The sequence below is a fragment of the Hymenobacter roseosalivarius DSM 11622 genome (assembly GCF_900176135.1).
GTDB lineage: Bacteria > Bacteroidota > Bacteroidia > Cytophagales > Hymenobacteraceae > Hymenobacter > Hymenobacter roseosalivarius.
Genome location: NZ_FWWW01000055.1, coordinates 1 through 57,671 on the forward strand (window position 1 = coordinate 1; position 57,671 = coordinate 57,671).

45 protein-coding genes and 1 tRNA gene (1 of these 46 running past the window's edge) are annotated in these 57,671 nt (G+C 56.2%); 16 read left to right on the forward strand and 30 right to left on the reverse strand.

Annotated elements, in window-relative coordinates; all coding sequences use genetic code 11:
- Window positions 1–7 precede the first annotated feature (7 nt).
- On the reverse strand, window positions 8–2,803 hold the full coding sequence (locus B9A24_RS07250; protein ID WP_084444512.1) for a TIM-barrel domain-containing protein: 2,796 nt from the start codon (window positions 2,801–2,803) through the stop codon (window positions 8–10).
- Between the two features lie 465 nt (window positions 2,804–3,268).
- Between B9A24_RS07250 and B9A24_RS07255 the strand changes: the two genes are divergently transcribed.
- Both B9A24_RS07255 and B9A24_RS07260 read left to right on the forward strand, forming a co-directional pair.
- Window positions 3,269–3,619 carry a hypothetical protein gene (locus B9A24_RS07255; RefSeq protein WP_084444513.1) on the forward strand — a complete coding sequence of 117 codons (351 nt, stop codon included), beginning with the start codon at window positions 3,269–3,271 and terminating at the stop codon, window positions 3,617–3,619.
- A 107-nt stretch (window positions 3,620–3,726) separates the two neighbouring features.
- Entirely contained in the window at window positions 3,727–4,068 is a 342-nt protein-coding gene (locus B9A24_RS07260; protein WP_084444514.1) for a hypothetical protein, read from the forward strand.
- Between the two features lie 228 nt (window positions 4,069–4,296).
- Here the strand turns inward: B9A24_RS07260 and ggt are convergent, their stop codons facing one another.
- A complete protein-coding gene (gene ggt, locus B9A24_RS07265; RefSeq protein WP_084444515.1) occupies window positions 4,297–6,048 on the reverse strand; it encodes a gamma-glutamyltransferase in 1,752 nt (583 codons plus the stop codon).
- 248 nt (window positions 6,049–6,296) lie between these two features.
- Here ggt and B9A24_RS07270 point away from each other — a divergent pair, with 248 nt between their 5' ends.
- Window positions 6,297–8,339, forward strand: a complete 2,043-nt coding sequence (locus tag B9A24_RS07270) for an alpha-amylase family glycosyl hydrolase (RefSeq protein ID WP_084444516.1) — start codon at window positions 6,297–6,299, stop codon at window positions 8,337–8,339.
- A gap of 189 nt (window positions 8,340–8,528) precedes the next feature.
- On the opposite strand, the gene B9A24_RS21565 is transcribed toward B9A24_RS07270, so the two are convergent.
- Window positions 8,529–8,741, reverse strand: a complete 213-nt coding sequence (locus tag B9A24_RS21565; protein ID WP_143434814.1) for a hypothetical protein — start codon at window positions 8,739–8,741, stop codon at window positions 8,529–8,531.
- A gap of 157 nt (window positions 8,742–8,898) precedes the next feature.
- Here B9A24_RS21565 and B9A24_RS07275 point away from each other — a divergent pair, with 157 nt between their 5' ends.
- The 3 genes from B9A24_RS07275 to B9A24_RS07285 all read left to right on the forward strand — a co-directional run bounded on the left by B9A24_RS07275 (window position 8,899) and on the right by B9A24_RS07285 (window position 13,805).
- Window positions 8,899–11,013 (forward strand): M13 family metallopeptidase, encoded by a 2,115-nt coding sequence (locus tag B9A24_RS07275; RefSeq protein ID WP_084444517.1) that lies wholly within the window; start codon window positions 8,899–8,901, stop codon window positions 11,011–11,013.
- Between the two features lie 163 nt (window positions 11,014–11,176).
- Window positions 11,177–13,273 (forward strand): M13 family metallopeptidase, encoded by a 2,097-nt coding sequence (locus B9A24_RS07280; RefSeq protein ID WP_084444518.1) that lies wholly within the window; start codon window positions 11,177–11,179, stop codon window positions 13,271–13,273.
- 136 nt (window positions 13,274–13,409) lie between these two features.
- Window positions 13,410–13,805 carry a hypothetical protein gene (locus B9A24_RS07285; RefSeq protein ID WP_143434815.1) on the forward strand — a complete coding sequence of 132 codons (396 nt, stop codon included), beginning with the start codon at window positions 13,410–13,412 and terminating at the stop codon, window positions 13,803–13,805.
- A 285-nt stretch (window positions 13,806–14,090) separates the two neighbouring features.
- Here the strand turns inward: B9A24_RS07285 and B9A24_RS07290 are convergent, their stop codons facing one another.
- The 3 genes from B9A24_RS07290 to B9A24_RS07300 form a co-directional block, all read right to left on the reverse strand.
- Window positions 14,091–14,876 carry a peptidylprolyl isomerase gene (locus tag B9A24_RS07290; protein WP_159451978.1) on the reverse strand — a complete coding sequence of 262 codons (786 nt, stop codon included), beginning with the start codon at window positions 14,874–14,876 and terminating at the stop codon, window positions 14,091–14,093.
- Window positions 14,877–15,127: 251 nt separating this feature from the next.
- Complete coding sequence (locus B9A24_RS07295) at window positions 15,128–16,033, reverse strand: manganese catalase family protein (protein ID WP_084444521.1); 906 nt, start codon at window positions 16,031–16,033, stop codon at window positions 15,128–15,130.
- Window positions 16,034–16,356: 323 nt separating this feature from the next.
- On the reverse strand, window positions 16,357–17,553 hold the full coding sequence (locus B9A24_RS07300; protein WP_084444522.1) for a zinc dependent phospholipase C family protein: 1,197 nt from the start codon (window positions 17,551–17,553) through the stop codon (window positions 16,357–16,359).
- A gap of 225 nt (window positions 17,554–17,778) precedes the next feature.
- On the opposite strand from B9A24_RS07300, the gene B9A24_RS07305 reads away from it, so the two are divergent.
- On the forward strand, window positions 17,779–18,813 hold the full coding sequence (locus tag B9A24_RS07305) for a hypothetical protein (RefSeq protein WP_084444639.1): 1,035 nt from the start codon (window positions 17,779–17,781) through the stop codon (window positions 18,811–18,813).
- 65 nt (window positions 18,814–18,878) lie between these two features.
- On the opposite strand, the gene B9A24_RS07310 is transcribed toward B9A24_RS07305, so the two are convergent.
- Both B9A24_RS07310 and B9A24_RS07315 read right to left on the reverse strand, forming a co-directional pair.
- Entirely contained in the window at window positions 18,879–19,553 is a 675-nt protein-coding gene (locus B9A24_RS07310; protein WP_084444523.1) for a hypothetical protein, read from the reverse strand.
- A gap of 138 nt (window positions 19,554–19,691) precedes the next feature.
- The gene (locus B9A24_RS07315; RefSeq protein WP_084444524.1) at window positions 19,692–20,975 is read right to left on the reverse strand and encodes an amidohydrolase family protein; all 1,284 of its coding nucleotides are present in this window, start codon (window positions 20,973–20,975) and stop codon (window positions 19,692–19,694) included.
- Between the two features lie 149 nt (window positions 20,976–21,124).
- Between B9A24_RS07315 and B9A24_RS07320 the strand changes: the two genes are divergently transcribed.
- Window positions 21,125–21,382: an acyl-CoA-binding protein gene (locus B9A24_RS07320; RefSeq protein WP_084444525.1), complete on the forward strand. Its 258-nt coding sequence runs from the start codon at window positions 21,125–21,127 to the stop codon at window positions 21,380–21,382.
- A 133-nt stretch (window positions 21,383–21,515) separates the two neighbouring features.
- On the opposite strand, the gene B9A24_RS07325 is transcribed toward B9A24_RS07320, so the two are convergent.
- Entirely contained in the window at window positions 21,516–21,737 is a 222-nt protein-coding gene (locus B9A24_RS07325) for a CDGSH iron-sulfur domain-containing protein (RefSeq protein ID WP_084444526.1), read from the reverse strand.
- A 166-nt stretch (window positions 21,738–21,903) separates the two neighbouring features.
- Entirely contained in the window at window positions 21,904–22,425 is a 522-nt protein-coding gene (locus B9A24_RS07330; RefSeq protein WP_084444527.1) for a GNAT family N-acetyltransferase, read from the reverse strand.
- Window positions 22,426–22,563: 138 nt separating this feature from the next.
- Between B9A24_RS07330 and B9A24_RS07335 the strand changes: the two genes are divergently transcribed.
- On the forward strand, window positions 22,564–23,223 hold the full coding sequence (locus B9A24_RS07335; RefSeq protein WP_084444528.1) for a hypothetical protein: 660 nt from the start codon (window positions 22,564–22,566) through the stop codon (window positions 23,221–23,223).
- A 103-nt stretch (window positions 23,224–23,326) separates the two neighbouring features.
- Window positions 23,327–23,950, forward strand: coding sequence for a deoxynucleoside kinase (locus B9A24_RS07340; protein ID WP_084444529.1), 624 nt, complete (start codon window positions 23,327–23,329; stop codon window positions 23,948–23,950).
- A gap of 81 nt (window positions 23,951–24,031) precedes the next feature.
- On the opposite strand, the gene B9A24_RS07345 is transcribed toward B9A24_RS07340, so the two are convergent.
- The 4 genes from B9A24_RS07345 to B9A24_RS07360 form a co-directional block, all read right to left on the reverse strand.
- Complete coding sequence (locus B9A24_RS07345; RefSeq protein WP_084444530.1) at window positions 24,032–24,700, reverse strand: DUF2461 domain-containing protein; 669 nt, start codon at window positions 24,698–24,700, stop codon at window positions 24,032–24,034.
- Between the two features lie 150 nt (window positions 24,701–24,850).
- Window positions 24,851–27,082, reverse strand: coding sequence for a T9SS type A sorting domain-containing protein (locus B9A24_RS07350; RefSeq protein ID WP_084444531.1), 2,232 nt, complete (start codon window positions 27,080–27,082; stop codon window positions 24,851–24,853).
- Between the two features lie 223 nt (window positions 27,083–27,305).
- On the reverse strand, window positions 27,306–28,130 hold the full coding sequence (locus tag B9A24_RS07355; protein ID WP_084444532.1) for an MOSC domain-containing protein: 825 nt from the start codon (window positions 28,128–28,130) through the stop codon (window positions 27,306–27,308).
- A gap of 123 nt (window positions 28,131–28,253) precedes the next feature.
- Window positions 28,254–30,647 (reverse strand): T9SS type A sorting domain-containing protein, encoded by a 2,394-nt coding sequence (locus B9A24_RS07360; protein WP_084444533.1) that lies wholly within the window; start codon window positions 30,645–30,647, stop codon window positions 28,254–28,256.
- A 221-nt stretch (window positions 30,648–30,868) separates the two neighbouring features.
- Between B9A24_RS07360 and B9A24_RS07365 the strand changes: the two genes are divergently transcribed.
- Window positions 30,869–33,466, forward strand: a complete 2,598-nt coding sequence (locus tag B9A24_RS07365; RefSeq protein WP_084444534.1) for a PIG-L family deacetylase — start codon at window positions 30,869–30,871, stop codon at window positions 33,464–33,466.
- A 273-nt stretch (window positions 33,467–33,739) separates the two neighbouring features.
- Window positions 33,740–35,500 (forward strand): sodium:solute symporter family protein, encoded by a 1,761-nt coding sequence (locus B9A24_RS07370; protein ID WP_084444640.1) that lies wholly within the window; start codon window positions 33,740–33,742, stop codon window positions 35,498–35,500.
- 199 nt (window positions 35,501–35,699) lie between these two features.
- Here B9A24_RS07370 and B9A24_RS07375 read toward each other — a convergent pair whose 3' ends face one another.
- The 12 genes from B9A24_RS07375 to B9A24_RS07430 all read right to left on the reverse strand — a co-directional run bounded on the left by B9A24_RS07375 (window position 35,700) and on the right by B9A24_RS07430 (window position 50,689).
- Window positions 35,700–36,590 (reverse strand): DUF2911 domain-containing protein, encoded by an 891-nt coding sequence (locus B9A24_RS07375; protein ID WP_084444535.1) that lies wholly within the window; start codon window positions 36,588–36,590, stop codon window positions 35,700–35,702.
- A 153-nt stretch (window positions 36,591–36,743) separates the two neighbouring features.
- Window positions 36,744–38,579: an ABC transporter ATP-binding protein gene (locus B9A24_RS07380; RefSeq protein ID WP_084444536.1), complete on the reverse strand. Its 1,836-nt coding sequence runs from the start codon at window positions 38,577–38,579 to the stop codon at window positions 36,744–36,746.
- A gap of 114 nt (window positions 38,580–38,693) precedes the next feature.
- The gene (locus B9A24_RS07385; RefSeq protein ID WP_084444537.1) at window positions 38,694–39,170 is read right to left on the reverse strand and encodes an energy transducer TonB; all 477 of its coding nucleotides are present in this window, start codon (window positions 39,168–39,170) and stop codon (window positions 38,694–38,696) included.
- Window positions 39,171–39,272: 102 nt separating this feature from the next.
- Complete coding sequence (locus B9A24_RS07390; RefSeq protein WP_084444538.1) at window positions 39,273–40,766, reverse strand: sodium:solute symporter; 1,494 nt, start codon at window positions 40,764–40,766, stop codon at window positions 39,273–39,275.
- Between the two features lie 45 nt (window positions 40,767–40,811).
- Window positions 40,812–42,347, reverse strand: coding sequence for a TolC family protein (locus tag B9A24_RS07395; RefSeq protein WP_084444539.1), 1,536 nt, complete (start codon window positions 42,345–42,347; stop codon window positions 40,812–40,814).
- A complete protein-coding gene (locus B9A24_RS07400) occupies window positions 42,344–43,732 on the reverse strand; it encodes an HlyD family secretion protein (RefSeq protein WP_084444540.1) in 1,389 nt (462 codons plus the stop codon). Before B9A24_RS07400 ends, B9A24_RS07395 begins: the two co-directional genes overlap by 4 nt.
- Window positions 43,725–44,741: an ABC transporter transmembrane domain-containing protein gene (locus tag B9A24_RS07405; protein ID WP_084444541.1), complete on the reverse strand. Its 1,017-nt coding sequence runs from the start codon at window positions 44,739–44,741 to the stop codon at window positions 43,725–43,727. The genes B9A24_RS07400 and B9A24_RS07405 overlap by 8 nt, the downstream gene beginning before the upstream one ends.
- A 193-nt stretch (window positions 44,742–44,934) precedes the next feature.
- Window positions 44,935–45,948 (reverse strand): MBL fold metallo-hydrolase, encoded by a 1,014-nt coding sequence (locus B9A24_RS07410; protein ID WP_084444542.1) that lies wholly within the window; start codon window positions 45,946–45,948, stop codon window positions 44,935–44,937.
- A gap of 123 nt (window positions 45,949–46,071) precedes the next feature.
- Window positions 46,072–46,650 carry a hypothetical protein gene (locus B9A24_RS07415; protein WP_234997072.1) on the reverse strand — a complete coding sequence of 193 codons (579 nt, stop codon included), beginning with the start codon at window positions 46,648–46,650 and terminating at the stop codon, window positions 46,072–46,074.
- A 127-nt stretch (window positions 46,651–46,777) separates the two neighbouring features.
- A complete protein-coding gene (locus B9A24_RS07420) occupies window positions 46,778–48,004 on the reverse strand; it encodes an MFS transporter (protein ID WP_084444543.1) in 1,227 nt (408 codons plus the stop codon).
- A gap of 14 nt (window positions 48,005–48,018) precedes the next feature.
- Window positions 48,019–49,839 (reverse strand): M61 family metallopeptidase, encoded by a 1,821-nt coding sequence (locus B9A24_RS07425; protein WP_084444544.1) that lies wholly within the window; start codon window positions 49,837–49,839, stop codon window positions 48,019–48,021.
- A gap of 175 nt (window positions 49,840–50,014) precedes the next feature.
- Window positions 50,015–50,689, reverse strand: a complete 675-nt coding sequence (locus tag B9A24_RS07430; RefSeq protein WP_084444545.1) for a class I SAM-dependent methyltransferase — start codon at window positions 50,687–50,689, stop codon at window positions 50,015–50,017.
- Between the two features lie 112 nt (window positions 50,690–50,801).
- Here B9A24_RS07430 and B9A24_RS07435 point away from each other — a divergent pair, with 112 nt between their 5' ends.
- The 3 genes from B9A24_RS07435 (at window position 50,802) to B9A24_RS07445 (ending at window position 52,608) form a co-directional block, all read left to right on the forward strand.
- A complete protein-coding gene (locus tag B9A24_RS07435) occupies window positions 50,802–51,521 on the forward strand; it encodes a phosphatase PAP2 family protein (RefSeq protein WP_084444546.1) in 720 nt (239 codons plus the stop codon).
- 119 nt (window positions 51,522–51,640) lie between these two features.
- Window positions 51,641–51,722 (forward strand) — tRNA-Leu (locus tag B9A24_RS07440).
- A gap of 187 nt (window positions 51,723–51,909) precedes the next feature.
- Window positions 51,910–52,608 carry a phosphatase PAP2 family protein gene (locus tag B9A24_RS07445; protein ID WP_084444547.1) on the forward strand — a complete coding sequence of 233 codons (699 nt, stop codon included), beginning with the start codon at window positions 51,910–51,912 and terminating at the stop codon, window positions 52,606–52,608.
- A gap of 26 nt (window positions 52,609–52,634) precedes the next feature.
- Here the strand turns inward: B9A24_RS07445 and B9A24_RS07450 are convergent, their stop codons facing one another.
- Window positions 52,635–54,962 (reverse strand): hypothetical protein, encoded by a 2,328-nt coding sequence (locus tag B9A24_RS07450; RefSeq protein WP_084444548.1) that lies wholly within the window; start codon window positions 54,960–54,962, stop codon window positions 52,635–52,637.
- A 126-nt stretch (window positions 54,963–55,088) separates the two neighbouring features.
- The gene (locus B9A24_RS07455; RefSeq protein WP_084444549.1) at window positions 55,089–55,688 is read right to left on the reverse strand and encodes a hypothetical protein; all 600 of its coding nucleotides are present in this window, start codon (window positions 55,686–55,688) and stop codon (window positions 55,089–55,091) included.
- Between the two features lie 239 nt (window positions 55,689–55,927).
- Here B9A24_RS07455 and B9A24_RS07460 point away from each other — a divergent pair, with 239 nt between their 5' ends.
- Complete coding sequence (locus B9A24_RS07460; RefSeq protein WP_084444550.1) at window positions 55,928–56,626, forward strand: bacteriorhodopsin; 699 nt, start codon at window positions 55,928–55,930, stop codon at window positions 56,624–56,626.
- Window positions 56,627–56,681: 55 nt separating this feature from the next.
- Here B9A24_RS07460 and B9A24_RS07465 read toward each other — a convergent pair whose 3' ends face one another.
- Both B9A24_RS07465 and B9A24_RS07470 read right to left on the reverse strand, forming a co-directional pair.
- Window positions 56,682–57,332 (reverse strand): hypothetical protein, encoded by a 651-nt coding sequence (locus tag B9A24_RS07465; protein WP_143434816.1) that lies wholly within the window; start codon window positions 57,330–57,332, stop codon window positions 56,682–56,684.
- A gap of 236 nt (window positions 57,333–57,568) precedes the next feature.
- Window positions 57,569–57,671, reverse strand: partial view of a dicarboxylate/amino acid:cation symporter gene (locus tag B9A24_RS07470; protein ID WP_084444552.1) — the 3' portion only. The gene runs 1,313 nt beyond the window's last position; only the last 103 of its 1,416 coding nucleotides appear in the window; the start codon falls outside the window, past its right edge — the gene reads right to left on this strand; its stop codon occupies window positions 57,569–57,571.

A 57,671-nucleotide genomic window follows, 5' to 3' on the forward strand; every position in this document is an offset into this window, starting at 1 on the left:
GAACTGCTTAGTTGGGCCGCAACAGCACCAGGCGCTGATGCTGCCCCAGCATCTGGGCCGTGTACACGCCGTTGGGTAAAGGCTGTCCGTTCTGGTCGTTGGCGTTCCAGACTTGCGAATGCTCCCCAGGGGTGGAGGCCAGGGCGAACGTGCGTACCACCTGGCCGCGGGTGTCGCGGATGGTTAGCGGATACTGGCCGGGCGTATGCAGGGTGTAATTGAGCGTAGTTTGGCTGCCAAAAACCCGGTCGCTGGGGGCGCCTAATGTCAAGGGCTCGGGAGCGGCGTGGGAAGCAGTGGAGGGTAAGCGCAGGCCTTGAATGGAAATAGTAAGCGGCTGGTTCTGCCAGCGCGTCTGCACGTGCAGCGTTTGGCTGGCGGCTTCATAGCGCCAAGCGTCGGCAGGGGCGGGCTGGCCAGCTACCAGCACGGCCGTAGGCGCGGATACCACGCGCGGAAGTAGCAGTTCAATTACGCGGCTGGGGGGTATTTGGGCGTAGCCCTGGTCGCTGGCAGTCAGGCGAATATCGGTTTGGGCAGCCGTGGTAGTACCGGCGAAGGTCAGCAGTTGAAATTGCCCCCCAGCCAGGGCCTGAGCCGATTTGCCGTCATCTTCATACAAGGTAAAGCTGGAGCGGGGTACGCTATAATCGGCGTAAAAGCGCACGCGCAGGGTATCGGTGTGGTAGCGGGCCGTGGTGTTGACGTAGGGCGCCAGCGGCAGGAAAGCGCCGGCGCGCACCAGCAGCGGCACGTGCTCTAGGGGCGCGTTTCTGCCCACAATTTGCCCCCCAGCCAGGGTTTCGTGGGTGTAAAAATCAATCCAGGTACCGGCGGGCAGTTGCACATTGCGCCGCCGCTGGGCGGGCTGCACCACCGGCGCCACCAGCAGGTTCGGGCCGAGTAAGTATTGATCATTCACGTTGCCGAGCTGCTCGTTGGCTGCGCCGGTGGCCTCGTAGTTCATGGGGCGTACCAAGGGCGCGCCGCTTTGCGAGTTTTCCCAAGCCAAGGTATAGAGGTAAGGCAGTAGCTCGTAGCGCTGACGCGCAGCAGTACGCACAATGCTTTTGTAGGGCTCGGGGTAATAGTAGGGCTCGGGCGGCACGCCTTCGCCGTGGGGCCGCATAATGGGGCAGAGCGCCGCCATTTGCAGCCAGCGCGTGTACAGCTCCGGGTCGATGGGGCCTACGCAGAAGCCGCCGGCATCGGAGTGCATGTAGCCCACGCCCCCCATGCCCACGCTCAGCATAATGGGAATCTGGGCCTGAAAGCCCGACCACGACCGGTTGATATCCCCTGACCAGGGAAATACGCTGTTGCGCTGCATCCCCGCCCAGCCCGAGCGGGCCAGGTTGAACAGGCGCTCCTGCGGGTATTCCTGAGGGTAGTTTTCGGCAAAAATGCTGGCCCAAGCCTGTCCGTAAGCGTTGTGCACCTGGCGAGTGGGGCCAAGTACGTGGTGCATCTGCTCGGGGTGGTTCTCGGGCTCGCCCAGGTCGCTCCACCAGCCGCCCACGCCTTCCATTTTGCGTTTTTTGTAGTAGCTCCACAGCCACTGGCGGGCGCTGGGCTTAAACATATCGAGCAGGGAAGCCGGCCCGGCCCAGAACGAAGCCACCGTGAAAGGTCGCCCCACGGAGTCCGTCCCGATCAGGCCCTGGGTGCGCACAGTGGAGTCGTTGCGGGAGGCGCGCATCACGTAGGGCTCCGAAATCAGAATGGTTTTGACGCCGATGGAGTCCAGGCCGCGCATCATGGCGGCGGGCTTGGGGAACTTCTGGTAGTTCCAATCGAGGTTGCCCTGATCTTTCGTGGTGCCAAACCAGTACAAGTCCAGCACCAGCGCATCCAAGGGAAATCCTTCGCGGCGCATGCGGCCAGCTACGGCTTCCGTTTCGGCCTGAGACCGGTAGCCAAATCGGCTCTGAATCAGGCCCAGCGCCCAGCGCGGCGGCAGCGGTTGGCGCCCCGTAAGGGCCGTGTAGCGGTCCAGAATAGTAGCGTACGAGTCGCCGGCCACCAGAAAATAGCCTAGGCTGCGCAGGCTTTCACCCCCATACTCCAGGACGTTTTTGGTAGTCGCGCCCAGGTCGAGGTAACCGGCCGTATGGTTGTCAAAAAACACGGCGTAGCCCCGGCTCGATACTACCACGGGCAGGCTCAGGTTGAGGTTTTCGGTGCCGTTTTGATACCCATAGCGGGCCTGGTTGTACAGCTCCAGTCGCCGCCCCCGCCGGTCCAGCGGTAAGGCGCGCGCGCCGGTGCCGTAGAGTTGTTCGCCGGGTTGCAGGCGCAAGCCCACGCCTACGCTTCCCGGCCCCGAACTACCCGTCGCTACCCGCCGAAATGCCCCCCAGGCCTCCGAAGCTAGCGTGTCGAGGCCCCGCAGCAGGTGCACGCGCAATGGTTTTTTGCTAACCACCACCTGTAGGTTTTCGGTTAAATCAAGCGTTAGGGCCTGGCTGCTTGCACGCACGCCGGTAGTCAGGCCGGCGGCCGGGATAGTCACCACGCTCACCGACGAATCGGGCCGTACGGGGCTGCCAGCGGGAAAATACTCGATGCGCACCACGCCCGTTGCCCAGGGGCGCACCCGCAGCGTGGCCCCATCGGTAGCCCGAATGCTGAGCTGGCCGGCGCTATACTGGTGCGAGCGGTAGGCGGCAATCGACTGAGCGGGAGCCGCGGGGCGCGGAAACGGGTCTTGGGTGGGCGGACCATCAGCTTCGCGCTGCCCGTAAGCTCGCAGGCTGAGCACAGCCAAAAGTGGGAGGATGCTGAAGCGGAAAAAAGATTGCATAGGGTGGGGCTTGGCAGAGCAAGATACAGGATGCAGTTGGGTTGGAAATACCCCTGCCACAGCTCATATGGAAGCCGGCCAGAGGCCGTCTTTGGCGGTCGGCGCGCTACCCCGCCCGACGGCATCGGGATGATGTAAGTAAGCACCCCGGAATGGCGGACTACTATTGCCCGCCTTAACAAAAAAGTAACGGCCGCTTTTGACAAAAGCGGCCGTTACTTTTTTTATTTCTAGTGGCTGATGCTGTGTAGTGCCGCCTATTTGCTGCCAGGAGTCGCTGGGGAGCAAATTAGACTTTAAGAACGCTATAAAGTCACTTATATGCCGCTTAACAGGGAAGCTTTTGATTTGTTTTTAAGTATCTGATAGTGAATATGTTGCACATAATTATGTACGGGCTTAATCTCAACCGCACGAAAGCTGGCTCGTAAGCTCAGCATCTACCAACCAAAACCCACTACCATTATGCAAGATTCAGGCAATCCTTCCGGCACCGCTCAATTAGATGCTACTATTCAGGCCCTGCAGGGCGGCGACCTCGCCGGATTAGCCCCCCAGGCGGGCGCCAACATTCAAAGCTGGATCAGCACGCTCCAGAACTCTAATAACGGGCAGCTTTCGGGCATCGCCTCCGAGTTGGAGCGCCTTAATGATGCTCTGTCAGGCAGCTCACCCGATACCATGCAGGTGCAGCAGTCGCTACGCACTCTGGGCGAGCACACGACCCGCGCTGCTGAGTCGGCCGACCCAGGTGCTCAGGACAAAGTGCGTCAGCTAGGTCAGGCCCTCAGCTCAGCTGCTAGCCAGATTCGCTAAGCGTTAATTTGCCCCCCGCAAATCAGACTGCCGCTACAAGGTGATAGTTTGATTTGCGGGGGGCAAATCGGCTTCTGTACTTGTTCTTTAGTAAGCCTTTCTCTGCTATGTCAACATCCGCGAATAACCTCGCCCACCTCGATTCGACCCTCAACTCCCTTAGTGGTGGTCTGCACGAAGCCCGCCAATGCGCTACTCGCAGCGTCAACAGCTGGATTGATACTCTCAAGGTTAGCGCCGACGCTAGGTTGAATGGCGTGGCCCGCGAGCTGGAAAACCTTAAGGATCTACTCGCTTCGCCCATGCCCGACACCACGCAGCTCAGCCAGTCGCTCACGAAGCTGGGCGAGCATACTACCAAAGCCGCCGCTGGTGCCGACGGTGCCACGACCGACAAGCTCCAGCAGTTAGGCCAAATGCTCAGCAGCGCGGCCAGTCAGTTGAAGTAAAATTCCGATTTGAGGAAGTGAGAAGGGGGTGATCAGACGCAATTTCGTAGCGTCTGATCACCCCCTTCTTTTTGCATTAAGCCTACTTCCAAAACTCGTCATGCAGAGCGGTAGCGAAGCGTCTCGCCTGCGGACGTTGTCATGCTAATCAACGAAGCGAGCGGGATGTTTCGCTACCGCTCTGCATGACGAGTTTTGGTGCGCAATGAATGCTAAACCCTAGTAATCTCAGTAACCCATTGCCTTGTCGTCGCCTCTTGGGTCGGCGCCGCCTTGCAGGTGCCCATCGGGCAGCACGCGGATGGCATCGACGCGGCCCCAGGCACTACGGGGGTTGATCTTATAGCCGCGTCGCTGCAACGTGTCGCGGGCGGCCGGGAGGAGGGCATTTTCCTCGGCGTCAATCTGGTCGGGTAGCCACTGGTGGTGCAGGCGCGGCACCGATACCGCCTGCTGCATGCTCATGCCATAGTCGAGTACATGGATAATGGTTTGGAGCACACTGGTGATGATTGTGCTGCCGCCGGGTGTGCCCACTACCATGAACAGTTTGCCAGCCTGCGTAACGATAGTCGGCGTCATGGACGAAAGCATGCGCTTACCGGGCTCAATGGCGTTGGCGGTGCCGCCCACCAAGCCGTAATAGTTGGGCACGCCGGCTTTTACCGAGAAGTCATCCATCTCATTGTTCAGCAAAAAGCCCGCGCCGGCCACTACCACTTTGCTGCCGTAGCTGCCATTAAGCGTAGTAGTGCACGATACGGCATTGCCGGCAGCATCCACGATGCTGTAATGGGTGGTTTGGTCGCTTTCGTACACGGGCAGGCCCGCGCCGGCTTGGACCTCAGAGGAAGGAGTAGCCCGCCCATTATTTTCCAGCGTGCCCATGCGATTCTTCACGTAGTTGGAGTCGGTGAGCTGGGCTACGGGCACTTGGCCGAAGTCCGGGTCGCCGAGGTAAGTGGCGCGGTCGGCATACACCCGGCGCTCGGCTTCCGTGATATAATGCACGGCCAAAGGTGAATGCCAGCCGGCGGCGCGCAAATCGTAGGGCTCCAGCATTTGCAGCATTTGCAACAAAGCCACGCCGCCGCTGCTGGGTGGGGGCATCGCAATCAGATCGTAGCCCCGGTAGCTGCCGCGCAAGGGCGTGCGCCATTTGGGCTGATACTTCAGCAAATCCTGCTCGGTAATGATGCCGCCGCCCCGCTGCATCTCCGTCACGATTAATTTGGCCGTTGGGCCCTGGTAGAAGCCCGCCCGGCCCTGGTCGCGGATGCGCTCCAGAGTGCGGGCCAGGTCGGGGTAGCGAATGGTGTCGCCAGCCTGCCAGGGGCGCTTATCTCCATCGGGCCGCACATAAGCGGGCGTATTCTTGGGATTGTACTTAATGAAATCTGGCCGGGTGCGGTTGAGGCCAGCAGCTTCTTTACCCGTGAGCACCACCCCGCGACGAGCCAATTCTACGGCGGGCTGCACGAGGTCGGTCCAAGGGAGCTTACCCAGCTTCTGGTGCACGGTTACCATGCCAGCCACCGTACCCGGCACGCCTGCCGCCAGGTGGCCCGCCGTACTCAGATCAGTGATGATATTGCCTTGCTTATCCAGGTACATGTCGCGGTTGGCGGCGCTGGGGGCCATTTCCCGGAAATCGAGCGCGCCTATGCTGCCCTCGTACCCCCGATACAGAAAGAAGCCGCCGCCGCCGAGGTTGCCGGCCGTGGGGAAAGCCACCGCCAGGGCAAACTGGACCGCCACGGCCGCGTCGTAGGCGTTACCGCCTTTCTGTAGTACTTCCAAGCCAATGCGCGAGGCCTCCGGGTGCGCCGACACGACCATCGCCTGGGCCGTGATGAGGCCCGGCTCGGAGGGTGGCAACGGTGCCGCCAGTGTGTTTTTGGGGGCGACGGAGGCGGTTGGCGTGGTGGTGGTGCAGGCCAGCAGCGCCAACAAGGCAAAAGAGTAAAAGCGAGACTTCATGCAGGTAAGATAGGGCTTACAGCCGTTACCAAGCTTTGTGCCTCTTTTAGTAATATAGAACCGATAGAATATATATTTTAAAAGAAGGCAAAAACTGCCCCCAGCAGGGCGGACTACGTTGAAAAGATGAAAAATAAGGCAGCTTTCAGTAGCTTAAGAACCGAACTGCCCCGCTAGGGTCGTTTCCCGCTAAGGAGCAGGCGATAATCCGGCGGTAATGATAGTTTTGCCTAAACTCCAGTTGCGCTATGAAAACTCCTGACCTCACCGCTGCCCCTACCACCGTTCTGCCTCTCGTGCGGCAGGACTCCTGGCTCGAACCCTACGAACCCGTGCTGCTGGCGCGGCAAGAGCGCCTGCGGCAGCGTTTGCAGGAAATTGAGCAGTCGCACGGTTCCCTCAGCAAGTTTGCCACCGCTCACCAGCAATTGGGCCTTAACTACGACGCCCGCCGCCGCGGGTACTGGTATCGGGAGTGGGCACCGGCGGCTGAGGGACTGTTCTTGGTGGGTGATTTCAACGGCTGGGACCGCGCCGCTACTCCCTTGAACAAGGGGGAAAATGGCGTGTGGGAGGTGTTTTTGCCAGATAAAGAGTACAAAGACCGACTCACGCACCACAGCCGCTACAAAGTGCACGTAGTGACAAGCCAAGGGGCAAAAGACCGCCTGCCGGCTACGCTACGCCGGGCCGTGCAGGACCCCGACACCAAAGATTATACCGGTCAGGTGTGGCGCCCCGAAGCTCCCTTCACCTGGACCGATCAGAAGTTTCGCATTGCCAACTACGTACGCGAGCCCTTCATTTATGAGTGCCACGTCGGTATGGCTACCGAGGAAGGGAAGGTGGGGAGCTACCTGGAGTTTGCCGAAAAAGTGCTGCCCCGAGTCCAGACGTTGGGTTACAACTGCCTACAGCTTATGGCCGTGATGGAGCACCCGTACTATGGCTCCTTTGGCTACCATGTGGCCAATTTCTTCGCCGTATCGTCGCGGTTTGGCACGCCCGAGGAGCTGAAGCACCTGATAAATGAAGCGCATAACAGGGGCATCGCGGTGCTGCTGGACGTGGTGCACTCACACGCCGTGAAGAACGAGGCCGAAGGGCTTGCTGATTTTGATGGTTCCGGGGGGCAATATTTCCACGCCGGACCTCGCGGCAACCATCCCGGCTGGGATTCCAAGCTATTTAACTACGGGCAGCCGGAGGTGCAGCAGTTTTTGCTGTCCAACCTGCGCTACTGGCTGGAGGAGTTTCACTTCGATGGCTTCCGCTTCGATGGCGTGACGTCCATGCTCTATCACCATCACGGTGAGGGCGTGGCTTTTAGTACCTACGCGCAATATTTTGGCCCCGAGGCCGATGAAGATGCTATTCTCTACCTTCAACTGGCTTCCACGCTGGTGCAGGAAATAAAGCGCGGCGCCTTGCTTATTGCCGAAGATATGAGCGGCCTGCCCGGCTTATGCCGGCCTATCAGCGAGGGCGGCATAGGCTTCAACTACCGCCTGGCCATGGGCATTCCCGATTACTGGATTAAGCTGCTCAAGCACCGCCGCGACGAAGACTGGAACCTGGGCGAGCTGTGGTACACGCTCACCAACCGCCGCGTAGGTGAGAAAACGGTGGCCTACGCTGAGTCGCACGACCAAGCGTTGGTGGGAGACAAAACCTTGTCTCACTGGCTGATGGATGCTGCCATCTATACCCACATGCATCACGCAGACCCTGACCCGGTAGTAGCCCGTGGCATGGCACTGCACAAGATGATTCGTCTGATTACACTAGCGCTGGGAGGTGAAGCCTATCTCACCTTTATTGGCAACGAGTTCGGTCATCCTGAGTGGGTAGACTTTCCCCGTCAGGGCAATGACTGGAGCTACCACTACGCCCGTCGGCAGTGGTCATTGGCCGATAACCCGGAGCTTAAATATCAATACTTGCTGGCCTTCGACCAGGCAATGATCGGCATGGCCAAATCGCGCCGCCTGCTGGGGGCTGCTCATGCCCATCTACTCAACAATGACCCTGAAAATCAAGTGCTCATCTTCGAGCGTGGGGGGCTAATTTTCGTGTTCAACTTCCATGTGGAGCGCAGCATTCCCGACTACCGCTTTTTCGTGCCCGCGCCGGGCCGCTACCGGGTTATTCTGTCCTCCGATTCGCCTCAGTTCGACGGCTTCAACCGCGTGGATGATGCCCTGATCTACGAAACTTTTCAAGAGCATAAAGTAGCTGAATTGAGCCTGTACATAACGAGTCGCACGGCTTTGGTGCTGGCGCGGGGGTAAGTTTTTGGGGAGCCACGTAATAGATTGCGATAAAGAAGAAATAAAATGTTGTGATGTGCTTCTTATATAAATAGGACTTACGCGGTTGCCTGTGGGAAATCGCCTCTACTGCCCCTGGGGGGCTTTTTTCAGGTTGCCACCGTCGCTTTTGTGACTATAGTACCTGCTTGATTTTCAATATCTGTTATTTCAGCCGCGTACCTCCTGATACATAGGAGGTACGCGGTTGGGGTTTTCGTATTTTAGATACTGAACGCGCCCACAATCCTGGCGGAGGATTACATCCGCGTGGTCCACCACGGTGGCAAATACGGTGTGCAGGAGGTGTGCAGAGGCGGATTCGGGTAAGCCCGTCATCGCCTGCAACTGGCCTCTACAGGCCAGAAGAACCGTATACTTCATCAGGCAAATTTCGGCAACAATCCACTAGTCGGTATAAGCTATAGTATTAACACCCTTCTGGTTTTCTTATGCGTTGGGTATAATTTATCGGTAATCCATTTGGACGGTTTCCCTTATCTTTCTTGCCTCAATCTCCTTTTCACTCATCCAAGTTCCTATGAAAAACCTGAATAGTCTGACGCTGGCCGCCGTGGCCGCAGTGAGCCTCGCCTGGGCCGGGTGTAGCTCGTCGAAGACGCCGACTACCTCGGATACCGCTTCGACCACTTCGCCCGCCACGACTACTACTGAGGTGCCCGTGGTGAAGGGCGTGGGCCTGGACCCGGCTAATATCGATTCGTCGGTGCAGCCCTGCGACAACTTCTTTCAGTACGCCTCGGGGACCTGGCTTAAGAACAACCCGATTCCAGCTGCCGAGTCGCGCTGGAGCTCCTGGAACACACTCATCAATCAGAATGAGGCTGTAATGCGCCAAATTCTGCAGGAGGCTGCCGCCAACACCAGCGCCGCCAAAGGTTCTAACGAACAGAAAGTAGGCTATTTTTACGCCTCGGCCATGGATTCGGCGGCTATTGAAGCGGTTGGCTTAAAGCCCATTCAGCCCGAGCTGAACCGAATTGCCGCCATCAAGGATCTGAAAGGTCTGCAGGCGGCACTGGCGCGGCAGCAGATGCTGCGGACCCGCTCCGTATTCGGGGCTGGCGTGGCCCAGGACCGCAAAATCAGCACGCAGTATGCGGTGTATCTGTCGCAGGGCGGCCTGAGCCTGCCCGACCGCGACTATTATCTGAAAGAAGATGGGCGCTCCAAAACCATCCGCACGGCTTACATGACATATTTGACCAATATGTTTAAGCTGCTGGGCGATAATGAGGCAACGGCCGCCAGGAACGCTAACACCGTGATGCGTCTGGAAACACGGCTGGCGAAGGCCTCAAAGGACCGCGTAGCGATGCGCGACCCGTACGCCAACTACAACAAAATGACGGTGGCCGAGGCCAACAAGCAATTCCCGAACATGAACGTGCCCGGCATGTTGCAGCAGCTAGGCGTGGGTTCAGCGAAGGAGGTAATCGTAGGGCAGCCTGATTTCCTGAAAGAAGCCAGCACGGCGCTGAAATCGGAGCCGCTGGCCGATTGGAAAACCTATCTGCGCTGGCACGTAGTATCGTCGGTAGCCGATGCGTTGCCAAAATCATTCAACGATGAGTCATTCCGCTTCACGCAGGTACTGACGGGTGCCAAAGAGCAGCAGCCGCGCTGGAAGCGCATGCTGCGCTCGACCGACGGTGCGCTGGGCGAAGCATTCGGCCAGCTCTACGTGGATAAGGCTTTCACGCCTGAAACCAAGGAGAAAGCCCTGGAAATGGTCAGTAACATCCGCGAGGCAATGTCGGAGCATATTCAGCAGCTGGAGTGGATGAGTGCGGCCACCAAGACGGAAGCCCAGAAAAAGCTCGACGCCTTCGTGGTGAAAATCGGTTACCCCGATAAGTGGAAAGACTACTCGGCGCTGAATATCTCGCGCGAGTCGTTTTTGCAAAATACGCTCAACGCCCGGATGTGGGATTATAAGTACAATGTGAGCAAGTTTGGCAAGCCCATCGATCGGGGCGAGTGGGGCATGACGCCGCCCACAGTGAATGCGTACTACAACTCTTCGCTGAACGAGATTGTGTTTCCGGCTGGCATCATGCAACCGCCGTTCTTCGATCCGAAGGCCGACGACGCGGTGAACTACGGCGGCATGGGCGCGGTAATCGGTCACGAAATCACGCACGGCTTCGACGACCGGGGCCGCCAGTCCGATGCGGAAGGCAACCTGCGCGACTGGTGGACGAAGGAAGATGCCGAGAAGTTCACGCAGCGCGCCGACATGGTGGGTGCGCAGTACAGCGCCTTCACGCCCCTCGACTCGGTATTTGTGAACGGCAAACTGACGATGGGCGAAAACCTCGCTGACTTTGGCGGCCTGAACATTGCCTTTACTGCCCTGCAGAAGCAGCTGAAGAAGAAGTATCCGAACGGAGATGTGCCTAAGTACGACGGCTTTACGCCCGAGCAGCGCTTCTTCCTGTCGTGGGCTCAAATCTGGCGCACCAACGCCCGGCCGGAGTATCTACGTCAGCAGGTTTTGACCGATTCGCACTCACCCGCGCAGTACCGCACCAATGGCCCGCTGATGAACATGCCCCAGTTTTACGAGGCATTTGGCTGTAAGGAAGATGCCAAAATGGTACGTGCCCAGAATCAGCGCGCCCGCATCTGGTAACAACCGGCTTGGTTTAATTCATGCATAAAAAAGGCCCCCATAACCTCGTGGGGGCCTTTTTTATGCTATCAGACTCTGTGCCTTCCTTCCACGCTCCAGCTTTTTCTTTATCTTTCTTCACCGAATTATCTATTTCCTCTCTTTTTTGCATTTCCACCCACTTATGAAAAAACAGAAAAGCCTGACCCTGGCTATGGTAGCCGCGACCGGGCTGGCCATGGCTAGCTGCGCCACCAGTACCCCACCAGCCACCACCGACACCACCGCAACTACAACTACTGCCCCAGCCGGAGAGGCGATGGTAAAAGGCGTGGGGCTGGATGTAGCTAACCTCGATAAGACGGCTGATCCTTGCCAGGATTTTTTTCAGTACGCCAGCGGCAACTGGCTGAAAAACAACCCGATTCCCGCCGCTGAGTCGCGCTGGGGCAGCTTCAACGAGCTAGCCGATAAGAACAACGCCGTGATGCGGCAAATTCTGGATGAGGCCGCCGCCAACACCAGCGCCGTCAAAGGTTCTAACGAACAGAAAGTAGGCGACTACTACTACACGGCTATGGACTCTATGGCCATTGAAAAGGCCGGAATTACCCCTCTGAAGCCGGAACTGGACCGCATTGCGGCCGTGAAGGACCTGAAGGGTTTGCAAGCATTACTGGCACGCCATCAGATGCTGCGCACTGGCGCCTTCTTCGGCGCTTACGTGGGGCAGGATGACAAGATCAGCACCCAGTATGCTGTCAGTCTGTACCAAGGCGGCCTGAGCTTACCCGACCGCGACTACTACCTGAAGGACGACGCTCGTTCCAAAGCCATCCGCACGGCTTACCAGACGTATTTGACCAATACGTTCAAGCTGGCCGGTGACAATGAGGCCGCCGCCGCCAAAAACGCGGCGACGGTCATGCGCATTGAGACGCGCCTCGCCAAAGCCAGCAAAGCCCGTGTGGAGCTGCGCGACCCGTATGCTAACTACAACAAAATGACGGTGGCCGAAGCCGGTAAGCAATTCCCAAACCTGGGTTTGCCTACGCTGTTGGCTACCAGCAAGTTGGGTGCCGCCAAGGAAGTAATTGTAGGGCAGCCTACTTTCTTCAAAGAAGCCAGCACCCTGATGAAGGATTCGCCGCTGGCCGACCTGAAAACCTACATGCGCTGGCATTTCGTGACTTCCATGACCTCGGCGCTGCCCAAGTCGTTCGTAGCTGAGTCGTTCCGCTTCAACCAGGTGCTCAGTGGTGCCAAGCAGCAGCAGCCGCGCTGGAAGCGGATGTTGCGCGCTACCGACGGCGCGTTGGGCGAAGCGTTCGGCCAGCTCTACGTGGACAAGGCTTTCACGCCCGAAGCCAAGGCCAAGGCGCTGGAAATGGTAAATAACCTGCGGGCCGCTTTCTCGGAGCACATTCAGAAGAACACCTGGATGAGCGCCACTACCAAGGCCGAAGCGCAGAAAAAGCTGGACGCCTTCACGGTGAAAATTGGCTATCCGGATCAGTGGAAGGACTATTCAGCCCTGACCATCAGCCGCGATTCGTACGCCCAGAACGTGATTAATACCCGCATCTGGGGCTTCAATGACAACGTGGGCAAGTTCGGGAAGCCCATCGACCGCAAAGAGTGGGGCATGACGCCGCCCACGGTGAATGCGTACTACAATCCGTCGATGAATGAGATTGTATTCCCGGCTGGCATCATGCAACCGCCGTTCTTCGATCCGAAGGCGGATGACGCCGTGAACTATGGTGGTATGGGCGCCGTAATTGGCCACGAGCTAACTCACGGCTTCGACGACCAAGGGCGGCAGTACGACGCCGAGGGCAACCTGCGCGATTGGTGGACGAAGGAAGATGCCGAGAAGTTTGAAGCCCGCGCGGCCATCGTAGGCGCGCAGTACAACGCTTTCTCGCCCCTCGACTCGGTATTTGTGAACGGCAAGCTGACCATGGGCGAAAACCTCGCCGACCTCGGCGGCCTGAGCATTGCCTACACCGCTTTGCAGAAGCAGCTGGAAGGCAAGCCTAAAACCAAAATCGACGACCTGACGCCGGAGCAGCGTTTCTTCCTGGCGTGGGCCCAGATCTGGCGTACTAATGCCCGCCCCGAATACCTGCGTCAGCAGGTGATGACCGATCCGCACTCGCCGGCGCAGTTCCGTACCAATGGTCCGCTCCAGAATATGCCACAGTTCTTCGAAGCCTTCGGCTGCAAGGACGACGCGAAAATGGTGCGTGCTGAAACCAAGCGCGCCATTATCTGGTAAAGCATTTGGCTTCCGAAGTACACCAAAAAGGCGGCCCGCACTACGCGAGCTGCCTTTTTTTGCTAGCATAAGCGAGCCATAGTAGACCTCATAATAAGTAGAGGCTGTTATTAAAAATCGCCCCCCCCAGAAGCTTATGAAAAACCAATTGTTGTCGCGGCTACGGTATTTTTTGTCTGGTATAGTCTTCTTGCTTGTACTACTGGCCGGCTGTCAGAGTGCAGAAGAAAAGCTACAGGATCATCTTGCTAATCCGAAAACCGGTGATGTGTATGTGGTGAGCTACCAGCCCGCGGGCAGTACCAAGCCTAGTTATTTCTATTACCAGCTCGTCCGCTTCACCACCGATAGCGCCCATTTTCACCCTGCCCGCCGTGAAGTGCCTGCTGCGGATATAAGCCTGGAAAAGGAGCCGGATTTATTCAATCCTGATGCTATCAAAAGCTTCTCGCGCCAGGAGCTGCGGGAGTTTACCCAGGCCCAGCAAGGCGACGCCTATAAGATTCTGCTCACCACTATTCGCCGTGAGTAGATAAATCAGAGCATCAAAAAAAGTCAAAATAGCCAGTCATGCAGAGCGGAGCGAAGCATCTCGCGTGCTGATGCTGCTGTACAATAGGCGGTCATGCTGAGAAACCGAAGCATCTCTCCCGCTTCGGTTGATTAGTAATCAGTAGAGATACTTCGACAAGCGGACGCTAAATCAAGCATGGCCGGCTGCTTTAGTTCGGTTACCACTCCAACGACTGCACGCAAGGTACTTCGCTCCGCTCTGCATGACCGGCTGGAGTTAGGATGCTGGGGTCATGGTTCTATTTTACTTCTCTGCTACTTCCGCTTTGATGGGTACGTCTTTTAGCGGCCATTTATAAGGATCAACGGGTTCAGCGGCTATTTTATCAATTACTTCTAAGCCTTCTATCACCTCTCCAAACACCGTGTATTTGCCGTCCAGAGCGGGTACGCCGCCCACGCTGGCATACGCGCGAACCTGCTCGGGGGTGAGGGGCCGGCCGGCCATCTGGCGCGATTGATCGGGAGTAAGCTTTTCGCCTTGCACGAAGTAGAAGTCAGTAGAGGAGGAGCGGCGGTCGGGGTTCTGATCGTCGTCGTAGCGGGCCATGCCCAAGGCGCCGCGCTTATGAAAACGCTGGGGCCGGAACTCCGGGGGCAAACGGTAGCGGGCAATCCGAACAGTACGATTTTCGCCCCGTCCGCCCTGAATTGCAAACCCCTTTACCACGCGGTTGAACACGGTTTCATCGAACACGCCCCGGCGCGCCAACAACAGAAAGTTGGCTTTGTGGATGGGCGTATCATCGTAAAGGCGCACGCGCATATTGCCGTGGCGGGTACGGATAATCACCTCATCGGCGGGGTATTGCTGGAGGTAAGGAGTGAGCAAGGCAGCCACGTTGCTGTCGGCCAAGGCCGTGAGGTCGGGGCCGGGAGTGGTGAGTGCGGCGGGCGCTTCGGGCTCGGTGGGGGGCTTTTTTTCGGCTTGGCCGCAGGCCGTCAGTAGTCCGATGGTTAGCCAGCAAAATAGCGCCGCAAATCGATTGGCTGGGGGGCAAATTTGAGGGGTAGTAAAGGAAAAACGCATAAGACCGGATAGATACATGGGTCGGCTCCTGTCCACCGTCCGTTAGATGAAACCTAAAGCTAAAGATGTAGCGCGGAAATCAGTTCCGCGTCGAGCAACGCAAGAAACAACGCGGTGGCGCGGTACCGAATTATCGCCTATGGCTCGACGCGGAACTGATTTGCGCACTACATCTCACTATAAAAAAGGGTGTTGCCCTCCCGGAAGAAGGCAACACCCAAATCTAAGTAGCTGGCGCTAAATGCGGGCTACTACATTTTCATCCCCATTTTCTTGGCGATGTCCTTGAACATATCGGGGTCGTAGTCGTCGGCGCCGGGCGAGTTGAGCTGGGGCTCTTCTTCCAACTTCGGATACGGCACACCTTGGAAACCACCCTGAATTACCTCCAGCGGCTGACCATCCTCGGGGTGATTACCAGTCCAGATAATACCAGCCTGCTTATAATCGTCGGGGCTGAAGGTATAGAGCTTGAGGTGGAGCTTCTGCTGATCCTGTAGCTTTTTGGCTTCGGGGAAAGCGTCGTTGCTGAGCTCGGGCACGGGCACCAGCTTGGTTACTTCCACGCCGGTCAGCTTTTCAAGGGCTTTCGCATAAGCCACTACGTGCAGACCACCACGCACTAGCAGGTAGCCAATCATGGTGCGGGCGCAAGGGTCCGATACCATTTCGTACACTCGCATTTTGTTGGCGCGGGCACCACACTCCAAGAAGAAGTTATGCAGCAAATCCAGCTTCAGGTTGCCGCTGCTGAACACGTTGGCTCCCGTCCAGGGGTTGCCCATGGAGTCGACGGGCAGGGCTGTTTGGCCGCTGGCGATGAAATGATACGTGTTGCGGGCGTCGGTGGCGTCTTTGAGTGGCGCGGGCACCGGATCTTTACCGCGAACCGTGGTGCCGGTTAGGAGCAGATTTATAGCGTAAGATACGGCCTCGATGTGGCTATACTCTTCGGCCGCAATTGAGCAGGTGAGGTCGTAGAAGGGGCGGAGCCGGTCGCGGCCCCGGAAGTTGAACGACTGAAACGTGTAGTTCATCAGGGTCGACATCTCCCCGAATTTGCCCCCCAGCAGCTCCTGCACGGCGGCGGCATCGTTGGGCGAAGGATTCTTGGGCTTTGGCAACTCAACGGCCAGCCGATCATAGCGTAAGATCATAGCGGTAGTGTGGTGAAAGATGGAGTGAAGTGAAAGAATAGTGTACCCCGCCCAGCCCAAAAGCCCGACAAAGCCTACTTAACCTTACGGCTCAGTCTGTCCTTAGTTCCTTATAAACAATTGAAGCTCAACTATATGAAAATGAATTTCTTGGTGCTAACCAGCTGACTTTAACAGTATTCAAGTAATTACTGCCCGTATTTTGATCGTAGAAATTAACTTCGCTTACCAAATTGGGCTAAAAAAACTTCCCCCAACAACCCGCTTTAAGAGGCCATTGAGGGAAGTAGAATTACCTAATAAAAGTAGCAATGGGGGCAATTTTACCAGCCGTCGTCCGCTTTTTTGGCTTTGGCTTTGGCTTTTTGCTTCGCATTGCCGGCCTCTGTTTTTACTTTGGTCTTTACTTTTTTGGGAGCAACGGGCATAGAGGCTGGCTCCGGGGCCGGCACGACGGTAGGAGCCGGGGCAGCTTCAGCGGGTGCTGTCGTAGGCGTTTGGTCAGCAGAGTTAATTTCGTCGGCGCGCTCTACCGTCTTTTCCTTTTGCATGGCCAGCAGCATATTCTGCGGCACCAGCTCGTTCTTGTCCCAAAGCTTTAGCTCGGCGGCAAGCCTGGCTTTCTCCTCCTTGCCGGGCTTGCGGCTCATGAGCGCGTTGAGGTCGGGGCGGCCGGCATCCTGCCAGGCGGTGAGCCACATGGAGGCTACGGCCGTCGGGGCTTGCTTAAGCCGATACGCTACCATGCCGCCTACTTTGTCGTGGTAAGCATCAGCGAAGGCATCGGAGTAGGAGCGGCGTGTTTTGCCGTAACGGTGCGAGAAAGTGTATTTGGTTTCGGGGGTGAAGTTGCGGGTTACGACTTCTTCCAGATCGAATGTGGCCCCCAGAAAGCCATATGACTCCTGCACCACCGCCCAGATGGCCGCCTGTGGGTCCTTGATGTATTTAGCGGGCTTGCTATCCAGCTTGTACTTGGCAATGTGGCGCTCCGGCAGCTTCGATTCCCAGAGGCTGTGCATGCCCGTCTGGCCGCTGAGTTGGCCGTCATAGTTCACGGTAGTGTGCAGGGGCACATGGGCGTCGGCAATGTAGTGGCAAAGGTCGGCGGAGAGGGCGATGATGGCGGTAGTGTCGCGCTGGCGAAAAGCCTCCGTCAGCTTCTCCTTTACCTCCAGTACCGTCCACGGCACCGTGCCGTACTTGCGCAGGGTGTCGGCGGTATATTTGGCGGTAGCTTCATCCCAGGCCTTGGGCATGGCACCAAACGGGTCGTCGCCGAAGTGGTCTATGTCGATGAAGTGGCGCGGGGCCTCGGCCGGGTCGGCTTCGCGGCGCTCATCGGGTGCCACCGACTTCTTTACTATTTCATCCAGGTGGCGAAAGTAGAAGGCCTGCATGGTTTTGGGCAAAGCATACACGGCTACCTGAGCAATGGTTTTGTGGGCAAAAAAGCCCCAGCCATTGGATAACACCGGCAACACCAGCACCAGCGTAAGCGTGATAAAGAGTTTTTTCATAACGGCAGTGAAAAGCCCAAATAGAAGGATGCCGCGAAGTTCGGTATTTTTCGGAGTAGCAGATCAAAAAATGGTTAGGTAAAAAAGAACGTCGTGCTGAGCAGCGCGAAGCATCTCGCGGGCTGACGGCTGATTGCCATTCTAATTAAACATGCGAGATGCTTCGCGCTGCTCAGCATGACCGCCTTTCGCCTTTGGATAACCTACCTTGTCTCCGCCCTGCCCATGACCAAGATATCTAAGAAGAAAATTTACTACTCCATCGGTGAGCCGCTGCGGCACTACCTGCATCAATACGACCGCGAAACCCGCTTGCCTGTCACCTATAAAGACCTGACGCGCTTTAGTGCCGCCTTTCCGCTGTTGGATCGCAACGGCCGCGATACACTGTGGGAAACGGTTTTCTACGAGCCTTCCGCTTTGCAGGAGCTAGCGGCGGGGCTAACGGAAGTGTATGCGCTGCTGAAAACCGATGGCGACCTTTCCTTCAGCGAACATCTGCTCACGGATAGAATCGACTACTGCCGGTTCGGTAATTCTAATCCGTTTCGGGTGCGTATCGTCAATCAGTTCAATGACAACTATGACTATTTCTACGTGAAGCGCGCCGACGCCTCGCGGGTGTATGGGCTGGAGCTGGAGCATATTTTGTCGCCCAACAGCATCAATTATCTGGTCTGTGGCGATTCGCTCATTGAGGAACACATTGCCGGCATTCCCGGCGACGATTTCATTCGTGACCATTTGCAGCGGCCGCACCTCAATCAGGTTCGCATCGCGAAGGAGTTTGTCAAGTTTAATGAGCGCTGCTTTGCCCGCCTGTTGGGCGATATGCGCGCCTACAACTACGTGATTGACGTGACGCCCGACTTCGAGGACGAACAGTACCGCGTACGGGCCATCGACTTCGATCAGCAGAGCTACGAGGGCAAAAAGACCATGTATCTGCCCCAGTTTTTCAAGGATAACCGGGCCGTGGTGCAGCTATGCAGCAAGCTGCTCACGGGCGAAAGTATCCGTCAGTACCAAACCGAAGAGCGCACGCTCATGGCCCGCCGCGCCCGCGCCGAGCGCTACCGCCTCAAGGACCTGTTGGACTGCATGCGCCCCGACGAGCTATCGACACCCGAAAAGACAACGATTTTGCAGCAGGAGTTGAATCAGCACCACCGTACTACCCAGTTTAACCGCTGCCGCACCATGGGCGACATCGTGCGGCTGAATTTGCGACTGATGCTGGGCCGGCCGCGGCCGGAGTAAATTCACCTATGAAAAAGCCCCCCGCAACGTATTGCGGGGGGCTTTTTCATGAAACTGCTGACTATTTATTGTCCTAAGCCAATGCTCATGCCTAAGGAAATTTCCAGGCCGCCGGGGCTGACGGCATTTACCAGGTCCTGCATTTGCCGGGAGGGCCGCTGGCCGTTGGTGTACGTGATGGGGTCGCCGGTGAAGCGCGCGCCGTAGCCCAAGGTGCCAATAAGCCCAACGCGGCCCGGCTGCCAGCGCAGACCGGAGCGCAGGTTCAGCACGCCGCTCGGCGACAGATTATAGTAGACTTCTTCCTGCGAGGGCATGCCTTCATTCAAAGCAACCCGCACATTATCGACGCGCCCGGAGCGAGACAGGTTGGCACCGAAGTAGGGGGAGAGAGATTTGGCCGGGCTCAAAAAATGCCGCACGCCAACGCCAATTTTGCCCCCCATGCCCAAGCCAACGCCCGCATTCACATCCGTGCCGGCTCCAATCATGCGGGCGTAATAAAAGCCCAGGCCTCCGTACGGCCCGCCCCAGCCCAGGTCGATGCCCAGCGAGGAAGTGCGGTAGCGGCTCAGGCTGGTAGGCTGAGCGCTTGGCCCGGCCGCCGGATAGGCGCGCACAGCGGGCGCCATCGGGGAGGATGGTTGGGAGGGCGGCCGGGTATTTAATTCGATTTGGGCCAGGGCAGGCACCCCGGCAGCTATGGCCAATAGCGTAGCCACTTTCGTAAAAATCTTCATGCGATAAAAAAGGTAGTAAATAAATTTAGTGCAAAAAAAACCGAGGTTGAATCAACCATAATGGGTGCTGGTAGTAGCTCATTATAGCCGATTCAACCTCGGTTTTCAGTGCCTGAATCAGCCAGGCAAGCTTCATGCCTATTCCTGCTTAAATACTATGCCCTGCTTCATTACGAAACGTACGCGCTGCATGGTAGTAATATCCTGTAATGGGTCGCCCTCCACGGCTACGATGTCGGCGAGCTTGCCGGTTTCGAGAGTGCCGAGCTGGTCGCTCTGGCCCAGCAGGTCGGCGGCGTAGACGGTAGCGGCGCGCAATGCTTCGATGGGGGGCATTCCGGCCTCCACCATGTAAGCAAACTCTAGCCCGTTAGCCCCGTGGCGAAACACGCCGGCATCCGTGCCAAAGGCAATCTTGACGCCCGCCTTGTAGGCCCGCCCAAACGTGGCTTGCAGCTTCGGCCCGATGCTCTGGGCTTTGGGCGTTACCAGAGCCGGATAGTAGCCCACGATTTTGGCCGAGTCGGCCACCGACTTGCCGGCCGTAATGGTGGGCACGTACCAGGTGCCGTTTTTCTTCATCAGCTTCATCGTCTCGTCGTCCATGAGGGTGCCGTGCTCAATGCTGGTGACGCCCGCCCGGATGGCGCGCTTCATGCCTTCGGCCCCGTGGGCGTGGCAGGCCACTTTCAGACCCAGGTCGTGGGCGGTTTCCACGATGGCCCGGATTTCGGCTTCGGTCATCTGGGCGCTGCTGCCGTCTTTGGCCACGCTGAGCACGCCGCCGGTAGCGGTTATTTTGATAAGGTCGGCGCCGTTTTTATACTGCTGGCGCACAGCCTGGCGGCCTTCGTCGGGGCTGTTTACCACTCCGTCAGCCGGACCGGGGTTACCCATCAGGTCCTGGCGGTAGCCGTTGGTAGGATCGGCGTGGCCACCCGTGCCGGAGAGCGACTTAGCGGCCGTAAAGATGCGTGGCCCGACCACCTGGCCGCGGTTAATGGAGTTGCGCAACGCCACGTTCACACCCGAGCCGCCCAGGTCGCGAACGGTAGTAAAGCCCGCCATAAGGGTTTTACGAGCGTATTCGAGGGAGGCAAAAGCCACGTCGGCGGGATTCTGGATGAACTCGTCGAGCTGGTTGGTTTTGCTGGTCTGGTGCTCTAGATGCACATGCATATCCAGCAAGCCGGGCATCACGGTTTTATTCTTCAGATCAATCGTTTTATCTGCGCCGCTGCCGGTAGCGTAGCCATTTTGTACGGCGGCCACGCGGCCTTGCTCGACTACGATGGTCATTTCGGGCTGAATGCGGCCAGTACGTACGTCGAGCAGACGACCGCAGTGCACGTAGGTTTTTTGGGCGTGAGCGGAAGAGAGGCTTAGCAAAAAGCCCCCCAGCAGCGCGGTAAAAAGACGCATGGGGTAGGGGTTTGGTAGTGATGAGTGGGCTGATCCGGGCTTGCCTCATACATATCGGACAGCCGCGCTATTTGCAAGGTGCAGCAGAAAACCCGTAACTCGCAACTCTTAGCCAATAACTATCACTTAGACCTCCTAACCAGACCCTCATGGCCACTACCGAAGAGTTTGAAGCCGCTGCTCAGCGTGCTCAACAGCTGCCTGCCAAACCCTCAAACCTGGTTTTGCTCCAGCTCTACGCCCTGTATAAGCAAGCCACCGAAGGCGACATATCCGGCGACCGGCCCGGCGGCTTCGATTTCAAAGCCATTGCCAAATACGACGCTTGGGCTGGCATCAGCGGCAAGTCGCCGGACGCCGCCCGCCAAGAGTACGTGGATCTGGTAAGCTTTCTGGCTGACGCGTAAGTCACCCGTGGTCCAATCTGCGACAGCATGGAATCTCCTCCTCGATAAGATGAGTACCTGACCTATCCTGATTTCTACATAAAAAAAGCCCCCAGAACTGCTCTGGGGGGCTTTTTTAGTAATAGATTGTGCTCTACACTTTGGGCGCGGGCAAATCGAAGGCAGTAGCGTCGTGCTCGAAATGGCCTTTGTGCGAGCCATCGCAGAAAGGCTTGTTGCTGGAAAGCCCGCAGCGACAAATGCTGATTCGTTCGCGGCCGCCGAGGCCGTAAGCATTGCCTTGGGCGTCAACGAGTTCGATGTCACCCTCCACGCGGAGAGAACCGTTGCTGAGGACAGTGAGTTTAGTAGCCATATTTTGGTTGGTTGATGAGTTTTATCTGGTGGTGAAGCAATGCGCCGTTGGTGCCCTGGGCTTAGCAAACCATCTGCTATACGATTGAATACTGCCAACAAGTTAAGGTAATGTCGTTGCGCCGCCGCTTGCACCTCCGTGCATGGGCGCATCCCTGGGTACTTATTTACCGCAGCTCCTTACGCATCACGTAGTCATTCATCCAGTACGGCCCGATGGCAACATCTTCCTCCCGGTGCTGCTGGAAACCCTGCCGCTCGTAGAAGCTAATGGCTGGGTTATAGCGATTTACATTCAGCTCCAGGGCGTGGCCACCGGCGGCGCGAACAGCTTCTTCTACGGCCAGCACCATCTGCTGACCCAGATGCTGGCCCTGTTGGGAAGGCAAAACGTAGATTTTGTGCAGCTTAAAGCCGCCTACTGTGGATGCCGGCAAACGAGAAAAGGAGGCGTAACCGGCTGGGTGCCCATCGGTTCGCAACAGCAAAAACACATGTCCTTCGGTAGTCATCTGGCGTTCCAAGGAGGCCGGCGTATAAATGACGCGGTACATGTAGTCGATTTGCTCCTTCGAGATAATGAAGCGGTAAGTAGGCTCCCAGGTGGCTTCGGCCAGCTGAATAATAGTCGGGATATCAGCCAGGGTGGCCGGCTGAATGCTGACGGAAGCGGTATCGGTGGCGGACATAAGCTGCAAAAACGCAAATTTTAGGATAACAAACGTGCTTTCTTGCTAGCAGGGGGCTTTTTGGGACGGAAATTGTATTGTGCCAGCAATAAATTGCCCCCTGGGGGGCGTTTTTACGCTACTCTCTACTTAGCTACCATGAAAAATATTTTGCTTTCAACTCTCTTCGGAGCCACCAGCCTACTGTTCGCTCCGAGGACTGCCGCCGCCCAACAAACGCAGGAGCCTGCTTCTGCTACCAAGCCAGGTTCTGCCGTGGAGCGCGACCTGCGCCGTTTCAGTGATTGGGTCAGCGAGAAAGTGACGCGCGCTGAAGAAGGTGCCCGCCGCGAGTGGCCCAGCGTGATGGCCGACTACGACCGCCAAAGCGCCCGCCTCGACCGCGCCACCGATAGCTTGTCGGTGCAGTCGCGCCGCGAGTACGCCGCCCAAAAAGCCCGCTACCAAACCTGGTCTGCCGAGCAGCAGCGCCTCGATAGCACCGCCCGCCAACCCGAAACAGTCGCCCAAGTCCAGGGCCGCCTCTTGGGCGAAAACGTAAACATCAAGCGTGTCCGCGCCACTGAGTTGCCCGACCTCTACGCTCGGCTGCTGGAAACTACCCGCGACCAGCGCCGCCGCTGGACGGCCGCTGAGTGGAGCGAAGCCTCCGCCGTGCTGACCCGCCTCAATGCACGCTACGAGGAAGTACGGACTCAACTGCCCACCGAAGAGCGCCTGCGCGTACGGTCGTGGCAGGCCGAATTTCGCACGCTGGAGAAAGCCCGCGACGTGAAAGAAATCATCGATAACCGCTAAGCGGCTATTTGAGCAAGCTGACGCGGTTCGGGGCAGATAGTAGGTGGGCTTCGGTGCCGATGCGCTACTTTTGCGCCTCACATTTTAGCTGCCCACCTCGCTCATGCACATCGCCATCGTCGGAAACATTGGAGCCGGCAAAACCACACTGGCCAATAAGCTGGCGCATCACTTCAACTGGGAAGTATTTCTGGAAGACGTAGATGATAATCCTTATCTCAAAGATTTCTATGATGATATGCCCCGTTGGGCGTTTCATCTCCAGGTGTATTTTCTGAATAGCCGCTTCCGTCAGACCCAGCGCATTAAAAAAATTCAGACGGCGAATAAAGGCGTCATTCAGGACCGCACGATCTACGAGGACGCCCATATATTTGCAACCAACCTGCACCAGTCGGGCCTGATGGCCGAGCGTGACTACAACAACTATCGCGGCCTGTTCGACTCCATGATCAGCATGGTCGATCCGCCGGACTTGCTGCTTTATCTGCGCGCCGATTTGTCCAAACTTATCCAGCAGATTGAGCGCCGCAACCGCGATTACGAAAACAACATCAAAATCGAGTACCTCAAGCACCTCAACGAGCACTACGAACAGTGGATCGGGAGCTATAAGGAAGGCAAGCTGCTCATCATTGATGTAAATAACCTCGACTACGTGAACAACCCCGAAGATCTTGGCCTCGTCATCGAGCGCATCAACAGTACGTTGTTTGGTCTGTTTTAAAATGCTCATCTCTACACACAAAAAAGCCCCCCAGAACTGTTCTGGAGGGCTTTTTTGTGTGTATGAAAGTGAGTTTGGAGCCTATCCTTCCATTAGCGCCTGATTCAGAAAGTTTACCAACGGCTGGGCTGCCCTAAATGACGTTACTATCTCCTGCGCGAAGTTGGGCTTAAGCACCTGCGCGTCGGTGAAAGAGCGCGACACAAAGAAGTCCTTGAGCTTCAGCCATTCCAGGTCGGGGTCGTTCTTGTCGTAGCCTTTGGGCGGGCGCTGAAGCCGGTCGCCTTCCAAGCCGTCGGGGTAATAGTGGAGCATATCTGAATGCTGACGCAGCGCATGAAACGTCGGCGCATTGTAGTGTATCTCCTGGCGGATGCGCGCCACGGCCGGCGTTTCGGGCCGCCACTTGCCGGCTCCTACCCAGCTGGTGCCATTGGGGCCAACCGCCAGGAAATAGCCTGCCCAGGGTGAGTGCCGCCCATCGCGGGCAAAGCCCGCGCCCATGTGTTTTTTATAGGGCTCATTGCTTTGCTGAAACCGGTCATTCTTGTTGATCCGGTACTGACTGGCTGCCGCGGTATTGCCCGCCAATTCCGGCTCGAACTGCTGCAACCCTTGTAGCGCCATCTGCATCAACTCTGTAAATTCGGTCCGCGCCCGCTGGTATTCTCCACGATGGGCGTCCATCCAGGTCTTATTATTATTGACGGCCAGCTCGCGCAGAAAGCTCAAAACGGGGGCAAGATTCATTTGAGATTGATAAAAATGATATAACAATCTACTACGCAGCGCAGCCTCTATCAGGTAAAGCCATATCAAAAGCTGCGGGCAAAGGCTAAAAAAAGCGTCGGCGCCCTGGAAGCCCAGAACGCCGACGCAAAAGTCGGTGACAGCAAGCGGTTATTGCTTGATAAACCGCGCCTTGCGCACACCACGATCCGGGCCAAGTACCCGTACCATATAGACGCCCGCGGGCAGCGTGCTCACTGTGAGCGTGGTAGCAGTCTCGTCCGAGAACGTCTGGCTTAACACGCGCTGGCCACGGACATTGTAGATCTCAGTCGTGTGTTTACCAGCTCCCAGTCCGTTGAGGGTTAGTACGTCGGTGGTGGGCACGGGGCTCAGGGTGAAAGCTACCGCTCCCATTTGTACGGAAACCGGCTGTGAATACACCGACTTGCCGTCCAAGTCAATCTGGCGCAGACGATAATAGTTATTGCCTGCACCAGCCGAGCGGTCGAGGTAACTGTAGTTGTGGCGCTGATTGGTCGTGCCATTGCCGGCTACGAAGCTCAGGGTCTGCCACTCACTTTGGTCGGTGCGACGCTCTATCTCAAAACCTTTGTTCTGCTTTTCGGAGGCTGTGGCCCAACTTAGACGAACGGCATTGTTTTCAGCTTGGCCAGTGAAGCTGATGAGTTCGACAGGGAGAGGGTTGTTACCATCGGCGAGCGAGAAGTAGCCATCAAGGACAAGCTGCCCTACGAATGTTACGGTTCGGCTCGAATTATCGTGAGTGCTTTCGCCGGTGGTCACTGGCGCATAACCAAAGGTTCGATCAGCCGATTGATACAATTTCAGATTTTGAGAAGCACTATTACCTTCCCGTTCATTTGGGTTTCCCGCGCGATAGGTGAAGGCTATTGTAGTACCTACTGGGTTATCATTTGAAGCATTTACAAAGAAGCGACGACGAATAGTTTTGTTAGCAGTAGGAACACTGGTGGGAGCGTCTATACCAAAGCCACCGGTGATGCGCTGAACGAACACCGTACCCGGAAAGCGCGGGGCACTATTAGGCGATGTTATGGTCAGCCCAATGTCGCCAAACGTTGCGCTACCCGGACCCTGGATGGTTTTGGTAGACGTAACCATGCCTAACAGATAGCCATTGTCTTCCGTCAGTCGTCCAGTTGTTCCTAAATTCACTTGGCGAGCACCAGTCACCAGCGTTCCCCCATTCAAAACAAGCGCCGTTTCGATATTGAGGTCATTATTGCTCAGGGTCTTAATGCCATTGCCAAGAATAGTCAGCGAACGATAATCACCACCACTGATGGTCTGGTCGTTATTGCCCGTTAGGTTGACCGCCGCGTCAATATCAACAGATCCTGGATTATCAAACTCCAGATTTCCGCCAACTCGTAAAGTGCCTGCCTGATTTGTATAGCGAAATACACCGGAGTCGAAGACTCCCAAGTTGCTCGCTACGCTAACTGAAGCCGGTGAATCGCCTAAGTTAAGTGTACCACTATTCACCCGAAGGTTGCCCTGAATATTCCAAGTCGGATTAGGATTAGTACTGGTACTGGCACGAGTGATTAAGGCTCCCGGCGTGTTTAAAGTGAAGTCATAAACTGTTATAGGCCCAAAAGTATTCACACCGGTGCCGGAGTGTGAATAGCTGTCAACATTGTTTGGGCCAAAAGCTCTGGTATTACTTCCTGCGGCTGTGTTTAGTACAGTGAAGTAGCGAACGAAATTAGCATCAGTCCCAATAGTGGCATTTGAATCAGGCCTTCTACCTGGATTAAAATAGGGAACCTGAGCATATACAAAACCACTACCATTCGTAACGTAGCCAAACCAATTGAAGTTAGCTGGGCGGGAACCAGTAGTACTAATTTCTGACCAGGGAATAGAGAATTCCCGAACGTTGTTACTGTTGTTTGCTATGCTGCCAAACCCTGGTTTCTCGTCTGCCCAGCGACCAAGCTCTGCGCTGTATCTCCGAACTTCGCGATAGCCGTTAGCAGGTTTAACATATACAACCGCATCAGCACTGAAAGGCAAAGTACCGCTGGTATTATCGTAGCCACTACCACCCCTGCCAAATCCTTCTGTTGTACCTGCATTATTGACATTATTGACGATCATTGATCGATCAGGGTCCGTGTCAAAATACATAACTGTAGCCTCGCCAACCCCGGCAAACGTGGTAGCAACATACAGGTTGGTCTCGTCCCACGACATGTACCACGTTTGCTCGCCCGTTACATAAGAGGAACTGCCGTATTCATTTGGCGTGATTTGCCCATCAATAACAGGAGCCTGCGCCTGCGCCATCTGCGAAGCGCTCAGCGAGAAAAAAATAGCTCCTAAAGCTGTTAATACATTGGGTAAAAATTTCATATAGGCAATATTTGTTAAGGTTGTAACCCACGCAATATAGATTGCAAACTAGATAATGTTGTGCTTAAAAATTTATATATAACAAATAATCATGTTTAAGTGCAATTAATATCAAGCCATATATGCTTCTTATAAGCTCAACCCTAATAATTTTATCTACACTCTCATCCCTGTCTTTAGCACTTTACAATAATAAGATCAGAAACGGGCGAGCAAGCAATTGCTATTTATAGCTAACCACTGTCAGTCCATCGCCAATCCGGAGCCGACCATAGCCGGGTCCCGTAACGTTCTGGCCGAACATAACTTTACCCCCCAGTGTGCGGTAGGAGGCGAGCGTACGCAGCGTTTCGGGGTTCTTCTGGCCGGTTATCTGATCGATGGTCGTTACCACACATCGGTCACAAGCCGCTACAGCCCGAAAGGTCAGCTCGCCAATCCGGAACTCCTGCCACTCGTCCTCGGCATGCGCCAGTCCGCCACTAAACACCAGGTTGGGTCTGAAACGATTCATCGGCACTGGCTCAGTAAGGCGGCTGTTCAACTCATCCAATGAGCCTTGCCCGACAAGCAAAAACGGATAAGCGTCGGCGAAGCTCACTACCGCGTCTGCCGGATTAAGCGCAGGGTCGACGGACCGCATAGCCATATCCGACATATACACTAAGCGGCAAGTGCAGCCAAGCGCCTTTGAAAGCCACTCGTCGGCTGCCAGTTCACCACGCCAGGCAAATACAAAATCATCCCAAATGGTAACAAATAAGCTACGCTCGGGCCTGGCCTCAAAAGGCACAAACAGCGGCAATAAATCGGGGCGGGTGCGGTGCGTGATTAAGAAGCCATTGTGCGCCGGCGCCACCTGGAGCAGGGCCATCCCAGACGTCTGACGCTGCGTCATGAACTGGTTGTGCTCATTCACGATCAGCCAGCGCCGGTCGTGGCGCAAGCCGCGGGCTTCAATGGTCGCTTCTTGGAGACGAATGCCCCCCAGCGACTTAACGGGATAGATATAAAGATCTTGCAGATGCAGGGTCAGGGTGTCGGACATGCAACGAAAGTAGGCTCAGACAAGTGGACGTGCTCCCAAATTGGCGGGTGGGGGCAATTATAAAAAAGCTTCGGCGCAATGGAAGCCATTGCGCCGAAGCTGGAAAAGAAAGCAAAAAGAGATTTATTGCTTTATAAAGCGGGCATTTTGCGTGCTCCGATTAGCACCAAGCACCCGTACCATATACACCCCAACAGGCAGTGCACGCACGGACAGAGTGGCAGGTGCTGAGTCACTGAACTCCTGGCGCATTACCCGCTGACCACGAGCATTATAAATCTCAGCGACATGCTTGCCAGCCGACAACCCATTGAGAGTAAGTACGTCGGTGGTAGGCACGGGGCTCACCGAGAAAGCCACCGGACCATTGCCGCCAAGCTTTACCGTAACGGGCTGCGAGTACACCGCCTTGCCATCCAGATCAATCTGGCGCAGACGATAGTAATTGTTCCCGCCAGCTACCGCTAAGCGGTCGAGGTAAGTGTAGAGATGACGCTGGCTGGTCGTACCATTACCAACTACAAAGCCAATGTTTTTCCACTCGCTCAGGTCGGTGCGGTGCTCTATTTCAAATCCTTTATTCTGGAGTTCGGAGGCCGTGGCCCAGTTCAGGCGTACGTTATTGCCTTCGGCTTTGCCCGTGAAGCTAATCAGCTCTACAGGTAGGGGAGCGTTGTCAGAGCTAAGCGAAAAAAAACGATTAAGTCTTAGCTGACCGATAAACGTTAGCGTGTTAGCGTCTGCGTTAACTATATTCGAAACATTACCAGTAACTAGCTGATACGGCCCAACAGTAGGGTCGGACAGGTTAGCAGATTCGTATAGCTTCAAACGGTTCTGGACTTCGAGGTTGCCATTTAATTCATTAGGGTTGGAATCACGGTAATTGAAAGTAAGCGTGACGCTTGTGCCACTGTTATTGGTGGAGCCGTTGTCTATTAAGAAACGGCGGGCAATAGTCACGTTCGTATTGGGGTTGACTCCGCCCTGCAGAAGGCCTCTGCCACCCGTAATACGCAGAACATTTACACTACCTGGCTCATCATTACCGCCCCGTGTGAGCGTTAAGCCAATTCCACCAAAATCAGATGATGGGTTAGAAGCCGTTATAGGAGCAACTGTTGCGGTTGAAACTCTGCCCAGCAAATAGCCTGATGACGTTTCGGTTAATCTGGCTCCTGGTACCAATCGTACTGTATTACTGCCAGTAGCAAGCGTGCCACTGCTTAGAATCAAAGATTCTGTAACGGTCAGGTTGCTAGTGATAGTCTTTACACTACCACCTTCAGCAATTAACGCCCGGTAGTTACCACCACTAATAGTTTGGTCGCCGTTGCCAGTCAGGATTACTTCTGCGCTGGTTCGGAAGGAAGTTGGTGTAGAGAAGAGTATATCTCCGCCCACCCGGAAGCGACCTGCCGCGTTCTGAAAGGAGAACGATCCGGACGGATCAATTATAATGTCGCCAGAGAGATTGAGGGGAGCAATAGAAGGATCGAAATTAAGAGTGCTGTTAGCGCCCACCACCAGGTTGCCTAGGATATTCCATTCTACGGTACCATTTGGACCAGTACGGGTAATGGTGACTCCTGGCGCGTTTAGCGTGAAATCATAAGCCCGAAAGCCTCCAAAATTAGCTGCGTCCCCGCTTAGATGTGTGTAGCTGAATAATTGTGGATAGCTAGCTCGGGAAGTAGCAAGACCCAGGGACGGCCCAAATGCACTGTTGTCCGAACCTGTTGATGAGTTCAAGACAGTGAAATAATAGCTCCAGGTAAAATCTCCCTCTCGTTCACCAAAGGGGTTTTCCCGTGGTACCTGACCATAAATACCACCGCGGATATTAGGATTTTTACATGTTCTGCCGGGGAGGTTACATTCTTCATCTCCTATAAAGGGCCCATCAATGCCATAGCCATTGTGCCCCACCCAGTTAAAGTTCTCCGGACGCTTACCCGTGACGCTAATATCAGCCCAGCGCACCTTAAACTCCCGCACGTAGTATTCACCGGGCTGCTTTTTTTCTGGCTGCTCTTCGTCAATAAATCCCTTGTCAGCGTAGAATCCAGGTGTTTGGGTATAATCGTTTTGTGGGCCCCATTCGTTTCGTTCTCTTTGGAATACGCTATACTGACGGGTATTTCTGTTGGCAAAAACAGCCGCGTCGGCCCGAAAAGGCAACTTGCCATTTGTAGCATCATAATCAAAGCCACGCAGGGCACCACCCCCGGCATTTACTGTACTCTGTGGGTCGCTATCGATATAAATGATAGCTGACTCAGTAAGAATTGCCTTCTCAACAGCGACATACAGATATTCATCATCCCAGGTCACGCGCCAAAGCGATTCACGATTGGAATCGCTGGGATTGGATGCCTCGTACTCATTACCATACTCGGTAAGGCTAGAAACACCATCAATGATAGGCGTACGCAGTTGAGCTTGTGCTACCTGCGGCACGCCTAGCGAGAGAAAAACGGCTCCTAAAGCCGTTACTGCATTATGTAAAGATTTCATATAGGCGAAGTTGGTTTTTAAGTCCTGGTACGCGCAAATGTAGGTAATAAGTTATATTATTTTGTATAATTATTGTGTTAAAAATTAGTCAATCTATTTAAAGTGCTACAAAGTCCAAGCAGTTTGCTCTCAGCAGTGGTTATATAAGCAGGCAGAATTATGCATTTCGCCTCCCTTCTTTTATGAACTACCTTTGACTTTCTGCTGCTAATTGTCACCAAATGACCTTTGTCTTTTCGCGCGCTGCGCTGCTTCTGCTGTTTCTGCCGCTACTGGCTTCAGCCCAAACTCCTAAATCATACTCAGCCGCCGACATTGCCTTGGGCTTGCGCAAACTAAATGTGCTGGGCTCGGCACTTTACATTGCGGCTCACCCAGACGATGAAAACACCCGCCTGATTGCTTACCTGGCCAACGGCCGCCTACTCGAAACCGGATATCTGAGCTGCACGCGCGGCGATGGGGGGCAAAATCTGGTAGGTCCGGAGATTCGGGAGGGGCTGGGCGTCATTCGGACGCAGGAGCTGCTGGCGGCCCGCCGCACCGATGGAGGCCGGCAGTTTTTTACCCGCGCCAACGACTTTGGCTTCTCCAAAACGCCGGAGGAAACCTTTACCATCTGGGACCGGGAGCAGGTACTGGCCGATATGGTCTGGGTAATCCGGCAGCGCCGCCCCGATGTGCTCATCACGCGCTTTTCGCCCCAGCCCAGCGGCACGCACGGCCACCATACCGCCAGCGCCCAACTGGCTATGGACGCCTTCGATGCGGCCGGCGACCCCAAGCGTTTTCCGGAGCAGTTGCAGTATGTGCAGGCCTGGCAGCCCAAGCGGCTATTCTGGAATACTTCTTCTTTTTTTATTCAGCCAGGCCAGAAGTTTGACGCTACCGGTAAAATTGTAGTGGATGCGGGCAGCTACAACGCTTTGCTGGGTAAAAGCTACGGCGAAATTGCGGCAACCAGCCGGTCCCAGCACAAAAGCCAGGGCTTCGGCTCGGCTGCCACGCGGGGAGAAGCCATTGAATACTTGGAGCCACTGAAAGGAGAGAAGGCCCAAAAAGATTTTCTGGAAGATGTTGATCTGAGCTGGAACCGCATAAAAGGCGGTGCGCCCGTAGGCAAGCTGGTAAGCCAGACTATAAAGGAGTTTGACCCCGCCAATCCGGCCGCCAGCGTAGCCAGTTTGTTGAAGGTGCGCGAAGCTTTATTGAAGGCGCCGGATGATGGATTTTGGAAAAAGGAAAAGCAGGAGCAAGTAGAACAGCTGATAAAAGCCTGTTTAGGATTATACCTGGAGGCTACGGCCGCCGAGGCTACTGCCGCTCCTGGCCAACCGATTACAGTGACGGTAGAAGTCATTAACCGCTCTGCGGTGCCCGTTACGTGGGTCGGTACCGGTCTGATTGCCTATCAGCGCGATACTACTTTAAACAAGCCTCTGGCCGTGAACGAGCTGAGTCGGGTGCGGCTGCGCTTTCAGGTTAGCTCGCAGGTAGAGGCGTCACAGCCTTACTGGTTGCGCCTGCCGGGTACGGTGGGAATGTACGCGGTGCCGGAAAAGCTGCTGGTGGCCGAAAGCGGTGCTCCGGCCTTGCTTGGGCCCGTTACGGGTCAGCGGCTGTCGTCGGGTGGGGGGCAAAAAGAACCTGCGGCACTGCTAATCAATCGGCAAAACCTTATTGGCACGCCCGAAAACCCCGCCAGCGCCTATGTCGGCTGCTTATTGAACATAGCAGGAACTCCCATTTTCTATACCGTGCCCGTGCAGTACAAGCGTACCGATCCGGTGGAAGGCGAGCTGTACCGCCCGCTGACGGTGGTGCCGCCGGTGGCGGTAAATATTGGAGGCAAAGCGTATGTTTTTGCTGAAAATCAGCCCAAGCTGGTGCCCGTTACGGTGAAAGCCGGGCGCGCCGGGTTGCGCGGCACCGTCGCCCTGAATCTGCCCCCCGGCTGGGTAGCTGAACCTGCTTCCCTGCCGTTTACTTTACAAAATAAGGAGCAGGAGCAAACGCTGGAGTTTCGGGTGCGGCCTACGGGCACCACCGAAAGCGCTGGTCAGCTGCGCGCGGTGGCCACTGTAGATGGGCAGACGTATGCGCGCGGCTATCAGCCGATTGTGTATACCCATATTCCCACTCAGACGCTTTTCCCGGAAGCTGCCGCGCCGCTTATTAAGCTGGACCTCAAGCGTAAGGGCAATGAAATAGGCTACCTCATGGGTGCCGGCGACGAAGTGCCGGATGCGCTGCGCCAGATTGGCTACCATGTAACGACGCTCAAGGAAACCGACCTCACGCCCGATAACCTGCGCCGCTTCGATGCCGTGCTACTGGGTGTGCGCGCCTACAATACGGTGGACCGGCTACGGTTTTTGCAGCCCGTGCTGCTCGAATACGTGCAGGGCGGCGGCAACCTCATCGTGCAATACACCGTGAATCGCGGTACGGTGCTGCCCGAAATTGGCCCGTATCCATTTAAGCTTTCTAACGACCGTGTAACGGTAGAAAACGCTGAAGTACGCTTCCTGAAGCCCCAGCATCCGCTACTCAACTCCCCGAACAAAATCACGAGTCGTGATTTTCAAGGTTGGGTGCAGGAGCAGGGCTTGTACTATCCGAGCCAGTGGGATGCTAAGTATCAGCCTATTATCAGCAGCAATGACCCCGGCGAGTCGCCCAAAGACGGTGCTATTCTGGTGGCTGACTATGGCAAAGGTCACTATATCTATACGGGGCTGTCGTTCTTTAGAGAGCTGCCAGCCGGAGTGCCCGGCGCCTACCGGCTGCTGACGAATATGATTTCGTTGGGTAAGTAATGCCTCAACCCCTGGCCCCTTCTCCCGCGGAGAAGGGGCCAGGGGTTGAGGCCCACAAAAGCAACCTTCTGCTGCCTTCTCACTCCTTACTATACTGTTCCCGCCCAACGTTTCACCAGTAAAAATGCCCCCCACCTCTGAGCCATCCGCTCCGCTGCTTGCCGACACAAACAAACCGCCGCTATTTACTTCGTGGCGGGGCTGGTATGCACTGGTTATTAGCGCACTAGTGGTCGAGCTGCTTGGGTTCACGCTTCTAACCTATTGGTTCGCGTGAGTGCACTCGATTGGCTCGTACTCGGGGGCACACTGCTTTTTATTGTAGGCTATGGCACATGGCGCACGCGTGCCGCCGGCCGCACCCTCGACAGCTACCTGCTGGGCGGCAGGCAGGCCAATTGGTGGGGGATAGGGCTGAGTATTATTGCTACCCAGGCCAGCGCCATTACATTTCTCAGTACGCCCGGACAGGCCTACGACGACGGGATGCGCTTTATTCAGTTCTATTTCGGTTTGCCGGTGGCCATGGTGCTCATAGCGGCCGTGGCCGTGCCCATCTACCATCGGCTGCGGGTTTTTACGGCCTATGAATACCTTGAAACGCGCTTCGACCGGCGCACCCGGACGCTGGCAGCGTGCTTGTTCCTGGTGCAGCGCGGCCTGAGCAACGGCCTCTCGCTGTATGCGCCGGCGTTGGTGCTATCGGCTATTCTAGGCTGGAATATCAACCTCACCGTTTGGCTAATTGGCGGGCTGATGATTAGCTACACCGTGGCGGGCGGCACCCGCGCGGTGGCGGTTACCCAGCAGGGGCAGGTGGCGGTTATTTTCACGGGCATGGTGGTGGCGGGCTACCTTCTCGTGCATTATTTGCCCCCCGGCGTTGGCTTTAGCGAAGCCATGCAGGTAGCCGGTCACCAAGGCAAGCTCAACCTCATCGATTTCACGTTTGACCCTTCCGACCGCTACAATTTTTGGACGGGCATGACCGGGGGGCTTTTTCTGGCCTTGTCGTACTTTGGCACCGACCAAAGCCAGGTGCAGCGCTACCTAGCGGGCCGCAGCATCACTGAAAGTCGCCTGGGTTTGCTGATGAATGGCCTAGTGAAAGTGCCCATGCAATTTGGAATCCTGCTGATTGGCGTGCTGCTGTTCGTGTTTTACCAGTTCAATCAGCCTCCGCTCACCTTCAACCGGCCTGTACGCGAGCAAATAGCCACGCAGCCCAAATTTGCCCCCCAGCTTCAAGCGCTGGAGCAGCGCCACGTTACGCTTTTCAACGGGAAACGCGCCGCCACCGAACAAGTGGTTGCAGCGCTTCAACAAGATGATGCAACTCAACTGGCTGTTGCCCAAATGCGACTGAAAACCGCCCAGACAGCTATTCGGGAGCTTCGGACCGAAGCCCAAGCGTTTTTCAAGCAGGCGGCTCCTTTGGCCGAGGCCAAAGACACGGATTACGTTTTTCTGACCTTTGTGCTTGCCTATATGCCCCGCGGCTTGGTTGGCCTGCTCATTGCCGTGGTGCTGAGTGCTGCCATGAGCAGTGCCGCCGCAGGCCTCAACGCCCTGGCCTCCACCACCGTCATCGACTTGTATAAACCCGCCCGCCCCCGCTCCGATGAGCGGCATTACGTAAGTGTTTCGCGTTGGGCTACTATCACATGGGGCGTGCTTGGCATTGCCTTCGCTTTGTTTGCTGCCCGGCTGGAGAACCTGATTCAGGCAGTCAACATTCTCGGGTCCCTGTTTTACGGCACTATTCTGGGCATTTTCGTGGTAGCCTTTTTTATGAAGAAAATTGGGGGAAACGCCGTTTTCTGGGCCGCTATTGTTACGCAGGCGGTAATTTTTCTCCTCTTTCAGACCACCACCATTGCCTATCTGTGGTACAACATTATCGGGTGTGCTCTGGTAATGCTGCTGGCTGCCGTAGGACAACGATTGGCCTCACCCCCCGGCCCCCTCTCCCGAAAAGAGGGGGAGCCAGATGCAAGTCGTGCTACGGGGCTACGTCGGCTGCCGCCTCCGTAACCGCTACCTGGTTGCTTTTGGCAGCTTACCTATCCTCGGTCAATGATAGCCGTGCCTGAGGTGAGAAGCCGAAGTGCGGCGCAGACCCAGCGTCTGGCTCCCCGTCTCCGAAGGAGAGGGGGCTGGGGGTGAGACTCCATTACACAAAAAAGCCCCCCAGAAACCATTCTGGGGGGCTTTTTAATCAAAAAACGAGGACTTACTTAGTAGCGCCGCCTTTCTTGGCGCTGGCAATCAGCTCGTCGTTCATTGTGACGTAGTCCATGTTTTTGGCTTCCGTCGCCAGCTTCTTCGACTGCTCGGCAGCGGCAGTGGCACCCTTATAATCCTTCATTTTCAGGCGGATTTTAGCCTCCGTGTGCATATTCCAGAACTTGGGGTCTTTCTCGTTGGCTTTCTGCATCCAGGTCAGCGCCTGCTTCATGTCCTTGTCGTTGTCGAGGTAGTACACGGCGGCGGCGGCGTAGTCGGCGGGCGTGGCGGTGGCCGCTCCGCTGATCACTTTCTCGTTGATCTGGGCCATTACTTTAGAGTCAACTTCGGTCGTGATGCGAAACTTGGCGCCGGTGTTTTCCCACTGCATGTCCACGTTAGCCGTGGCAGGCGTCAGGTCGCTGAAGTTTATGGTGAAGGTTTCCACCTTGCTGGGCAGCTTGTAGGTTTTGGCGGTGAACGTAGCCACGTTGTCCTCGTCCTTGAAGCCGTCCACGTTGGCGCCCTGCTTGGTGTTCTTATTTAGCACCATCGCCCACGAATTCGGGCCGGGCGTGCTGTACAAGCCATATTCACCGGCCGGAATCTTCTTGCCTTCCATCACCACCTCATCCGAAAACTTGATCGTAGTGGTGGCGTTGGCACCCGTGCGCCAGCGTTTGCCTAAAGGTGCCAGTGGCGTCTTATCGCCCAGGGCGGCGCGCCCCTTCAGGCTGGGCCGCGAATAGGTGATAGTGATGTCAGTCAGGCCCACGCGCTGCGTGACGGTGCTTAGGGGGCTGGGCTGGGGCGTGTTGATCTGCGCTTCGGCGCGGCCGGTCAGCAGCAGGGCGCTTAGGGCTAAAGCTGTGCTGGTAGTCTTGAAAAAATTGGTCATTGGAGGGAATTGATGGGTGTTTGAATGCAGTAAAAGTAGGTAAAACTGCCTAACGGAGCAGAGGTTAGAAGTTGTATACCTATGAGGCTTAGAGCCCGTAGATTTCAATCTAAATGCTAATGTCGTAGATAAGAGTCCGGCAACTAGGCCATTTTAACTCAATTCAAACTGTAGCTTGAGCAAATTAGCATACAGCCCATTTTCGCTATTTGAGAGCTCCTCGTGTCGTCCTTGCTCCACAATGCGGCCGCCATCAATCACCAGAATCTTATCGGCTTTGCGGATAGTGCTGAGACGGTGGGCGATGATAATGCTGGTGCGGTCCTTCATCAGCTCGTCCATCGCATCCTGTACCAGCTTCTCCGACTCCGAATCGAGGGAGGAAGTGGCTTCGTCGAGGATGAGAATGGCGGGGTTTTTCAGGATGGCGCGCGCAATGGCTACGCGCTGGCGCTGTCCGCCCGAGAGCTTAATTCCCCGCTCGCCCACCACGGTATCCAGCCCTTCGGGGAAGGAGGAAATGAACTGCCAAGCATTGCCCTTGCGAGCGGCTTCCGTGATTTCGGCGTCAGTAGCGTCGGTTTTGCCGTAGGCGATGTTCTCCCGAATGGAGCCGCCGAAAAGCAGGGTTTCCTGGGGTACAATGCCGATATGGCCGCGCAGCTCCGTGAGGTCAAACAGGCGCACGTCGCGACCATCGATCAGGATTTTGCCCGCGCTCAGCTCATAAAACTGCATGAGCAGCTGCACGATGGTACTTTTGCCCGCGCCGCTCGGCCCCACCAGCGCAATCTTTTCGCCCGCCTGAATATCGAAGCTGATATCCTTGAGCACCGGCAGATCGGGGCGGGTAGGGTAGCTGAAGGCCACATTTTGGTAATCGATGTCGCCACGCACTTGCAGGGGAGCAATGCCCGCCATGCGGGGCCGGTGCGTTGGCTCCGACGGCTCGTCGAGGATTTCAAGAATGCGCTCCGAAGCGCCCAGCGTGCTTTGAACCTTACCGTACAGTTCGCCCAAGCCACCTACTGAAGCGCCAATAAAGATGGTATAGAGCGCGAAAGACGTCAGGTCACCAATCGTCATCTGGCCCGCCGCTACCAGCGTAGCCGCCCGCCACAGCACCAGAATAATGCCCCCGAACAGCCCAACAATCACAAAAGACACAAAGCCCCCGCGGTAGCGGTTGCTGCGTAAGGCGGCCCGTACGGTATTGGTAAGCGAAGCAGTGTAGCGGTTGGTTTCAAACTGCTCATTAGTAAACGCTTTCACGGTGTTGATTCCCTGAAGCGTTTCCTCCACAATGACGTTGGTTTTGGCTAGCTCATCCTGCGTTGCCTTAGCCAGTATCCGGATTTTTCGTCCAAAAAACATGGCCAGCAGCACGATAGGTGGAAATGTCGCCAGCATGAACAGCGAGAGTTTCACCGACACCATCATGATAAACACGGTACCTACAATCAGGGTCGTGATTTGGCGAAACAGCTCAGCTAGCGTAAGCGAGAAGGTGTCCTGAATCTGGCCCACATCGGAAGTGATGCGCGAGGTGATAGCGCCAACGCGATTTTTCTCGAAGTAAGGAATGGGTAGCGTTACGAACTTACGATACAAGGCCTGCCGGATATCACGCACGGTGAACTCACTGACCTGAGTGAAAAACCAGATACGCCCAAAGGAGAAAACTCCCTGAAACAGAATGATTACAAAAAGGCCTATCGCGATGTAATCGATGGTAAGCGCGTCGCCATTCGGCAACACGAACGGACGGCCATTGGCCGCGTCGGTTAATTTGCCAATAACCCAGGGGAAGGCCATCACCGTGGCGCTGGACAACGCCAGCAGCACCATCCCAATGATGAATTTGGTGCGGTAGGGCAGAACGTAGCGGAAAATCCGCAGGCCCTGACGGAAGCTTTCTTTCGTTAATTTCTTCTTGGGCACGTCCGGATCAAGGGTCGAGCCGCTGGTATTCATTCCACTTCGGGCCATTCTATTTTAGAAGTGAGCACGGAGAGGTGAGAAGTGAGACTTCGTTCTGTCTCGGTGATTGTTGCGGAACGGGGTCTCACTTCTCACCTCTCTGTACTCATGTCTTACTTAATATTATTCAAACTTCATTTTGCCCTTAGGCTGCTCCACTTCGACAATCGTTGAATTGCCGAATGGCACGGGCAAGCGCACCTGCACGGCCACGGGCTGACCTTTACGGGTGGCAGGCTGCCAGGCTGGCATCTGAGCGAGCACACGTAGGGCTTCCGCGTCGCACTCCGGTGAAAGACTAGTCGTAACCGCCGGGTTGCTGACGCGCCCATCCACCCCCACGGTGAAAGAGGTAACCACGCTACCCGTAATAGACTTGTCGCGTGCGGCGGCCGGATACTTTACCTGCTTCTGAAAAAAATCATTCAACGCCTGTGCTCCGCCCGGAAACTGCGGGGGCACATCGGGCCGATTAGCGGCGGGCTTGGCCTGCGCCTGCATGTGGCCAGACTTTAACACGACGGGCGCTTTGGCAGGGTGCTGTGCCCACCCAGTGGCCGGCAAACTCACAAGCAGCAACAGAAGAAGAAAGATTTTCACGTAACGAAAAGGATAAGACCGGACTGGGGGGCAAAATGCTCCGACAGATGCGTACCGCAAAGGTACGAACCAGTTGGTGGGCCATCCTTTTTCCAACAACTATCAGCGCGCAGGGTTCAACTCTGGCACTGCTTCTGGTACCGCTGGCCGTGAAATAGCTAATAGCCCCAGGAAAGTAAGTAAGCCGTTGAGCAACAGGATTTCAAATCCAAACTTATAGCCCCCCAGCCACGCTTCGGAGTTGGCGTTGATGAGCAAGGTGAGCAGCGGTGCCGCGATGCACACTGGCAGTACGAGCGGCTCGCGGAGCATGCGGCTGGTAAGAATGCCAAAGGAAAATAAGCCCAGCAGCGGCCCATAGGTGTAGCCGGCCAACTTGAACACCGCCGTAATAAGACTCTGGTCGTTGAGGGCACGGAAAATCAGGATGATGACAATGAGCACCACCGAAAAGCCCAGGTGGGTAAGCTGGCGCAGCTGAGTTTGCTTCTTCTCGGAGTATTGCCGAATAGAGAGAAAATCGACGCAAAACGACGTAGTGAGGGCCGTAAGGGCGGAGTCGGCGGAAGCATAGGTGACGGCTACGATGCCGAGGATGAAGATGATGCCCGCGAACAGGGTGAAATGCTCGGTAGCCAACAGCGGGAATACGTCGTCGCCAATGATTTTGCCCGTAGCGTTGGTAGGCAATTGAATGCCTTTCACGGCGGCAAACTTATAGAGCAACACGCCCAGCGTCAGGAACAGGATATTGACGAAAACCAGCACGAGCGTAAACCAGAACATATTCTTCTGCGCATCGCCGAGGCTGCGGCAGCTCAGGTTTTTCTGCATCAGGTCCTGGTCCAGGCCGGTCATGACGATGGTGATGAAGGCGCCGGAGGCGAACTGCTTCCAGAAGAACTTGTCGTCTTTGATGTCGGAAAAGTAGATCTGCGACATGTCGCTGCTTTTCACCGTGCGCACCAGCTCCGCCAGGCCCAGATTCAACTCCGATGACACCAGATAAATGCTCACTCCCACGCAGGTAAGCATGGCCAGCGTCTGGAAAGTATCGGTCCAGAGAATGGTTTTTAGCCCCCCACGAAAGGTATAGAGGTAAATAAGCATGATGCTGACAATAACCGTGACCACGAAAGGCACGCCCATATCGTCGAATACGGCCAATTGCAACACACCCGCCACCAGATACAGACGCAAGGCCGAGCCTGCCGCCCGCGAAATCAAAAAGAAAAGTGCCCCGGTTTTGTAGCTCCAAAACCCGAAACGCTGCTCCAGATACCCGTATATCGACATCAGCCGCAGGCGGTAATACAAGGGCATGAGCACCAGGCCAATAACCAGATAGCCAACCAGATACCCCATTACCACCGCCATGTAGCTCCACGATTGGGACTGCACCATGCCCGGCACCGAGATAAAGGTGACGCCCGACAGCGAGGTGCCAATCATGGCGAAGGCCACCATGTACCAGGGGGCATTGCGGTTGGCAACGAAGAAACTCTCACTGGTGGCCTTACGCGAGGTGAGCAGCGCGATGACGATGAGAATAACAAAGTAGCCCGCAATCAGGCTCAGAATAAGGGTGGGGGACATGGAAGCAGGGAAGGAGAGCCGCAAAGATAGAACCGGCCCGGCAATCTAGTCCACGGTGAGCGAACGGGTGCCAGCGTAATAATACAGCTCTGCCAACGACTTTTCGTAGCTGGCTCGTAGTCCCTCCTGCTTGATTAAAAGGTCAATTAATTTCGATTCCCGGCTATTGATCAAAAAAATAGTGCTTTCTCCCAAGTCATATTTCTGTAATTCGGCCTGCAAAAGGGTGCGCTGATTGGCAATGGTCAGGGATTGCACGGCCAGTTGCCGCTCGTAAGCCCGGAGCGCGTTGTAGGTGGCCGTGACTTGGTTGAGAATCGTGCGCTGGCTCTGCTGCTGCTCCAGCACCGTTTCCTGCACCTGGAGGCGGGCCTGCTGGAGCTGCCCGCGCTGCTGCCGCAGAAACAGCGGAAACGCAAAGTCGACCCCCAGCCTATAGTTGCCGCAGCCAAAATCATACGTGGGGGGTAGTTCGGTGCGGTAGAAATCGCCCCGGCTGAGCAGCGTGCCGCTCACGTTGATGCGGGGTTTGAGCAGCTCGCGCCGGTAGCGTTCCTCCACGCCCAGCTGCCGGATTTCGGCCCCCAGCCGGAGCAGGGTCGGGTGCTGGGTAGCGGCCTGGTCGGTGAGGCGGCCAAACTCCTGCGCGCTTACGTTGTCGAGGCGGGCGGGCTGGGGAACGGCGCGTTCGGGTAGCTCCACGGGCTGGGCATTCTGGTTCCAGAGGTGGTTGGAGAGAATCAGGCGGGCGTTTTGCAGCTCTACCCGGAGCTGTTCGGCCTGCACGAGCCGGTCCTGAGCAATAATACGAGCCTCAACGGAATCGATGGGAGCCTGGTCGCCCAGATCTACCCGGCGGCTGATGGCCTGGAAACGGGTTTCAGCCAGGTTCACGCCCTCCTGAATTAGCGTGGCCTGCTGGTAGGCATAGTACCAGTTCCAGTAGTCTTTGGCCGCTTGTAGCCATACTTCATTGATTTGCTTTACGCGGTCGGCTTCGGCGGCCGTCACCAGAATTCGGGCCTGCCGCAAGGTGCTGCGCCGGGCATCAATCAGCAGCCCTTGCCCCAGCGGCACCGCCAGCCCAACCCCCGCCAGCCCGGCCACCGGCGTCTGGGTTTCCGGGTTCACGTAAGTGCCCACGTACCGGTCGTAGCCAGCCTTCAGGTCGATGCCGCCCGGCCAGAGCGGCACCCGTAGCTCGTTGGCCCATTTGTTATAATAGTCGGTGCCCCCGAATACTTTGCGGTTGAAGCCCGCGTCCAGCATCGGGTCGAAGCCGCCGCGCGCCTGGAGCACCTTTGCCTGTGCCCCGGCGCTCAGCAGCGCCGCCTGCTTCACAATCGGGTGATGAGCAAACACGATTTCGGCTAAATCCCGCAGCGAGAATATTTGGGCCGTATCGATGGGTTGAGGATCAGCTATCTGCCGTCTATGGTTCAGGGCAGGCGGCGAGGCGGGCAGCTGCTGACCTGTACTTTGGGTTATGTTAGCGGGCCAGGCCGCAATCAGCAGGAGTAGCAACCGCAAAAAGCCCCCCGACAAGCCAAATGCTTGATTTGGATAAATAAAAGGCCTCATGACGGGGTTACCTTTTCGTCGGGTGACCCCTGGGTGGGTGTGCTATTCGCTGGCTCAGCTTGCAGGCTAGGAGGGAAGCCGTTTAGCTGCCGCCAGATTTCGTACCAAACCGGGACTGAATCCAGAATAACCCAACCGTACACGCCCGAGCCAATTCGCAGCTGCCGGGGCCATTCGTGGTCTTGTTGGGGCGTGCGGGAGGGGCGAATCAGGAGCCGGTAGCGACCATCCGTGCTGCTGACCACGTCAATAACCGCCACTTCGCCCCCAAACGTGCCAACCGCCACCGACGGCCAGCCCGAAAACTGAATGGCTGGCCAGCCATCAAACTGGAGTCTGGTTTGCCGGCCCCGCTGAATGAGCGGTACATCCATGGCCCGAACGTACAGCTCAGCGGCTAGTACGGGGGCTTCGGGCTGGAGCGTGGCAATTGACTCCCCTTGCTTGATGGTTTCGCCGATGCCCGCTTTGAGCGTACGGACAACGTAGCCGGTTTGTGGGGCCCGCACGATGTAGAACGCCCGCCGTACTTCCACGTTGCTGATACGGTTGCGCAGCGCCGCCACTTCTCCCTCCGAGCTTGCCTGGCTGGATACGGCCGAGCTACGGTCGGACTGCGTTTTGGCTAAGGTCTCCTGATACTTGGCCCGGATTTCAGCTAGCTCGATGCTGGCATTGCTGAGCGACTGACGGGTATTGAGCAACTTATTGCGTTGGGCCACCACCTTGGCCAGATCTTCCTGAAGCTTTAAGCGCCGCGTTTCAATGTCAGTGAGGGAAAATAAGCCGTTTTTAAACCCTTCTTCGTAGCGCGCCAGCCGGTTTTGGGCAATCTGGTAAAAGTTGGTGACGGCCACCAGATCGGCGCTGTCGATGGTCACGGTATTACGGGCCTGCTCTACCCGGTTGCCAGCAGCGGCGAGCTGCACGGTCAGGCCCGTTTGCAGGGCCGCGATTTGTTGGTTGGAGGCGACGATCTGGGCACTGTTGGCGGCTACGTTGCTGCGCTTTGCGGCCAGCTGCTCGCGTAGGCGTTCGGGCAGGTTAGGATCAAAGTACTCATCCTGAATCTCAGAGATGGTTAGGATAGTATCCCCCTTCTTTACCAGCTCACCTTCGCGCACGGCCCAGCGCTCGATACGGCCCGCAATAGCATTCTGTACCGTTTGCGGGCGGTCCTGGGGCGTGAGGGCGGTCAGACGGCCATAACCTTGGATGGTCTGTCGCCAGGGCAGAAACAGAATAATCAGGAAGGCAATACCAATAGCCAGCAAGACGCGGCCCAAGCGCCGGCTGGCCTTGGGGTCGAGCACCTCCTGACGGGTGGTAAGGGGAAATTCCTCCCACGCCTTCCGGGCAATTTTCTGGTTGGATAAGTTAAGCATGAGTTTCCGTCGTGGCGTTATCCAATAGGGGCAAATCCGTTACGGCAGCTAGCTTTTCCACGCCAGTCAGCATATCGAAGACGGTGCCGATGCCGGTTACCAGCTTTTCAATGGCGCTGCTGACTTGCACGATAATGACCTCCGCCGCCACAAACTGACCCAGACTCATCTGCCGCGACACGACGAACAGCGTGCCGGCGATGAGTAGCCCCCCAATGAGGATAGTGCGTAAGAATATCGCGTAGCCGAAATAATACTTCAGCACTTTAAAATGGCCATTGCGGGCGCGCAGGTATTCGGCCGTCAACTCGTCGGTACGCATAATGGCCTGCCGCTGCTGCTCCTCATTGTTGCGAAACTCGGGCAGCCGGCCCGCCACCTGCTCCAGCCAGTCCACCACTTCGTACTTGTGAGCCGACTCCTGAATACTGGTGCGCAGCGCCCGCCGATAGTGAATGACGTAGATCAGCACAAGCATCAGGATGGTAAATATTCCAAACGCAATAAAGATGGGATGGTAGAAGCTCAGGACAAGCAACCCGAACACTATCTGAAAGCCCCCGAACATCAAGTCAATCAGCAGCTTGGTGAGCCCTTTCTGGACCGTAAGAATGTCGAAAAAGCGATTGACCAGCTCCGGCGGGTTTTCACCGGCCAAGGATTCGGGCTGAATGCGTGGCAGGCGGTAAGCAAATTCCAGGGCTGCCTTGGCAAATAAGCGTTGCTCAATGGCTTCCACCAGCGTTATCTGGCCAATCAACAAAATGCCCCCCAGCAGGACGCCCAGCACGACGACCGCAATGAGAATGTAAGTAGAGCCAAAGACGGCCCCCGTCGAGACGAGGTTGAAGACAGCCTGCGTCCCTAAGGGTAAAGTAAGACTGATCAGGCCGGTGACGATGGCGTAGAAAAGAATGAAGCGAATGGTCTTGCGTTCGGTATCCAGCATGCCGGTCAGGCGCTGCCAAGGGGTAGGAGGAGGAGGTAAACTGGAAAAACGTGATGCCATGTAGTATAAAGAGTGAAAGAAATTGGACAAGTGTGAAGCCCGACCCGCACGCCAATATGCGTTCTGACCAGGCCATAGCTGGCTCTCTGCCACCAGCTCGCACTCTGGTCAACAGGAGTTATTGCCAGAGGTTAGCTTTCCACAAAAGTAATTCAGCCTTAGTTGTTTTCCTCCTTCGTGGCAGGAGGTACAATTATTCCCACTCTGACCAGCGCATCACCTCCCCCACGGCGGGCGCGTGCAGCTCGCCGCGCAGCATCTGGCCGTTGGCTACTTCCTGAAGGGTGCGCAGGGGCTCAGAAGCGGGCTCGTCGGAGAGGTCGAAGGTGCCGTAATGCATGGGGACTACGTGGCCGGCGCGCAGAATATTGGCGGCTTTAGCAGCCTCGTGGGGGTCCATGTGGCTTAGTTGCATCATGAAGGCGGGCTTGTAGGCACCGATGGGCATAATACACACATCCAGAGGGCCAAACTGCTTTTCTATCTCCTCAAAATGCCCCCCAAAGCCACTGTCGCCACAAAGGTAGAGCAACTTGCCCGCCACGCGCAGCATAAAGCTGCCCCAGAGTACCTGGTTCATATCCAGCAGGCCGCGGCGGTGCCAGTGGGCGGCGGGCAAGTAGGTGATTTCCAAGGGAGAATTGCCCCCCAGATCATATTGCTGCCACCAGCCTGCCTCCTGCACTTGCAGGCTGGGAGCCATACCGCGCAGCAGCTTGGCCATGTTCAGCGGGGCCAGCACCTGCATGTTGGGGTTCTGGCGGGCTACTAGCTTTATAGAAGCTTCGTCGAGATGGTCGCGGTGGCCGTGGGAAAGGAGCAGGTAGTCGATGCCGGTGATGTCTTCGGGGCGGCAGGGCAGGGGGTGGCGCCGGCGCAGAAACCTGGAATCCAACAGGATTGGATCGAAGAGCAGCGTAACGCCGGCTACCCGCCACAGAAACGTAGCGTGGCCCAGCCACACCAGCATATCCTCTTTCGAGGTGAAAGCCTCAGCGCAGGACACCACGGCGGGCGTCCAGGTGTCAGCTTTCTTCTCGGCCTTCTGCGGGTTTTCGGTTAATTGCCAGCGTATTACGGTGCTGAAGCTGGGCTCATAGAGCGTGTCGCCGTTGCAGAATTCATTCCCGATCATCTTGTTGCCAGGATAATGCGGGCGAATGGTTTTCAGATTTTCGTTGCGGCGATACGTAGTGCGGGCAGCCATAGAAGGCAAAATAGAAGTTGGAAACAGGTTAGAAAGGTAAGCAAGCAGCCTCTTCAAAGAGCTAAAAAGCCCCCCAACCGTGGCTGGGGGGCTTTTTAGGTGACTAATAAGCAGCACGAAGGGTTACCAGCCATATGGATAGCCCGGCCCCATCCCGAGTCCTGGCGACGCGCCCGTAGAGTAGCGCACCCCACCCGATACGGAGAAATTTTCGGTGATATGATAATCAGCCCGCACGTTAACGCCCGAGCCCATATTGCCACCACTAAAGCCTCGAATGCCAGGCGCGGGGGGCAAATTGGAGAAGTCGCGCCAGGCCGTGCCGGTCAGTGATACGCGCGGACTCAGCGCATACTCGGCTCCGGCCTGCACCAAGTAATGATTGGTAGCCAGCGGAGCGGTAGCAACCGGGCCGTCGGTGGCAGGGCCGTAAAATGTGCCCGGCAACACGCGCATATACGTCAGGCCCGTGAATAGGCGCAAGCGGTTGGTAGCCTGGTAGCTGGCCGTGGGACTGAGGTAGGTAGCGGAGCCAAACCGACCCGCAAACGTAGCGCCGGCGCTCAGGTTATACGACACCCGCGAGCGTAGTAAGCTGGGCGTTGGCGGACCAGCTTCTCCCTCAATAGGAGTTTGAGCCAATACGTTGCCTGTCAGGAAAAGGCAGGCTCCGATAAGGAAAGCGGATACTTTAGAAAGCATAGATCAAAGCAAAAAGCGCAGAACCAGAAAGCAGCTTCAAGTTACGAAGCTGGAAACTAGTAGACCCTACTCAGGTCGAATTGGTTGCTCTTTGCAACGAAGAAAAGCCTTTGATAGTGCTTGAGGTTTAGGTGTGGGTTGCCGGGCTCAACGCCGTGCCGCGTCGTGCCTGCCACGCTACGGCTGCTAGGCACAGCGCAAACCAGGCCCACGGCAGCCGCAAATCCAGCACCGATAAACCCGCGAATACCAACGTAGTAGCGAAGCTGGCCAGCCCCTGCAACGCCTGATTCAAGCCAAACACCTCGCCTCGGTTGGCCTCGGTAGTGCGCTGGGCCAGCAAGCCTTCTAGCAGGCCCTGAATTAGAGAAAGCGTGAGGCAATCTAGTGTTACCAGCACATATAAGCTCACCCGCGACGAGCCGATAAGTCCGTAGCCGGCCAGCACCGGTACGCCCAGCGCCGCCAGCCAAAAAATAGCCCGCCGCTGATTGATACGGTCGGCGAAGTAGGTGTAAAATACATAGTTGAGGCCGATACTCAAGGCCCCAAAAAACATAAAGAAGTAGGAAATAGCCTTCGCATCCATCTGCTGCTCGCCCAGGCTTACAAAAGGCACGAAGTAGAAATAATAGCCCGTGCTCAGCGTAAGGGCCACCTGCATGAGCACGATGCGGCGTAGGTCGCCAGCTGGGGTGTCCTGGGCGCGCAGCCGGGCCCACAGCGTCAGCGGGTTCAGGCCACGACTTAGCTCGGCGCGTAGCTCGGCCCCGCGCACGGGCGAGCGTTGGCTGTGGGTTTCGGGAAGAAGAAAGCTGAGCAGCACATTCACCGCGGCCAGACTCACCGCCAAGCCTGCTACATAGGCCGCTTCCTCGGCTCGGGGCACGTCCAGCGTGGTCAGGAGCAGGCCGGCGGCCATTGGTCCTAGCACGAAGCCCAAAGAGATAATGGCCCCCTCAATGCCCAGATTTTTGAACAGGTCGTCCTTGCCTGAAATGTCGGTGATAGAGGAGCGGATCGTGGCGTACATGCCGTTGGTGAGGCCGTCGCTCAGCCGATTGACGAAATACAGGCCCGTGCGTACCGGCAGCAGCAAGGCCGTGGCCAGCAGCGTGCCCGCCGCCGATAAAATCAGGATAGGCCGCCGCCCGTACCCGTCAGAAAGGCGACCTAGGAGCGGCGCTGAAAACAGCTGTACACCCAAAAACAAACCCGTGCCCAACGACAGCCACAGCTGCGGCTGCGGCAACGCGCGCACATACTCCGGCAGAATCGGCCCGATAGCCGACCCCACGATGACATCGAGCAGAATAACTGCGTAAATAAGCGCGAGGCGAGGATTTTCAATCAAAATGCTAAGCCAATTTACTTCGCCTTACTTCCCAGCCAGGCCATACGAAACGCCAGTTGCTCGGGCGTAGCGGTGGGGGCTGGTACCACTTCCACCGCCGGAACCTCGGCCAGCGTGACTTGCACGGTGCGCACGCCGGTACGGGAGCGGACTTCTACCGGAACCACGTCACCGGGCTTTTGCTTGCTTAGCAGCTTCTGCAATTCCTGCTGTTTCCTGATCGGTTTGCCATTGAATTTGAGCAATACATCTTCGCGGTCGATGCCGGCCAAGTAAAGCGGGCTGCCGACCAAGGTGCTATTGATAATAGTAGCGCCCTGGGGAGAGTAAGCTAAGTCTAGGAGCCCCATGCTGGGTTGGCCGGGATTGGCGCGGCGCACCAGTAAGCCGGCTGGTGCCAACAGCTCTTCGTAGTTGGGTAGCTCGTGGCCGGTGATATGCGTACGGAAGAACTGACCCGCGAAGGCCGTGTCGCGGGCTACTTCGCCCAGAATTCGCTGCAAATCCGGGAGCGTGTAGGGGCGCTGGGGGGCAAAATTTTGCTGAGCCTGGCCGTGCTGCCGCCATACGGTCCGCATATAGGTATCCAGATCGGTCTTATAGTTCTGGCGCAATAGCAGGTCGAGAGCCAGCGCATTTGCCCCCCCAATGGTATAGTAAGAGAGGTAAGTGTTGCCGCGGTTATTCGGGTCGATAGCGGCGGCGGCGTCTACGAATGGGGCCTGCTGGCTCATCTGCACCGGCGAGTACAGGCGGGCACCGGGCGAGTTTACCATGCTATTGACGATGGTTGTCAGCTCCTGCATGTACTGCGCTTCGGTGAGAATACCGGCCCGGCGCAACAGCAAATCACCGTAGTACAGCGTAAAGCCTTCCGCGAACCACAACGCCTCGCTCTGGTTGGCGCGGTCAAAGTCGAACGGCTCCAGGGACTTTGGTCGGATGCGCTCCACGTTCCAGGCATGAAAAAACTCGTGCGACACCGTGCCCAGATTATCAATTGCCTCTTGCCCGCGCAGGGAGCGGGCGCTGGTGAGGGAAGTGGAGTTGCGGTGCTCCATCCCGTCGCCGCCGGTTTGAGGTAAGTAATTGGCAATAAAGGTGTAGCGGCCAAAATCAAAGGCGGGCAGTTCGCCAAAAACGGCGCTGGCCTCCCGTACTATTTTCTTGGTTTGGTCGGCATAGGTATCCAGCTCGGCTGCCGTGCCCTCGTGGAGCACCGCCAGCTCAATGGTTTTACCTTGTTCCTGCCAGGTGCGCACCTGCTGGGCACCCAGGGAGATAGGCGAGTCCATGAGGTGTTGCAGGTGGGGGGCGAAATACGTGTTGGGGGCTGTTTCGGGGCGCAGTTGGGTAGCTACCTGCCAGCCAGCAGGCAACTCAAACTGCACCTGAGCCGGGCGCTCTTCCAGACCACGGGCGTAGGCCAGGGTTGCAGGAATATTCAAATGAGCGTGGCGCTCATCAATGCCCGCGTAGGTGCCGTCGGTGCGGTCACCGAAAAGGGTGTAGCTAAAGCGCACGGTGCCATCGTGGCCGGCTACATCCCAGCCGGAAGGGTCGGGGCGACTGATAGTCAGAACTTTCCCTTTGGAGTCGGTGGCCTTTACGGCGTACACGTTTTTGGCAAACTCATGCAGGGCGTAACGCCCCGGCGAGCTGCGCGCCATGCGTACCTGCAATGACCCAGATTTCAGATCAGAAAAAACCACAGTCACTTGTGCCTCATGGTGCGCGGCATTCGGGAAAGCCAGGCTGTACCGCACCGGGGCCTGCGCCTGGGCCGTGCCGCACAGCAGACCAGCTAAGAGAAAGGAAACGAAGATTTTTTGCATAGCAGCAAGAGGTGGAGAGGAGGGAGGGTGGAACGGTAAAAATGGGTGATTTTTCAGCGGCAAAAGCGAAATTTTCAAGTAAAGGAGCGTCGACCGTGCCCGTCGTTGTTTCGTTGTCATAAATGGCGGTTATGGCGCGCCACTAACAACGACGGGCGCGTGCAACGCGCCCCTACTAAATACTAAACGCCGCTGCTTCCACCATTTCCCCAAAAAACCGCGCCTGCCAACGCTGACGCAGGCCCAGCCGCGCCAGCTCGGCGGGCCAGGGCGGCAGCTGCCGGGCGTGGATGTTTGCCGTGAGGCGAAAAAAACAGTACATCACCGCCAGCAACAGCCGCTGCCACCAGGTGGATGGGGGGCAAAAATCGGCCACCAGCCAGACCGCGCCGGGGCAACTAACGGCTTGCAGGCGCAGGAGCAGCCGTCGCAGATCCGGGGGAGTAAATAAATCGAGCAAGAAAAAGGTTACAACTGCGTCAAATTGGGCGCCGGGGGGCAAATCGGCTTCCGTACCGAGCCGGAACTCGACCTGGGCGGCACAGGCGGGCGGCAGCGCCCGCAGCCGTGCCCGCGCCTTGCGTAGCATCACGGCCGAGGCTTCCAGGTATAGTATCCGCGCCGCCGGTCGCCGCCGGAGCACTTCGCCCAGCACCCAGCCCGTGCCCCCACCCGCTATAAGCACGTACGGCGCGCCGGGGGGCAAATGTGCCAGCGCCGCCTGCTGGGCTCGCCGCAAAGCCGAGCCAAACACGAGCCCGGCCAGCGGATCGTAGAAAGCTGCTACGAAATCAAAGGAAGCCGGTTTGCGTTTTATGGGTAGTGCGTTTAAGGTTGACGTAGGAATCAATCAAAGGAAGTAACCAGAGATACGTATCGTTAAAACGCACATCAGTTTGAGTGGTTTATAATTACGGTGCGTTTCTGCTTTGCTGTAAACCAGATAAACACGTACCAAACCCATGACCAATGCCTTGCGTCGCTTAGTAGCGGGCTTTCTGTTATTCCTCACCGAATTTGCCATCACCCTTAGCCTGGGGGTGTTGGGAGTGGTATTCTTTTTGGCCGTCAGCCGGGAAGTATTCGACCAGGATGCTGCCCGCTTTGACGCGCAGGCTTTTCGCTGGGCCCGCGACTTGCTGGGAACCGAGCGGCAGGCGTGGGTCGAAACCATTACCTTTCTAGCGTCGCGCAACTTTATTACTGCGCTTGGCCTCAGTCTGATTGGCTGGTTTCTGTTGCGCCGCCGCCACCGCTGGTACTCCCTGCTTATTCCGGTGGTAGCCCTGGGCAGTATCTCGCTCAATTTAGTGCTGAAGAATTTTTACAATCGGCCGCGGCCTTTACTGCCCCTGACCTCCGCGTCGGGGCTGAGTTTTCCCAGCGGCCACGCCATGATCAGCGCCTCCTTCTATGGCCTGCTGATTTATCTGGTGTATACCCATGTGCGGCGCCCCGCCTGGCGCTGGCTGCTGATTGCACTTCTGGGGCTTCTTATTCTGCTCATTGGCCTCACGCGCGTGTATCTGCGTGTGCATTACGCCACCGATGTGCTGGCGGGCTTCACCGCCGGCATTGTATGGTTGCTAATCGCGATTCCAGTGCTACGGCGCGTGGAGTTTCAAACAAAAAAACGCCTTAAGCGTCGCCTGCAACCCTCTGAAGAACAGCCCGCAAGCTAGGATAATGGCTGGTTGAGCAGAAATTTTTGAGAAAAGAATTGTCGGAAAGCCTTGGCTGCTCCTATCTTTGCAGCGTTAAAAGACACCTCCAACGAGGAAAATGTGTTTTAACCTGTGTTGCGCTTGTGGCGAAATTGGTAGACGCGCTGTCTTCAGGCGGCAGTTCCGCAAGGTGTGGGAGTTCGAGTCTCCCCGAGCGCACAACAAAAAAGCTGGTCCTTTGGGGTCGGCTTTTTTTGTTTATGGGTCTTAAAAAGCCCCCCAGATTCGTGTTTTAGCTTCTTGAAAGGGCCATAATCAGTTTTGTGCCTAAAGGCTAGAACTTAGCCATCTACATTTTGGAAGAAAGAACCGCGAAATTAAATCGAGTGAAGCGCTATTTTTCGGTATGAAAAACCTCACCGCCCGATTCCTGAAGCTGCTGGGGCTGCTGACGATGGAGATTGTGCTGGTGAGTGTGTTGTTTTTAACAGCGTTCGTGGTGTTTTTTTACCTCACGCGCATTGTCTTCCAGCAGCAGTCGGAGGCGCTGGACGAGGCCGCGTTTCAGTGGATGGATGCGCACAGAACTCAATGGCCCGCCCTCACGCCGTTGATGCGCGGGGTCACGTTTTTTGCTTCCGCGCCATTTCTGGTGGCCACCGCCGTGCTACTGCCCGCGGGGTTGGCCCTGCGCAACTACCGCCGCGAAGGATTGGAAGTATTCTGGGCCATAGCGGGCGCGGCTCTCCTGAATCATCTGCTAAAAACCCATTTTCATCGTCTGCGCCCTGATACGGCGCTGTTGAAGCAATATGGGCTGAGCTTTCCCAGTGGCCATGCCATGATTGGGTTAGCGCTGTACGGCTGTTTAGCCTGGCTGCTGTGGCGTCATGGCCGCCACCCGGCCTGGGCGCTGGCACTGCTGCTGTGGGCGCTTGTAATTGGTCTGAGCCGGGTGTATTTGCATGTGCATTACTTCACCGATGTGCTGGCAGGCTTTGCCGCTGGTTTGGCGTGGCTCATCCTACTGCGCGCAGCTCTGCATCTGTGGTGGCGCGAGCAGGCTTTACGCGAGCAGGCTGTATTAAATGCAGAAAGTAGTTGACTAAACCCACTTCTGCAGTTAGTAATTTATCCGAGCTTCACTTTCACCCGAAGGGCCAGTAAACCTTTTACGCCCTGCAACTCCTCCAACTCCAACTCCTCTACTTCCGCCTCCAAAAGGCCGCGGTCTTGCAGGTAGTCGAGGTATTCGAGGTACTCATCGGCCTCACGCTGCTGGGCGTAGACGAGGGCAATGTAGCCGGGCTGAGTTAGCCGCTCGCCCGTGCCCAACACCGTAGCCTTGTCAATTCGCTTCTTAATTATTTCGTAGCGGATGTTATAAGCGCCGTCTACGTCAAATTGGCGCTCATCCAGGCGAAATCGGATGTTAAGCGGCTGACCATGAATGAGAATCAACTGGGTGATTTCTAATGGGACGGGTAATTTGTCCCGCAGGTCCGTCGTCCGGCGGGTGATTTCTATCATTACCAGCAGCTGCCATAAGCGCAGGTTTTTCAGGAAAACCAGGTCGAAAGGCTTGTTCTCTACTAGCGAAGCGCCCACGTAGATATTGTGCTCTACACCGTCAGTTTTGAGACGCTGGAAGTAGTGCGGAAACATTTCCTGCGCCTTTTCCTCTTCCTCATCCAGGTAGTCGCTCACCGTATCATTAAGCAGCGTTACGCTTTGCTCGAACTCCTTGCGGCGCTTATACAGGATGCCCAGCTCGGGGTCCATGTTGGACCAATAATTCGCAATGACGGGCCGCAGCTCGGGGGTGTTCTGGGATAAATAATCGAACAGGGGCTCTACTTCCGTCTTCAACGACTCAAAAATGCTCACCTCGTCGCCGGTCAGGATGCCCTGGCGCAGACGGCGCAAGTGTTTCGATACGTAGAATTTCAACTCGTCCAGAATAGGCAGAGCCTGAAACTCCGAAGCCTTTTTCAGTACTTTATTAGCCAGGGTAAGATGCTCAATCAAGTCGCCTTGGATAGCGTCGTTGCGGGCCGTACTGCTGCTGCGAATGTCGCTGGAGCCGTGCAGCGGATACACATCATGAAACACGATGGGCTCAATTTCCGCGTTTTTGTTGCCTTCTTCCACCTTAGCCAGCAGGTTCAGAGCCGCGTCGGTGAAGCGCCACTCCATGGTGGGGTGAATGGCCGTAAACTTCTCCCTGATGATGGCCTGTACGCGCGTCTGAATCTCCTCGGCGTTACGTTTCACCGCTACCGCGAACAGAGGCACGAACTGGTTGACTTTCTCCAGGCAAAACTCATCCAGATCGTTCACATTCGGCGAGCCTAACTCAAGCAGACCTACCGTGTCGTCGCCGTAGGGCAGCAGGGCCAGAATAGCGCTGCGTATACCAATGCCCAGAATCTGCTGCCGCAAATCTTCGGGAATGTCGGCCTGCTCCACGTCTTCGAGTACCAGCGGTTGGCGGTCTTGCCAGAGCTGGGAGTAGATCTGGCGGAAGCCGCTGCCAGCTTCCTGATGTGCCAGCTGCTTGGTCAGAAAACTGTGGTTTATTTTACGGCCGAAGTCAACAAACGCCTTTTTCTTCTCATCGTAAGCGGCAATGCCCAGCTGTAGGAAGGGCCGCGCAAACAGTACCCGCAGCTTTTCCTGAATTTGCTCGAGGCGGTCGGAGGCTTGCAGCACGTCGCGTTCCAGCAGGTCATACTTCAGCTCCGACAGAATTTCCTGCTCCGTGACGTCGGCCAGATTCAGGACGTTAAAACCCACCAGCTCAAAGTTGCCGGGGGGCAAAAGCTCCTGCCATAAGTCGGTGCGGTGCAGGTTGTGGGTCAGCATATCCAGCTGCGCCGACGTAAGCGCGGGCCGCTCACCCACTATGCGTACATCCAAAAACGTGGAATCGAAATCGACGCTATAGTGGCGATACAGGCCGATGTTATAGTCGGGAACGGTGAAGGTAATGGCGCCCGTAATTGGCAGCTTCACCCCGTACACCTTGTCCAGAATCAGGGCATAGGCCATCCGCGCCATGTACAATTCCATCGTGCGCGCATCCACGTTCAGTGGCTGCTTGATATTTTGCTGCGGATTGAGCAGCACTTCCGCAAAGCGTGGCGTGTGATAAAAGCTATAACGCTGAAAAGGCGGAATGACGCCGCTAATGGCTGTTTGGAAAGATGCGGCCGGAATAACGGCCAGCATAAGCGTTTCTACTAAGTCGCAGTTGCACTCAAGGGTAGCATGATCGGAGATGGGGCCACGGGCCCACTCAGCAGCGGCCACCTGCTCGCCGATGGAGCGGGCCAATAGCGCCACACCCGGATTAGCGTCGGTTTCGCGAGCGTGCCAATACGCAATCAGCGGCTCCAGGCTCAGAGTCGTCGTGAATGGAAAAGCCGTGGCAACATGAGAAGATAGTTCTTTCAGCATGACAAAAAGTATAACCCCGGTGGTGATTAATTAATTTGCAAAATGTGGCTATGCAGCCCGGCAACGCTAGTATACGCAAGATAAGTAAGACTGAGTACAGCTGACCGTAAGCTCATTATCAAAGATTTAGCGACTAAGCACAACAGGCTTTGGTTCCTCGTTTTGAGCAGTGGTTACGTCCACGATGGTGCCCGTCGTACTCGGCTTTTCGGCTCTGGTTACGCGCAGCTTTTTGCCCTCGTTTTGATAGCAGGTGCAGCATCCATCGCCTAGGAAGCGGCCCGCCAACGTAATAGAGTCAAGAGAGTAGAAGATGGTTTCGGGGGGAGTAGCGGTTCCTGGAAAGTGCCGAACGACGTAGAGCTGATACTTGTAAGCGTCGAGCTTACGGCCGCCGCCTGCGGTGAAGGGAGCCGTAGTGTTGAGCACGATAGGCTTGGCAGTAAGCGCCCGTGAGCGGATGATGCGGGTCGTGTCATTGGGCACGACGGGCGCGTTGGGGGGTAGCTGCACCAATGGATCGACATAAGGATAGCGTACCACCACGACCGTATCGACATCAGCAGACCGGAAGCCAGTAGCACCGAGCGAATCAGCGAGGTTGAATTGAAAGTAGATGGCATCTTCCAGGGTGTCGTCGCACTCGCAGGATACGCTGCCGCAGCAGGCACTTACGGCCGTGGCCACCAGCAGCCCCAGCAGCCAAGCAGATAATTTACGCATCATAGCCGGTAAAGATAGAGGGCTGACCGCGGATACGGAGATAAAAAAGCCCCCCGGCGCAAATACGTAACGAACAGATTGACGGGAAATTCTACCCATAATTTTGGAAAGCTTTACAGCTAAACCTAAATGATGATGGTCTATGATTTCTGTATTAAAATAGGATTAAATAAATTTTAATTATAACAATTACCAAATACTATAAGTATCCAAGGGTTCCCGCACACTATCTGCCACGAGCTATGACTGACACGACACTTTACACCATTTACATTGTTTGTATGCTTTTGGGAGCCTTTTTGTTCCTGTATTGGGGTCTCTCGGATCGGCGCGGCGTGCCTCGTGCCGAGTATCTGGTAGCTTTCCTGATTCCGGTGTGGTCGGCCACGGCCTACTTCGCGCTTTCTACCGGGCAGGGTACTACCGAGGTGGGTAACACCACTCATTTCGCCCGCTACCTCGATTGGATAGTTACCACGCCTTTATTGCTGTTCGCGTTGGCCTCCACGGCCATGTATTATATCAAGAAAGACCGGGTTATCATCGGCGGCTTGGTGCTGGCCGATGTATTTATGATTCTTACCGGCCTTATCGCTGACCTTTCTACCGGGTCCGTGCGCTGGGTGTGGTACGGGCTGGGCGTGATAGCTTTCCTGGGTATTCTATGGACGCTTTGGGGGCCACTACGGCAACGGGCGCATAGCCAAGGCCCAGAACTGGCTAGCGTCTACAACCGCGCCCTTAGCTTCCTGACTATTCTTTGGATTGCGTATCCGCTTATTTGGGCGCTCGGCCCCACGGGCATAGGCGCCCTCGGTCCTTTCACCGAAAAGCTGCTGTTCGTCGTGGTGCCTATCCTCTCTAAAGTAGGCTTCAGCATTGTCGATTTGTCGGGGCTGCGCTCCTTGCGCCAACAGCCCGATGAGTTAGCTTTTGAGTAAACGCTTATTTAATTAAGCACGAAAAAGCCCCCCAGCTACGTAGCCGGAGGCTTTTTTAGTTCGGACTGGTGGCTACAGTCTGGCCCATTATCACTTCGATGGGGCCACGGTTTGCAAACTCGGTTTTCAGGGCCACAGCGTCTACTTCCAACTGGGGTCGAATCTGGTCGAGGGCATGGCGGAGGGCTAGTACATCGGCCAGGCGGGGGGCGTCGCTTTGGGAGTAGCCATGGTACATGGCCACCCGCACCGACGATTGGCCCGTGCCGGCATACGTGCCTAGTAGCTCGCCGTGGGCATCATATAGCTGCACTTCAGCTCGCACCCTACTGCAATACCACCCGAGCGGAATACCCAGCACGGAGGGGGTAAGTAGGGTCGCCATCTGAAAAGCCTGCAACGCCCGGCCCGGTCGCGACACCGAAGCTTCCATTATTTGCAGCTTCACGTAGCCAAACCTGGTGCTGTCGCCGGTGTCGATAATGTTCTGATTGAGCTCCTGCTCAAACATCTTGCGCGCGTCGTCATATTCGGTGGCCTCCGAAACCATGAGCAGGCTATTGTCAACGTCGACCTGCAGGGCGGGCAGGCGGCTGCTGAGGCTGGCTGGCGTGGCTTTAAACAATACTTTGTCCGCCGATTTACAGCCTGACAGGATAATTCCGGACAACAATAAGAGGGTCAGGCACCGCAGAGCGTGTTTCATAAACGTTGTCTTTCAGAGCGATAAGCACATGGCTATATCAAAAATAAGACAACTTTAGCACCGAATGTGATGCTTTATAGAAGGTTATTCAATAAATAATACATTTAATTGAATAACTACCAGACTTGCTATGCATAAGCTTAACCGGAGTATTTACAAATGAAATAGGTCCACTGATTCCCGAGCAGGAATCAGTGGACCTATTTCATTTTTCTAATAACGCGCACCCAGGTTTATTAGTGCGTATGCTGAGCTAATGCACTGTCTTCCTCAGCGAGGTCATCTAGTGGTGTAGCTACATAGTTATCTACGAATTCGCCTTCCCAACGGGCTACTACG

Excerpts from the sequence above, each read along its gene's own strand:
- B9A24_RS07250 (WP_084444512.1), bottom strand. The coding sequence starts at position 2,803 with ATGCAATCTTTTTTCCGCTTCAGCATCCTCCCACTTTTGGCTGTGCTC.
- B9A24_RS07255 (WP_084444513.1), top strand. The coding sequence starts at position 3,269 with ATGCAAGATTCAGGCAATCCTTCCGGCACCGCTCAATTAGATGCTACT.
- B9A24_RS07260 (WP_084444514.1), top strand. The coding sequence starts at position 3,727 with ATGTCAACATCCGCGAATAACCTCGCCCACCTCGATTCGACCCTCAAC.
- ggt (WP_084444515.1), bottom strand. The coding sequence starts at position 6,048 with ATGAAGTCTCGCTTTTACTCTTTTGCCTTGTTGGCGCTGCTGGCCTGC.
- B9A24_RS07270 (WP_084444516.1), top strand. The coding sequence starts at position 6,297 with ATGAAAACTCCTGACCTCACCGCTGCCCCTACCACCGTTCTGCCTCTC.
- B9A24_RS21565 (WP_143434814.1), bottom strand. The coding sequence starts at position 8,741 with ATGAAGTATACGGTTCTTCTGGCCTGTAGAGGCCAGTTGCAGGCGATG.
- B9A24_RS07275 (WP_084444517.1), top strand. The coding sequence starts at position 8,899 with ATGAAAAACCTGAATAGTCTGACGCTGGCCGCCGTGGCCGCAGTGAGC.
- B9A24_RS07280 (WP_084444518.1), top strand. The coding sequence starts at position 11,177 with ATGAAAAAACAGAAAAGCCTGACCCTGGCTATGGTAGCCGCGACCGGG.
- B9A24_RS07285 (WP_143434815.1), top strand. The coding sequence starts at position 13,410 with ATGAAAAACCAATTGTTGTCGCGGCTACGGTATTTTTTGTCTGGTATA.
- B9A24_RS07290 (WP_159451978.1), bottom strand. The coding sequence starts at position 14,876 with ATGCGTTTTTCCTTTACTACCCCTCAAATTTGCCCCCCAGCCAATCGA.
- B9A24_RS07295 (WP_084444521.1), bottom strand. The coding sequence starts at position 16,033 with ATGATCTTACGCTATGATCGGCTGGCCGTTGAGTTGCCAAAGCCCAAG.
- B9A24_RS07300 (WP_084444522.1), bottom strand. The coding sequence starts at position 17,553 with ATGAAAAAACTCTTTATCACGCTTACGCTGGTGCTGGTGTTGCCGGTG.
- B9A24_RS07305 (WP_084444639.1), top strand. The coding sequence starts at position 17,779 with ATGACCAAGATATCTAAGAAGAAAATTTACTACTCCATCGGTGAGCCG.
- B9A24_RS07310 (WP_084444523.1), bottom strand. The coding sequence starts at position 19,553 with ATGAAGATTTTTACGAAAGTGGCTACGCTATTGGCCATAGCTGCCGGG.
- B9A24_RS07315 (WP_084444524.1), bottom strand. The coding sequence starts at position 20,975 with ATGCGTCTTTTTACCGCGCTGCTGGGGGGCTTTTTGCTAAGCCTCTCT.
- B9A24_RS07320 (WP_084444525.1), top strand. The coding sequence starts at position 21,125 with ATGGCCACTACCGAAGAGTTTGAAGCCGCTGCTCAGCGTGCTCAACAG.
- B9A24_RS07325 (WP_084444526.1), bottom strand. The coding sequence starts at position 21,737 with ATGGCTACTAAACTCACTGTCCTCAGCAACGGTTCTCTCCGCGTGGAG.
- B9A24_RS07330 (WP_084444527.1), bottom strand. The coding sequence starts at position 22,425 with ATGTCCGCCACCGATACCGCTTCCGTCAGCATTCAGCCGGCCACCCTG.
- B9A24_RS07335 (WP_084444528.1), top strand. The coding sequence starts at position 22,564 with ATGAAAAATATTTTGCTTTCAACTCTCTTCGGAGCCACCAGCCTACTG.
- B9A24_RS07340 (WP_084444529.1), top strand. The coding sequence starts at position 23,327 with ATGCACATCGCCATCGTCGGAAACATTGGAGCCGGCAAAACCACACTG.
- B9A24_RS07345 (WP_084444530.1), bottom strand. The coding sequence starts at position 24,700 with ATGAATCTTGCCCCCGTTTTGAGCTTTCTGCGCGAGCTGGCCGTCAAT.
- B9A24_RS07350 (WP_084444531.1), bottom strand. The coding sequence starts at position 27,082 with ATGAAATTTTTACCCAATGTATTAACAGCTTTAGGAGCTATTTTTTTC.
- B9A24_RS07355 (WP_084444532.1), bottom strand. The coding sequence starts at position 28,130 with ATGTCCGACACCCTGACCCTGCATCTGCAAGATCTTTATATCTATCCC.
- B9A24_RS07360 (WP_084444533.1), bottom strand. The coding sequence starts at position 30,647 with ATGAAATCTTTACATAATGCAGTAACGGCTTTAGGAGCCGTTTTTCTC.
- B9A24_RS07365 (WP_084444534.1), top strand. The coding sequence starts at position 30,869 with ATGACCTTTGTCTTTTCGCGCGCTGCGCTGCTTCTGCTGTTTCTGCCG.
- B9A24_RS07375 (WP_084444535.1), bottom strand. The coding sequence starts at position 36,590 with ATGACCAATTTTTTCAAGACTACCAGCACAGCTTTAGCCCTAAGCGCC.
- B9A24_RS07380 (WP_084444536.1), bottom strand. The coding sequence starts at position 38,579 with ATGGCCCGAAGTGGAATGAATACCAGCGGCTCGACCCTTGATCCGGAC.
- B9A24_RS07390 (WP_084444538.1), bottom strand. The coding sequence starts at position 40,766 with ATGTCCCCCACCCTTATTCTGAGCCTGATTGCGGGCTACTTTGTTATT.
- B9A24_RS07395 (WP_084444539.1), bottom strand. The coding sequence starts at position 42,347 with ATGAGGCCTTTTATTTATCCAAATCAAGCATTTGGCTTGTCGGGGGGC.
- B9A24_RS07400 (WP_084444540.1), bottom strand. The coding sequence starts at position 43,732 with ATGCTTAACTTATCCAACCAGAAAATTGCCCGGAAGGCGTGGGAGGAA.
- B9A24_RS07405 (WP_084444541.1), bottom strand. The coding sequence starts at position 44,741 with ATGGCATCACGTTTTTCCAGTTTACCTCCTCCTCCTACCCCTTGGCAG.
- B9A24_RS07410 (WP_084444542.1), bottom strand. The coding sequence starts at position 45,948 with ATGGCTGCCCGCACTACGTATCGCCGCAACGAAAATCTGAAAACCATT.
- B9A24_RS07415 (WP_234997072.1), bottom strand. The coding sequence starts at position 46,650 with ATGCTTTCTAAAGTATCCGCTTTCCTTATCGGAGCCTGCCTTTTCCTG.
- B9A24_RS07425 (WP_084444544.1), bottom strand. The coding sequence starts at position 49,839 with ATGCAAAAAATCTTCGTTTCCTTTCTCTTAGCTGGTCTGCTGTGCGGC.
- B9A24_RS07435 (WP_084444546.1), top strand. The coding sequence starts at position 50,802 with ATGACCAATGCCTTGCGTCGCTTAGTAGCGGGCTTTCTGTTATTCCTC.
- B9A24_RS07445 (WP_084444547.1), top strand. The coding sequence starts at position 51,910 with ATGAAAAACCTCACCGCCCGATTCCTGAAGCTGCTGGGGCTGCTGACG.
- B9A24_RS07450 (WP_084444548.1), bottom strand. The coding sequence starts at position 54,962 with ATGCTGAAAGAACTATCTTCTCATGTTGCCACGGCTTTTCCATTCACG.
- B9A24_RS07455 (WP_084444549.1), bottom strand. The coding sequence starts at position 55,688 with ATGATGCGTAAATTATCTGCTTGGCTGCTGGGGCTGCTGGTGGCCACG.
- B9A24_RS07460 (WP_084444550.1), top strand. The coding sequence starts at position 55,928 with ATGACTGACACGACACTTTACACCATTTACATTGTTTGTATGCTTTTG.
- B9A24_RS07465 (WP_143434816.1), bottom strand. The coding sequence starts at position 57,332 with ATGAAACACGCTCTGCGGTGCCTGACCCTCTTATTGTTGTCCGGAATT.